The sequence below is a fragment of the Aquisphaera insulae genome (genome assembly GCF_011064615.1).
Classification (GTDB): domain Bacteria; phylum Planctomycetota; class Planctomycetia; order Isosphaerales; family Isosphaeraceae; genus Aquisphaera; species Aquisphaera insulae.
Genome location: NZ_JAALJH010000021.1, coordinates 57,672 through 111,939 on the forward strand (window position 1 = coordinate 57,672; position 54,268 = coordinate 111,939).

The following is a 54,268-nucleotide window of genomic DNA, read 5'->3' on the forward strand; positions in this document are numbered from 1 at the left end:
ACTCCTTGACGATGCGGAGGAGCTCGCACTCGGTCCGACCGACAATCTCTCGGATGACCACCCTGTCGATCGGCCCGTCGTCCACCGGCGCCGGGCCTGGCATCGATTCCAGGTCGGCGAACTCCCCCCGGCCCGCGGGCATCATCGAGCGGAGCCGTCGCAGCCGATCGCTGACGGAGTCGTCTAGCATGGAAATCCCCGGTTTCGGAGGGACGGAACGGATCTCAATCGTCGGCCCCCAGATCCGACAGCCAGACCCGTCGGAACCTCGGCACCGAGGCGAAGCCGACGGACTCGGTCATCGCGAATTCAGGCACGAACCGTCGTGGGCGGATCGGTGACGCACGCTGCCAGTCGAGCTCGAACGCATCGGCGTAGTATCCGGCCACATCCACATTGTCGAAGATCAGCGAGGCGTCCCGGTTGAGGGTCACCCCGGGCTTGCTCCAGTTATGGCTCCCGATCAGGATCCGTTGTCCGTCCACGATCATCCCCTTGGTGTGGTGGTCCTCCATCCCCCGGAGCCGATTGGCGATATCCACGTCCTTCGACTTGAAATACCATGCGGTGTGGGTCGGTGAGGAGAAATCCTTGCTCCCCCTGACCCCCGATCGGAGGATGACCCGGGCATCGTCGAGCGTCTTCATTTTCGTCGTCAGGGCGTCGATCAGGTCGTCGATGAATCCTCGCCGGACGCGCGGATTTGACGGCATTCCGATGTACGGAATCTGAAAGAGCAGGCTTCGCCGGGCGGACCGGATCAGCTCCAACACGGCCTCCGAATAGACCGCCCCCTCGCGATCGGGCGTCATCAGCGGTCTGACGCGAATGCGACCGCGGATCGTCCGCGGCGGCTTGACCCGGCCCGGCGGCCGGCGTTCCAGCTCGACTTCCTCCTCCATGGGCGCCAGGACGAACGACTCGTCGAGCTGACTTTGGGGCAATTCCCGGCCGCCGAGTTCCTCCGACCGGAGGTAGTCCTGGACGATGTGGTTGCGGAATCGATCTGCCAGCGTGGAGTTGGTCACGACCACATGCCATTCGCGATTGCCCGGGAGGTCCTCGTCGGCTGCGTTGTCGCGCTGGTCCTGGGTCACGATCGGCTGACTCGAGTCGGGTTTCCAGTTTCCCGACGACAGCCAGAACTTGCCATCGTCCCGCACGGCGACCTTCGTGTGATACGACTTGGCCATCAGTCCGTTGCCCCCGCCCGGCGCGACGATGCGGTGGAAGTGGAATCGATCCGCCCATTCCTCGAACACGGCGACCCGGTCGAATTCGCCCTCGCCGCCGTCAAACCGCGAGAACGTCCGGTAGTCCAGCACCAGCCGGAGCTTCGTCCCCGCCTCGAGCCGAGCCTGGATCGCGTCCTTGATGTGGGTGGCGTGGAACTCGAACATCGAGGCGGTCAGCCCGTCGCCGGTGCCGTCGAGGAACTCCTCGAGCTTCTCCCAGGAGTACTCGGGGCCGACGTGCAGGATCAGCTCCATCTCCTCCTCGATCGGATCGAACGAGAACTCTGGGCCGGTCCGGGCGTCGTCGTCGTAGGCGATTTCCTCGACGGCCTCCTGGGCGGGGAGTGCCTCGACCTGCTCGGCCACATCGGCCGGGAAGTAGTGGACCGGCACGCCCAGCACCCGGGACGGGCCGGCCCCTCGCGCGGCGGCGAGCCGGTCGGGGCGGACGGACGCGGCCACGAACGGGCGATCGCCGATCCGCCCATCGACGTCCTCGAAGCCGACGCGGGCCGCCACGACGTCCGCCGGCCGCGAGGCCCAGAACGCCCGGACCGCCTCCTCGGTCTGCGCCACCGTCGGGATCGACGGCTCGTCGCCCGTCGCCGGAAGCCCAGCCGTCGCCGGAGTCCCCGCCCCGAGGACGACCGGCGTCCCCAACGAAAGGGTCAGCGTCAGCGGGATCATGACGCCGACAGCGCCCGGCGGCGTCCCGGCCAGGACCACCGGCGCTCGGTCGGGGGGCGGTGCGGCGGGGGGCGGAATCTCGCGGATGTCCGGCGGTTGCCGCCACCGCTCGCGGCGGATGTATTCCGAGAGCGTCGTGGCCCGGACCGCATAGTTGGCCTCCTGGTACAACCCGGCGAAGTGGAGGCCGACGGCGTTCCCTTTCAGGTCGAGCACGACCGAGCCCGAGTTCCCGCCGAGCGTCGTGCAGTCGTGCTCCATCGCCCCGCCCCGCGTCCCCATGCCCAGCCCGGGGGCCGCCCGTTTGACGTCGAACTTGCCGCGATACAATCGCTCCATCAGCGCCTGATCGGGGATGACCCGACGACTCGCCCGCGCCGGGAAGCCGACGACGCAGACCGGCACATCCACGCCGGCATCGGTGGCGGCGATCGGGATGAACCGCGGCGTGCCGTCGGCGGCCCGCCGCGCCACCCGGAGGAAGGCGATGTCGTTTGGGCCCGACTCGGGCTCGATGTAGAGCACTTCCTGGATCGCGAGGACCTCCTCGGGCCGCGGCGGTGGGTCGTCATACTCGTGGGAGTAGCACCAGGACGCCTGGATTGGCTGCCCCGCGATGCGCGAGCTGAAGGCGAACCTCCGCCCGTCCCAGAGCGCGATCAGCGAGGCCACATGGCGGTTGGTGACCACGATATCCTCGGCCACGAACCATGCGGTGCCGACGAAGTCGGTACCGGGGAAGTTGACGACGTCGATCCGCCCGACCAGCGGCAGCACGGGCGCCAGCCTGTTCGACGCCGCGTCGAGCTGCCGGACCAGGTCGACGGCCTCGGGGCCGAGCGCCGCGACCTCGGCCGTGTCGAACGACCTACCTCGGACGAACAGGACGGGCCTCTCGTCGTTGACGATCGTCTCCAGGACCCGCTCCCGGGCGCGGCGCCGACCGTCCCGAGTGGTCGATTCGGCCTGGGCAGTTTTCGGGGCGAGGGACCTCTGGTACTGGTCCCGGAGCTCCGGTCGTCGGGCGATCAGGCGGTTGACGAAATCCTCGTTGTGGGCGGCACGCTGGGAGGCACGGCGGTCATGGTCCACGGTCGAATCCTCCGGCGCAGGCGGGTTTCACGACACGGGTTGCAACCTGATGACGGCAAGCCGTTCGGCGGCCGTGCGGAGCCGCGCCGGGGTGGCGGGGTCTCCCGCGAGTTCCGTCAGCCGCTTGCGGCACCGGGCAAGTTTCTCCTCGGCGACGCGAAGGGCGACCCGGGGCTCGTGCGGCAGCGGGACCAATCGGCCGAGCGTGAAAGACGGCCCGGCCGTGGCCATTCCGTACTCGGGCCCGGCGGGCATCACCGCCAGAGCCTCTCCCAGGGGCTTGATCACGGTCGTCATCAACTGGAGCGAGGCGGACGAGAACGCCCGCAGGACCGGCACGTCGCCGGTCGCGCTGTCGAAGACGTACTGGAGGAGTCGGAGCATCAGCGAATAGACCGAATCGAAGGCGGCGACGGCCCCAGCGGTGAGCGGATCCGTCACGAGCCGCGCGTTCGGCGCCCCGAGATGGGCCTGCCGCCATACGGTCGGGTTGCCGACGCAGGGCCGCACCGGATCGAAGGCGGCATCGTTCTGCTCGGCCCGCAGCGATTCCTCCAAATACTCGCGGCGGATCCGCCGGAAGATGGCATAGTGGCTGTCCGGGGCGTCCGGCCCGCAACCTTCCCCCTGCGTGACGATCGTCTCGATCGCCTCGCAGGCGGATTTTTGCCCCACCACCCGAATCAGGTCGGGAAAGTCCATGAGCTCCGGCCCGACCTGGTGTGCCGGGTTGCCGATGAAGAGCTCGGCCTCGGGACGGGCGAGGATGCCGGCCTGTATGGTCCGATACAACTCGCCGACCGATCGGAAGTCCCGGGCGGGGTCGTGCGGTGCCGTCGGCAGCGGCGGCAAGTGGGGATTGGTCGGCCGCTCGAAGTCGAGGAACCGATCCAGGGTCGTCAGGCTGAACGGCAGCGCCTCGAGCGGCAGGTGCAGCGGGTAATAGTCGGACGACTGCGGGAAATTGGGCCGCCCGTACCACGGCACGCCTCCGATGGCCGCTTGCAGATTCCAAGCGCTGGCCAGGTGGAGCATCTCCTCGGCGGCGACTTGGTGGATCTGGGCCGCCCACAGCCGCACCTTCTGCTGCTGGTCCCACGTCATTCCCCCCTCGGCCAGGTCCTGCTTCAGCGAGAACGCGGCGTAGAGGTAGGCGCAGGCGAGTCCGTGCTCGAGCTCGCACGCCTCGCTGAGCAGCAGCAACAATTCGGATCGATCCGGGGGGGCGGAGCGCATGGGGTCACACGGATGTCAGATGGAGGTCGGCGGCGATCGCTCGCAGGCTACGGACCGTCAACGCGGCGGCCGTGAGTGTCGGGTTCGCCGTCCCGCTGGTCGGGAAGACGGCCGAGCCGAGGACGAACAAATTGGGGTGGTCATGGCAACGGCCGTAGGAATCGACGACCGAGTCGGACGGGTCGGCCCCCATCCGGCACGTGCCGATGATGTGCCCGGCCCCGCTGAACACATCCCCCTTGGGGAGGAAGTCGATACCCGTCCCCCCGATGTGCCTGAAGATCCGCTTGCAGACCTTCCTCGCCGCGTCAAACGCCGCCCGATTGTACGGGCTGAGGGCGAACGTCAGGGCCGGACGCGGGATTTCAAGGACATCCCTCTTGCTGCTCAACTCGACCCGATTGGCCGAGTCCGGCAGCATCTCGGTCGAGAAGCTGAACCGAATCATCCGGGTGAACATGTTGCGCACCTCGTCCCTGAGGCCGCGGCCGTGTAGTTTGCGGTCCCGGACCAGGTCGAGCAGTCGTTCGTCGGGAGGGGCGTTGCGTCCCCAGCCGTCGTTCCCCAGGGACAACCGAAACGCGGCGTGCCGGCGACGGAACGTGCCGTCGCGGAATCGATCGATCCCGGACGTCGTCGGCGGGCCGCGGAACGGGTAGACCGGCTGGGGAGCGTAGCAGAAGACCGACCCCTGGAGATGGTCCATCAGGTTCCGACCGACCTCGCCGCTGGTCGTGGCCAGTCCGGACAGCAGGAGGATCTTGGCCGACTCGATGGTGTGGGCGGCCATGACGACGAGCCGGCCGCGTGCCGACCCTGGCTGTACAGTCCGACCGTCCCACCGGAGGTAGTGGACCTCGCCGACTTCGGCCGACCCGTCGACCCGGTCGATCCGGGTCACGACCGCCCGGTCGCGCAGCTCGGCTCCGGCCTTGATCGCCTTGGCCACGTGGACCGTGGCGTCGTATTTCGCTTGGATCGGGCAGATGGGCACGCAGATGGAGTTGCCGGCGCACGCCGGCCGACCGTCGTAAGTGCGGGCGTTGCGGGCCTGCGGCGTGGACATCAACCGCACGGGCTTGCCGTCGATCCGCAGGCCGATCAACCGCTCGGCGACGACCCGGTCTCCGTACGACGGCCAGATCCGCGACATGGGGAATGGCCGGCTCCGGTGGCCGAGTTCGGGGGAGTTCCACTCGTCGTGGTCGCCGGCAACTCCGATCCACTCCTCCGCCGTGCAGTAGTCCTCCTCCAGGTCGGCGTAACGGATGGGCCAGTTGCGGCCAACCCGGTAGCGGTCGTGCAGCTCGAAGTCGGCCGGCAAGAACCGCGGCATGTTGCCCAGGAAATGCCAGGTCGACCCGCCGGCCCTCCGCACATACGTGCTCTGGAACCTGACCGTCCCGCGTTGGTCGTAATACGCCCCGTCTGACGTGCCGGCGTGGTTGTCCTCGGTCGGGGCGAAACGTTCGACGTCGGGATCGGCATACGGCGAGCCCGTCTGCCTGGGCAGCGCGGCGGCGAACCGCCCGACCATCGCCGTGCGATCCGAGTCCGCCGGGCCGGCCTCCAGCATGAGGACGCGGGCCCCCGCTCGCGCCAGCCGCCAGGCGGCGATCGCGCCACATACGCCGGCACCGATGACAACGACATCATGGGTCACTGCCGGATCATTCATGATCGCTCAGTTGTCGGGGGGATAGGTCCAGTGTCCGAAGTAGCCGCCCGAGAGCCCCGGCGGATGGGCGCTGATGACGTCCCAGAAAAGGCCCGAGAAGTAGTGCTCGGGGCGACCGCCCGCCGGCCGCTGCCCGCGAATCTCGCCGAGATACCAGAGCAGGATGACGACCTGAGCCGTCTGCTGGAACCGGGGGACATTCATGATCCGGGCCGTGATGGCGGCGCCGGCGCCGCCCTCTGCGGCCACGATGGCGTCGAATTCGTCGAGCAGGTCCGGCAGGTTCGCCCCCTCCGGCGCGGCCTCGATGCGTCCGAGGTATTCCTCAGCCAGGGCCCGGTCCAGCGGTGCGAACCCGGTGAGTGCCTCGGACAGGCAGAGGAACCGATCCACTGGCGTCATACCAGGATGTCCGCTTCAGGGATCCCCAGGCGATCGATCGCCGTGGCCACCGAGTTGTAATTCTCGTGCCGGATCGGGCCCAGCCCCACGACAGCCCCCCAGAAAATATCGAGCGCCTGCTTGATCTCTTCCCGGCCCGCGATGGTCAGCATCGCCCGGGTGATCGCCTCGCGAAGATGGGGTTCAAGGTTGACGGCGACCGGGTCGCTGTGGATGAAGACGCGGTCGAGCCTCGCCAGCTTCTGCCCCGCGTCCGCGTAACCGGGTTGCCGTGCCAGATCCACGATCACACCGTCGTGTCCGGCCCCGATGTCCACCTCTCGGGAATACACGGCCCGGGCAACGCCATCATGTCCGCCGCAGTAGCGCACCATCCGGAACCGGGTGAACGGATGCAACCCGTGGTCCAGCAGCAAGGCCGCCGGCACCAGGAAATTCGCCGTGGAGAACGGATCGCCGAAACCGATCGTCGGCCGCTGGGCGAGTGCGCCTGTGCACCGATTCTTGAGGTCGTGGATGGTTCGGATCCCGCTGTCCGTGTGCGTGTAAATCTGGGCGAAATAGCGATCGCCCGGCTTGCCGTCGATGACCCGCAGGGCGACCGCGGCGGGAAGGACGTTCGGATTGCGGCGATGAGCATAGACGTAGGCGGAGGGCTTAATCAGGCCGATCTCACATCCCCCGTCCGCGATCATCGCAGTCTGCTCGCGCACCGAGACGACGTTCAGGACGTCGATCGTCGCGCCTTCGACCGTGTTTGCCAGCTCCACCGCCAGCGCCGAGGCGAACGTCTCGACCGCATCGCGGACCTCCTTCGGTGTCCGGTGCTGGGTGATGTCAGGGTAGTAGCTCAGGCGGAGTTTCATCCCCTAGCTCCCAAGAGACTGGCCGAAACCCTCAAGTTCCCCTCAGTGTCCGATAGACCCAATATCGGGTTGGCGAATCGAGCCTGCCATGAACTGCCCGAACGGTTGACGCCGTCGTGGGTGTACGACCAGAGACTGGGAACCCAATCCGGTACGCCGACGGCTGCCGCGCTCCCGCTGATTCATACCGTTTCGCGCTCCTGGGGAGCGAAGAGCTTTTCCTTGCACGTGTGGACATAGTACATCTACCCGAGGTCACATCCATGATCAAGAAGTCTCTCACTCGGATCCGCGACTATCGCGGTTTTCCAAGGAAGAGCCCCGAGATGCTTGGAAGGGTCTCCGTTCCGATGGGGACTCATCGCCTCCGCCTCGTTGGTCTCCTCGGCTGGCAGCTCGGGCAGAAGTAGGTCGGCCGGCCGATCAGCCCCGCGATCCGCGTCTTGACGATCGGATCCCCGCACGTGCGGCACGGTTCCCCGCCCCGCCCGTAGGCGGAGTTGATCGCGAGGAATCCCCCCTCCAGGCCCAGGACGGTCCGGTAGCCGGCGTCGAAGCTCGAGCCCTCCGCCTCGATGGCGATGGCCAGGATCCGGCCGATCGCCGCGTGGATCCGCCCGGACTCCTCCCGCGTCAGCCCCGACGAGACACGCTCGGGGTGAATGCCCGACGCATGGAGCACCTCGTCCGCGTAGATGTTGCCGATCCCCGCCAGCACCTTCTGATCCATGAGCGTCGGCTTGATCGCCCGTCGCGTCTTCTTGAGGCGAGCCGCCAGATCCTCGGCGGCGATCTCCAGGGCATCGGGACCATGCGACTGCGCGAAGGCCCGCTCGGCCTCCGCCTCCTCGGCGAACCAGTGGATCCGGCCCAGCCGCCTCGCGTCGCAATACCGGACGATCTCCCCGGCATTCGCCAGGCGGATCGAGAGGCGGACGTGTTCAGGTCGGGCCGGCTCCGCGAGCCAAAACCCTCCAGTCATCCGGGGCTGGATGACGATCATCCCCCGGTGATCGGCGAGGACAATCACCACCCACTTGCCCCGGCGCCCCACGCTCGCGACGACCGCATTGCGCCCCTGCCGCCGCAACTCCCGGGCATCGCAGCCGCGGAGCATCGACGGATCGTGGACGTCGATGCGCGCGATTCGACGGCCTTCCAGGGCCGGGCGCAGGCCGCGGACCATCGTCTCTACCTCCGGCAGCTCAGGCATCGCTCGTCCTTCCGACCACGCGCGGATGATCCTCCCGATCCCTCATTCTAGACACCGACAGCGCCATCCGACAGGATCACCATATTCAGTCAACTTCTTCCAAAATCTCTCACGGAGCATGATGGTTCTTGACAACTCATGAAATCCGCTGAAGAATTGTGGGAGTTCGTGCGAGGTTGAAGGTCAATCCGGAGTTCTCATGCTCGTCGAGACGCGTCGTCGTCGCCTGCTGGACCTGGTCACCCGTCAGGGTTCCGCGACCCTGGAGGAACTGGTCCAGGCGTTGCGCGTCTCCGAGAGCACCGTGCGGCGGGACCTCGAGGCGCTCGATGGGGCGGGTTCGGTGAAGCGGACCCACGGGGGCGCGGTCTACGCCGGCGAGGTCCGCGCCATGCCGGCGCTCGAGGATCGGAGCTTCACGGCCGTGGCCGAGAAGCGGGCGATCGGGCGGGCGACGGCCGCCCTCATCGAGGATGAGGACAGCGTCCTGCTCGACGGCGGCACGACGACCCTGGAGGTGGCCCGGGCGCTCCTGGGACGGAGGGTCCAGGTGGTGACCAACAGCCTGCCGATCGCGCAGCTCCTGGCCTCCAGCCAGCAGACCGATCTGATCCTCATCGGCGGCTATATCTATCCGCGGACGGGGGTGGCACTCGGGCCGCTGGCGATCGCGACGATGGAAGGCATCCGGGTCCGCCGGGCGATCCTGGGCGCGGGGGGGATCGTCGCCGACGGCGTGTACAACTCCAACCTGCTCCTGGTCGAGACCGAGCGGCAGATGATGGCCTGCGGGCAGGAGGTCATCATCGTCGCCGACTACACCAAATTCGGCCGCATGGCCCTGTCTCGGCTCTGCGGGCTGGGCGAGATCCATCGGCTGGTCACGGACCGGGCCATCCCGGACGCGTCCCGGGAGGCCGTCGAGGCCGCCGGGGTGAAGGTCGAGGTTGCCGTGCCGGAGGGGACCGTCGCCATCAACGGGACGGCGGTCGCCGGCCCCCATCGCACCAAGAAGGCGAGGACCGAGGAATGAGCGCGACGTTGAGCCGCGACCGGGTCGAGGACCTGGTCCGATCGATCATCCTCAAGCAGCTCAACGGGCAGGCCCCCGCCGGCGCCAACGACCAGGCACGGCCCGCGGCCCCGCCGCCGAAGCTCGTCGTGAACATCTCGGCGCGGCATTGCCACCTGACCCAGGAAGACGTGGACGTGCTCTTCGGCAAGGGCTATCAGCTCACGCCGATGAAGACCCTCTATCAGGCCACCGACTTCGCCTCCAATGAGACCGTGGCCGTGGTCGGCACCCGCCAGCGGATGATCCCCGGGGTCCGGATCCTCGGCCCCTGCCGCAAGTTCAGCCAGGTGGAACTGTCCTTCACGGATTCCATCAGCCTGGGGCTCGACATCCCGGTTCGGCTGTCGGGCGACATCGAGGGGACGCCGGGCTGCCTCCTGATCGGGCCCAAGGGCTCGCTGATGATGAAGCAGGGGGTCATCCGGGCCGAGCGTCACGTCCACATGGGGCCGAAGGACGCCGAGTATTACGGCGTGAAACACCTCGACCGCATGAACATGCGGGTGGAGAGCCCCTGCCCGTCCACGCTCGAGGGGCTCCTCGTGCGGACCCACCCGGACTGGAAGCTCGAGGTTCACATCGACACCGACGAGGCCAATGCCTGCGACCTGGCGCACGCGACCAACGTGATCCTGACGAAGGCGTGACGGCTGACGGCGACATCGACAGCGATCGGAGTAGACGACAGATGACTTCAAACCGCGGAAGGAGGGCCTGACGTGGCCTCATCATCACTCGAAGCACTCGGCATGATCGAGACGAAGGGCTTCGTCGCCCTCGTGGAAGCCAGCGACGCCATGCTCAAGGCGGCCAACGTCGAGCTCGTCGGCTGGGACAAGGTCGGCAGCGGACTCGTGACCGCCTTCGTGGCGGGCGACGTGGCCGCGGTCAAGGCGGCCGTGGACGCGGGCGCCGCGGCGGCCAGCCGGATCGGCGAGGTCGTCTCCGTCCAGGTCATCCCCCGCCCGCACGAGGACCTCGGCGGCGTCCTCACCTTCGCCAAGGCCAAGGCGGCGGCCACCACCAGCGACGGCGCCAAGAAGAGGGGGAGCTGAGCCCATGACCACGCTCCAACGCCCGACTTCCGGCATCCCCGGGCTCAACATCGGCGACGCCGTGGGCCTGATCGAGACCAAGGGGCTGGTCAGCATGATCGAGGCCACCGACGCCATGCTCAAGGCCGCCAACGTGCAACTGGCCGGCCGCGTCCAGGTCGGCGGCGGGTTCGTGACGACGATCGTCCGGGGCGACGTCGGCAGCATCCGCGCGGCCGTCGAGGCCGGCGCCGAGGCCGCCACCCGCGTCGGCGAGCTCGTCAGCGCCCACGTCATCCCGCGGCCGGACGAGAGCGTCCTGGCCGCCTTCTTGGGCTGATCCCTCACGCACTCCACAGGAGCAGTCCACGATGAACGGGAACGCGCTGGGCCTGATCGAGACCATGGGCCTGGTCGGCCTGATCAGTGCCGTCGATGCCATGCTCAAGGCGGCGACCGTCCAGGTCGCCAGCTCCGTCATCAAGCTCGACGGCGGCGTCGTGAGCGTGATGGTCCGGGGCGACGTCAGCAGCGTCCGCGCGGCCGTCGAGGCCGGCGCCGAGGCGGCGTCCAAGATCGGCGAGCTGCGGGCCGCGCACGTCATTCCGCGTCCGGACGCCGTCGTCGTCTCGCAGTTCGCAGGAGGCTGATGGTGAAGGTCCTCATCGCCAACCTCGGATCCACGAGCTTCAAGTATCGCCTGTTCGACCTCTCCGACCCGGCCGAGCCGGTGCTGGCCCGCGGCGGGATCGAGCGGATCGGTTCCCCGTCCGCCCGCGTCGTCGTCAAGACGGCGAGGGGCGAGCGGGAATCCGCGCAGCTCGTGAAGGACCACGGCGACGCCGTGCAGCTCTGCCTGGAGCAGTTGACCGACCCGGAGATCGGCGTCCTCGCCGATGCCTCCGAGGTGACGGCCATCGGCTTCAAGGCCGTGCACGCCCGCAACCTGACCGGCGTGCACCTCGTCGACGACGCGGTGCTGGAGGCGATGGAGGCCTTCGCCGACGTGGCCCCCGCCCACAATCCCCCCTACACGAAGGCCATGCGGATGCTCCGGGACCGGTTCCCGAAGCTCCCGCTGGTGGCGGCCTTCGAAACCGGGTTCCACCGGACCATCCCCGAGGCGCGCCAACGCTACGCCATCCCGGACGCCTGGGCGACCGAGCTGGGCGTGCGGAAATGGGGCTTCCACGGGGCCAGCCACCGCTACATCTCCTGGCGCGTGCCCGAGCTGCTGGGGGGCCGGAAGGACCTCAAGATCATCTCCTGCCACCTGGGCGGCAGCTCCTCGCTCGCCGCCATCGACGGCGGCAAGTCGGTCGCGTGCAGCCTGGGCATGAGCCCGCAATCGGGCCTGCCGCACAACAACCGCGTCGGCGAGTTCGACGTCTTCGCGCTGCCCCCCCTGCTCCGTGAGACCGGCAAGAGCCTCGAGGAGATCCTCGACGTCCTGGCCAACCACTCGGGCCTCCACGGCCTCTGCGAGGCCCGCGACCTGCGGGACATCGAGGCGGCCGCGGCCGGCGGCGACCCCCGCGCGGAGCTTGCCATCGGCGTCTTCGTCGACTCGATACGCCACTACCTGGGCGCCTTCATGGTCGCCCTGGGGGGCGTGGACGTGATCGCCTTCACCGGCGGCATCGGCGAGAACTCCTCGCGAATCCGCGAGGAAGTCTGCCGCGGCCTGGGCTGGTTCGGCATCGAGCTCGATCCGAGCCTGAACGCATCCGGAGACGCCGAGCGGAAGGTCTCCGCCTCGAGCTCCCGCGTCCAGGTCTGGACCGTCCCCACCAACGAGGAGCTGGTCGTCGCCCGCCAGAGCCGTGCCCTGCTCGACTCCGGCAGGACGTCCATGGATTGAAGCCCCGGCCCGATCGATCCCCCCGGATGGATCGGGCCGAAGATCAGAAAAGGACCGCCCGCCGATGTTCCTGGCCCGAGTGACCGGCAGCGTGGTGGCCACCCAGAAGGTGGCCTCGATGACGGGACACAAGCTCCTGGTCGTGGAACCCTATCGGGTCGACGACAAGGGCTCGGGCAGGCTCGTCCCCACCGGGCGGTCTTTCGTCGTGGTCGATTCGCTCGGGGCCGGACTCGACGAGATGGTCCTCGTCTGCCAGGGCTCCTCGGCCCGACTCACGCCGGAGACCGAGAAGCTCCCCATCGACGCCGTCGTGATCGGCCTGGTCGACACGGTGGACGTCGCCGGCAAGGTGGTCTTCTCCGCCAGGGGTGGATGATGCCGACCGAGCCGCCACCATCGCCTCGTCGAGCCGACGCAAGCGGACTCCCCCCGGAACACTCGTGAACCCAACCGTGCCCCCTTCGCGACGGTGCCAGCCATGCAAATGACCGAAGATCTGATCCGCAGCGTGATCCATGAAGTGCTGTCCCAGATGGGCAGCGGCGGGGCGGCCGCCAACGGCAACGTCAACGGCAAGGCCCCGGCACGCTCCGGCGGGACCCTGGGCGTCTTCCCGACCGTCGACGCGGCCGTGGAGGCCGCGGAGGGGGCCTTCGAGCAGTTCCAGAAGCGCGGGCTCAACGACCGCAAGAAGGCCGTCGAGGTCATCCGCAAGATCTGCGTCGAGCAGGCCGATGAGCTCGGCCGCGCCGAGCTCGAGGAGACCAAGATCGGCCGCCTCGACCACAAGATCGCCAAGCTCCGCGGCACCATCCCCCTGATCCCGGGGCCCGAGTTCCTCCGCACCGACATCGCCACCGGCGACGACGGGCTGACCCTCACGGATTACGCCCCGTTCGGGGTCATCGGCGCCATCACGCCGGTCACCCACAGCCTCCCCACGCTGGCCGCCAACGCGATCAGCATGCTCTCGTCGGGCAACACGGTCGTCTTCAACGCCCACCCGTCCGGGGGCAACATCGCGGCCGAGGGCGTCCGGAGGTTCAACAAGGCCATCCGCGAGGTGATCGGCCTGGAGAACCTGATCACGATCATCGACCCACCCACCCTCAAGACGGCCGCCCAGCTCTTCGACCACAAAGGGATCAGCCTCCTGGTCGTGACCGGCGGCCCGGCCGTGGCCCGTGCGGCCCTGGCCAGCAAGCGCCGCGCGATCGTCGCCGGGCCGGGCAATCCTCCGGTCGTCGTCGATGCCACGGCCTGCCTCGACAACGCGGCGAAGTCGATCGTGGTCGGCGGAGCGTTCGACAACAACCTCCTCTGCATCGGCGAGAAGCAGGTCTTCGCCGTCGGCGAGATCTTCGACTCGCTCACCGAGGCCATGACGCGGAACGGCGGCTACCGGCTCACCGCCAACCAGATCGACGCCCTGACCAAGGCCGCGATCCCGGTCGGCAGCGACGGCAAGCCGCACGTCAACAAGGACTTCGTCGGCAAGGATCCCGCGGTCCTCGCGGAGGCCGCGGGCGTCAAGCTGCCGGCGGGCGTCGACCTCCTCTTCGGCGAGACGGGCTTCGAGCATCCGTTCGTCCAGGAGGAGCAGATGATGCCGTTCGTCCCCTTCGTCCGCGTCTCGAACGTGGACAGGGCGATCGACCTGGCGTTCGAGAGCGAGCACGGGTTCGGCCACACCGCGATCCTCCACTCGCGCGACACGACGGTGATGTCGAAGATGGGCAAGCTCATGAACTGCACCATCTTCGTGGTGAACGGGCCGAGCGTGGCCGGCCTGGGCGTCGGCGGCGAGGGCTATCCGTCGTTCTCGATCGCCGGCCCGACCGGCGAGGGCGTCACCAGCCCCCTGACGTTCACTCGCCAGCGGCGGACCGCCATCGCCGGCGGCATGCGGTTCCTTTGATCGCGGCGATGGCGACGGGAGGGAAAGCTGATGCAACTCGGCACGGTCAAGGGGACGGCGACCTCCACGGTCAAGCATCCCAGTTTCGAGGGGGAGCGACTCCTCGTCGTCCAGCTCGAGGCGAAGGATGGCCGGCCCGAGGGGGAGCCCGTCCTGGTTTTCGATCGCCTGGGGGCCAGGAAGGGAGACCGCGTCCTCCTGACCAACGACGGGGCCCTGCTCCAGGAGCTGCTGGGCCGCGACACGCCGGGCCGCTGGAGCATCCTCGGCCTGCCGGATGGAATGAACGCACGTTGACCTATTAGATCGGGATTCCGTTCATGAATCAGACCTTGTCGAGGACCGACTTCCGCAGCCGCGAGCCGGCGTTCGCACGCGCCCGCGGCCCGGAGATCGTGCTCGATCGGGTCGACCCGATCCTGCTGGTGGACGATGCCGTGCGAGCCGTCCTGGCCACTCTCCGCCCCACCAACCGGGTCGGGCGCGAGCGGGATGCCAGCCCCTGCTTCGCGGATCGACTCCTCGGCGTCCGTCAGGCGGAGCAACTTCCGGCCGGGATTCGCGCCGTCCGGATCGCGCCGCAGACGGTGGTGACCCCGCTGGCCCGCGACCTGCTGAAGAAGCGTGGCATCGAGATCAGGCTGGGCGTCTCGCCCGAGCTTGGACGGCTCGCCCGCGGCGAATGGGCCTTCGCGATCGGCGAGGAGACCGGCCAGCTCCAGGCCCTCCGCCGCGGCCTCCTTTCGGAGCCTCGCGAGTGGCTCGAGCTCGATCCCGACCTGGAAGTCGTGGGCGGTTGGCTCGTCGAGTCGTCCGGCCGCGGTGCCCTCTGGGTCACCAACGACGGGGCGCGGACCGTCTGGCGAGCGTGCCAGTCGCCGGGCGTTCGCGCGGCCGTCGCCGCGGAGCCCTCCGACGTCCATCGCGCGGTCGATGGCCTGGGCTTGAATCTGCTGGTCGTCGAGCCCGCGGGTAAGACGATCGCGCTCGTCCGTCAGCTCGCCGCCGCATTCCGCCAGGGAGGCGCCCCGGGCGTCCCCGCGGATCTTCACGAGGAGGTACTCCGATGAGGATCGCCGAGGTCGTCGGCCGGGTGACGCTCAGCCGTTCGGCGGATTCCCTCCGGGGCGGCCGGTTCGTGATCGTCCGGCCCATGCCGCTCGAGGCGCTGACCGATGGCTCGTCGTCGCGCGGCGAGGAGCTCATCGCCTATGACAACCTGGGGGCCGGCGCGGGGTCTCTCATCGGCCTGAGCGAGGGGCGCGAGGCCGCCAACCCCTTCGGCAAGAACAAGACACCGGTGGACGCGTACTGCGCGTGCCTCCTTGACAGGCTCTCCTTCTGATCGAGACACGGGCGGGCCGCCGGTCCCGGCGCCAGCCCGCGAACGACAAGGACTCAACGGACTTTCGATTTCCCGAACGACGGCGAGGAATCCCATGGTCGGCAACGGCGTCATGAACGAATGGAAGATGCGCGAGCTGATGTGCGAGATCGGCCGGCGGATCTACAACAAGGGATTCGCCGCCGCCAATGACGGCAACATCAGCTACCGGCTGGGCGAGGACCGCGTCCTCTGCACGCCCACCCGCACGTCCAAGGGCTACATGAAGCCCGACGACCTCTGCATCGTGGACATGGACGGGAAGCAGATCTCCGGCAAGAAGAAGCGATCGAGCGAGGTCCTGCTCCACCTCACGATCATGAAGACCCGTTCGGACGTCCGCTCGGTCGTGCATTGCCACCCGCCTCATGCGACCGCCTTCGCGGTGGCCCGCGAGCCGATCCCGAAGTGTATCCTGCCCGAGTTCGAGGTCTTCCTCGGCGAGGTGGCGATCTCTCCCTACGAGACCCCCGGCGGGCAGGCGTTCGCCGACACCGTCATCCCCTTCGTCAAGGATACCGAGACGATCCTCCTGGCTAACCACGGGACCGTCACCTACGGCTCGGACCTGGAGGACGCCTACTTCAAGACCGAGATCATCGACGCCTACTGCCGGATCCTCCTCCTAACCAAGCAGCTCGGCCGGGTGAACTACTACGACGACGCCAAGGCGGCGGAGCTGATCAAGCTCAAGCCGAACCTCGGCATCCCCGACCCGCGGCTCACCCGCGGCCTCGAGAACTGCGACCTCTGCGGCAACAGCCTCTTCCGCGAGGGCTACGGCCAGCCCGGTCCGGAGCCGAAGGTCTTCATCCATCCGAAGCTCCTCCAGAACGGCCAGGCCTCCGGTTCCGGCGTCGCCTGCGAGATGCCCACCAAGGCCGCGGCCCCCGCCGCATCCGCGGCCCCGTCGTCCAACGGCCACGCCGGCGGCCCCGACATCGACGCCCTCGTCAAGGCGATCACGGACAAGGTCATGAGCGCCCTGGCCGGCTCCGGGAGCTGAACCTCCGCCGCGCCCGGTCGTTGGCCTCCTGGAACTCGTCCCCATTCGACAGTTGGACTGGAGTGTGTCATGAGAGTGAGCATCATCGGCGGGGGTGGACTCGTCGGCTCGTGTGCGGCGTTCGCACTCCAGTGCGGCGGGATCGTCAGCGGGCTCGACCTGATCGACGTCAACGCGGACCTCTGCAAGGGCCAGGCGCTGGACCTGCTCCACGGGGCCTCGCTGATCGCCGATCAGCGGATCCGGGCCGTCGGCTACGAGGCCATCCCCGAGAGCGACCTCGTGATGATCACCGCCGGCCTCCGGCGCAAGCCCGACGAGAGTCGGCTCGACCTGATCAATCGCAACGTCGAGCTGTTCCTGGGCATCCTGGGCAACGTCAAGGGCGCCGGCCTGAAGAAGGACGCCATCGTCCTGGTGGTTTCCAACCCGGTCGACGTGCTGACCTACCTGGCCCTCGGACAGCTCGGCCTGCCAGCGTCCCAGGTCATCGGCCTGGGCACCGCGCTCGACACGGCGCGGTTCCGCAGCCTGATCTCCGAAGCCGTCAAGCTGCCGCCGACCCAGGTCACGGCGTTGATCCTGGGCGAGCACGGCGACAGCATGGTCCCGATCTGGTCCGCCGCCCAGGCCGCCGGGCTTCCGCTCGACAAGTTCCCGGGCTGGAGCAGCTCGCAGGCGGACGCGCTCTTCACCCGCACCAAGGGCTCGGGCGCCGAGGTCATCAAGCTCAAGGGGGGTGCCGGGTTCGCCGTCGGCATGGCGATCCGCGAGGTCGTCCACGCCGTTGCCCTCGACTCCCGCCGGATCCTGCCGGTGTCGTCCCTGGTGAGCGGCATCTACGGGATGCGCGACGTCTGCACGTCGGTCCCGACGGTCGTCGGCCGCGGCGGGGTCCTCGGCCAGGTCGAGATCGAGCTCTGGGGGAAGGAGATCTCCGCCCTCCAGCAGTCCTCTCGTGTCCTGCGAGAGACCATCGACCTGGTCCTGAAGGGGAATCCCAAGGCGGCCGGCAAGCCGGCGCCGGCGTCGTCGAAGCCGGCGGCCGTGGCGGCCCCGGCGAGCAAGCCCGTCCGCGTGACCATGGGCGCGGGCGGCGGGGGTAACGGCTCCGGCAGCTCCCGGGTGACGATCTCCGGGATCGGGAATGGGAACGGCAATGGCCATGGCAAGGTGACCGGGGGCCGCTGAGATGATCAAGTCGCTCGACCGCAAGCTCGCCGCGATCCACGCCAATCCTTCGGGATGCCGCGAGTTCATCCTGGCCGACGCCAAGGACGCCGACATGGCCACCGGCCTGGGCGCGCCCGGCAAGTCTCCGGAGCTCCACGCCGGCGAGGTCCGCTTCAAGACGCTCGAGGAATACCGGCAGCAGATGCGCCTGATCACGAAGCAGGCGCTCGTCGACATCATGCTCATGTCGACCAGCTCGAACTACGCCCTAACGTTCCGGGAGCGGCTCTTCGACGATTCGCCGGTCACGCCCGCCATCCGCGCCAACGACACCACGGATATCCACCTCGCCCGCGGCAGCGGCTACGCGGCCGAGCCCTCCCAGCCGTTCCGGACGGCCAGCATCGACCACGCCCAGTGCGGCCACCTCGATTGCGCACCGGACGAGCGCACCCGAGGCGCCAACCTCGGCCTCTACAGCGTGACCTTCAACAACCGGCTCGACCGCGACATCGCCACGCTCGAGCAGTTCCACGACTTTCGCGAGGAGGCCGAGCGCAAGGGCTTCCGCTACTTCCTGGAGGTCTTCGACCCGAACGTCGAGACCGGCGTCTCGCCGGAGATCCTGCCCCATTACCTCAACGACATGATCACGCGGATGCTGGCGGGCGTGGCCCCCGCCGGCCGGCCGGACTTCCTCAAGATCGTCTACCACGGCCCGAAGGCCATGGAGGAGCTCGTACGGTTCGACCCGCACCTCGTCGTCGGCATCCTCGGCGGCTCGTCGGGGACCACGCGCGACGCCTTCCAGCTCCTCCACGACGCCCAGAAGCACGGTGCGCGGGTCGCCCTCTTCGGCCGCAAGATCAACAACTCCGAGAATCAGCTCGCGTTCGTCCAGTTCCTCCGCCTGATCGTCGACGGCGTGATCGGCCCGGTCGAGGCCGTGAAGGCGTATCACGCCGTCCTCGGCAAGCTCGGCGTGGCGTCACACCGAACCCTCGAGGACGACCTCAAGGTCACCGATCAGTCGATGAGCTACAGCGGCTCCGCCTCGGTGGTCGTCCCCGCGCGGGCGACCGCTCCTGCCCCGGCCCCGGCTCCGGCGACGGCTCCCGTCCCCGCCGCAGCCTCGCACGCTCATGCCAACGGAGACGGCTGCGGCTGCGGCGGAGACTCGCCGGACGCCTGCGGCTGCAAGCCCACGGCTGCGGCCGCGGCCGTGGCGAAGCCGGTCGCCAATGGCCAGCCTCGATTCTCCGCGAACGGCAAGCCCGATTTCGCGAAGATGAGCCCGGCGGATCGCCTGGCCTACCATCGCGAACGACTCGGGCTGGGGCGCTGACTTCCCCCGGGCGCGGGCGTAATCTGGATTGTCTCTCCACGATTTCGCTCCCGCCGCCCGGAGAATTGCGTCCATGCCCCGAAGCTCCCGCCCCTTCCGAATCCCGGCCCTTCCCCTCTTCGTGCTCCTGAGCGGCCCGCTGGCGTCGATGTCGACATCCACGGCGGCCGCCCAGGGCGTGGAATACTTGAAGGCGAACTACACGAAGTACGAGTACCGCATCCCGGTGCGAGACGGCGTGAAGCTCTTCACGGCGGTCTATGTCCCCAAGGACAGGACGCGGACCTATCCGATCATGCTCTGCCGGACGCCGTACAGCGTGCAGCCCTACGGCGTGGACGAGTACCGGGACGGCCTCGGCCCGTCGGAACTCTTCGCCCGCGACGGCTACATCTTCGCCTACCAGGACGTCCGCGGTCGTTGGATGTCCGAGGGCGAGTTCGTCAACGTGCGTCCGCAGAAGGACGCGAAGACCGGGCCGTCGGACATCGACGAGAGCACGGATACCTTCGACACGATCGACTGGCTCGTGAAGAACGTCCCCGGCCACAACGGTCGGGTCGGCCAGTGGGGGATCTCCTACCCGGGCTTCTACACCTCGGCCGGGATGATCGACGCCCATCCCGCGCTCAAGGCCGCGTCGCCCCAGGCCCCGATCGCGGACTGGTTCGCCGGCGACGACTGGCATCACAACGGGGCCCTCTTCCTCCCGCATGCCTTCAATTTCCTGGCCTCGTTCGGCCATCCCCGCCCGGCGCCCATCAAGAAGGAAACTCGCGGCGAGTCGTTCGACTACGGTACTCCCGACGGCTATGAGTTCTTCCTCCGGTTGGGCCCGCTGTCGAACGCCAACGCGCGCTATTTCAAGGACGACGTCCCGTTCTGGAACGAGTTGCTCGCGCACGCGAAATTCGATGATTTCTGGGCCGCCAGGAATTTACGCCCCCATCTCCGGAACATCAAGCCGGCCGTCCTCACGGTGGGCGGCTGGTTCGACGCCGAGAACCTGTATGGTGCCCTCGAGACCTATCGGAGCGTCGAGTCCCAGAGCCCCGGCACGACGAACGTGCTGGCGATGGGCCCGTGGTACCACGGCGGATGGTCCCACGGCAACGGCAGCTCGCTGGGCCCGATTCCGTTCGGGTCGAACACGTCGGCCCACTATCGAGAGAGCATCGAGTTCCCCTTCTTCCAGTACTTCCTCAAGGGCCAGGGCGCGGCCGACTTCCCCGAGGCCCGCGTCTTCATGACCGGCACCAACGAGTGGCGATCGTTTGACGCCTGGCCCCCCCGCAAGGCGACGCCGATGAAGCTATACCCCCGCCCCGGCGGCTCCCTCGCCGCGGATCCGCCCGCCGATCCCGAGGGCGATTCCGCCCCCGGCTCCTTCGACGAGTACGTCAGCGATCCCGCGCATCCAGTGGAGTATCTCGATTACCTGACCACGCGGATGCCCGGCGATTACATGATCCAGGATCAGCGCTTCGCCGCGAGGCGCCCCGACGTCCTCGTGTACCAGATGCCGCCGCTGACCTCCGACCTGACCCTGGTCGGGCCCGTTCAGGTGACGCTCCATGTGTCCACGAGCGGGACCGATTCCGACTGGGTCGTGAAGCTGATCGACGTCTATCCCGATGACCTCGCCGTCAAGGGCACCAACGACGTCTCCCTGGGCGGTTACCAGCAGCTCGTGCGCGGCGACGTGATGCGGGGTCGTTTCCGCAAGGGCCTGGCGACACCCGAGCCGTTCGTGCCCGGCCAGGTCACCCCGGTGGTCTTCCGCATGAACGACATCGCCCACACCTTTCGTACCGGCCATCGAGTCATGATCCAGGTCCAGAGCTCGTGGTTCCCCCTGGTCGACCGGAACCCCCAGACGTTCGTCGACATCGCCACCGCCAAGGAAGCCGACTTCCAGAAGGCCACCCATCGACTCTTCCACTCGAAGACGTCGCCGACATGCCTCGAGGTCCTTGCCCTGCCGCGATGAGCTCTTCCGATCGCGTCGATTTCGACTCCTCGAATTCCGCTCGAACCCGCGAACCTCTTGACTCTTCGGGCCTCTGATTTCATAATAGATGCATCAAGCCGAAGTGGCGGAATTGGCAGACGCGCTAGGTTCAGGTCCTAGTGGGCTAACCATGCCCGTGGAGGTTCAAGTCCTCTCTTCGGCATACAGCAAAAGGACTTACGTCGAGAGGCGTGAGTCCTTTTGCCTTTATGGACATATAGTGTTCCGCCAACTTTCCGCCAGACGGGGCGGTTTCAGGGCAGTTCCGTAGGGGAGCGAATCGCCTGTCGGATCGCCAGCTCCTCGGCTTTCGTGATCGGCGATTCGCCGTTCAGCTTGGGCCAAATGGTCGAATGATGCCATCCAAGCAAGCGGGCGAGCTTGGACTGCCCGCCCGTATCACGCTCGTCGTTGAGCGAATCGCAGATGGCCCGCGGGTCGGAGGGGGTCATCAGTTGTCGAACGAGAAGACCACGCAAATCGCGCCTTCTACCTTAAGCTTTTCGAGATCCTCGAAGAATTTCGCGCCGAGGAACTCTCGGAATGTCATCTCTTGCCCTTCGCCTGGTTCGCAGCAACAGCCGCCGCTGATAATTCCGTTTGGCATCTCACGCCTAACGCGTCGATCTTCCATAATGCTCAAGCATTATTTGTTGCGTACCGCAGCAAAACCCTAGCTCTTCGGCTGGGATGACAAAGGCCCCGGTTCGCTGCAACGCGAAGTTAGGCAGCGTTTCATGGTTAGCGCGGATATTTGGCCACTCACCCGAGCTCACAAAACCTTCGCGAGTGTGCAGTTGTTGTAACCGAGGCTGTCATTCCAGGCTTGAGAGTAATTATCATCGACATCGCAACGGCAATATGTGTGGCATGCGATCCTATGCTTGCTATCGGCGAGATAAATTGCAGAATGATGATGGGGGAGCTGGTCCTTGCAGTAAAAGATCAGGTCTCCTGCCTGAAGCTGAGAGATCAACGCTCCGGCTTGAGCGATCGATTTACGCTCGGCGACGATATGGATCAGACCATCTGCCTTGAGATCATTGAACAGTCTGTCTGCGCCCAAACGGCCGTAAATAGTATTAAAGTCCCTGTGAATGTGCAGTCCGCCCGCTGTTTCGCCGGGGGGGCTTCCAAGGCAACATGAAATGAAGTGTGTACAATCTTCAAGTTCGTCCCAGACGATCTTGGATCCGTTGGGCAACTTCGCCCACTCGTCTTCCCAGTCCCCATTGTGGAACTTCTGTTCGAACACCGTGCCGAGAGGAACCTGTTTGTAGGATGGGGCGCTCTTGATACCTATGTATCCGTCGGAGCAAACCCTCGTCCAGTATTTCCGAGCGTACTCAAGGGCCTTTGCCCGGTTGTAACTGCTCATGCCGACCAGCTCCTCTCTCCAGCCTGGCCTGTGGTCTCACGTCACGCAACTTGGTACGAGAAGGATGATCCCGGGGGGCGACACAAATCGGAGACGCCGCTCCTCACCGTTTATTTTAAGACCAAGATTACACCGCGCACCTCGCTTTCAGTGAGTATTCGCATGCGAACCGCCTCGATCCGACGATACCAAACCTCTCCGAGAGTCTCAACAAGGCTACCCCTGACTTCCGCCGCCCGACGAGCGAGTTCAGCGCAGCGGCCCGCCAAGGGGAACCGCGTTCGATCCGTTTTTCTCAATGAGGGGCGATCAACTGCTCTTGTACCCAAGGGAGGAGAGTTGGTCGGGCGTTCCCACGAGGTATCGCACCTGATACGGGCGTTCGGCAGCCGCCGGGAAGTGAGTCGTGTCCTGCGCGGCCACGACCGTATGCCAGTCGATGGAGCCGTTTGCGTCGGGGTCGGTGGTGGGATTGGGACCATATGTGAATCGTGACATATTAAGATGGCCGTAGCAGGACTCGTTGGGGGGAACGATCGCCACAGCAATGTCCGATCCGTCGACCTCCCAGATGAATAGTACGTAGGAGAGGCTGTTTGTCTTCGCGGAGCAGCCATTCTCGTCGCAGGTCGATTGCCCGTTGCGAACGACGTAATTGTCATAGGGCCGGATGAGCCCCTCGGACCAGCCGCCGGATGCACCCCGCAGGAACACGCGAAGATGGTGGGACCGAGCGACCGCCTTGTTGAGGTAGAACGCCTGCTCGGCCGCCCACCCCTCCCAGGTTTGGTCGAAGCGAGAGCGGAGTGTATATTGATTTGTAATGTCAACGATTGACCCTGAACCGACGCTGACCGTATTGGTTCCGATGTGCAACCGGCCGTCCTCGAGCACGTAACCCGATCCATCGAATGGGCTGGTCGCGACGCTATGGCTGAAGTTATAGTTCGGATGGACGTGGTCGCTCACGACGGGGTTCCACTTAAAGGCAGCGAGCTCAAAGTAATCATTCTTGTAGCCCCATTGGAAGGGCGTGGAGTTGCCCGCCGCTTGGTTGAACACGATGGTCTGGTGCTTGGTCTGGTCGCGAAGTAAGACGGATGTTTGCCATCCAGATCCCGCGGCGCTCCTCGCCTCCAGGATGTTCACCGGAGAACCGACGGAACCATCCGACTGCCGCCTAGCCAGTTCGAACGTGACGCCGACCCCACCGAAATCGCCCGCGATCCCGAGCGTCACCGCGACTTCGGACCCTACAATGGTCTTAACATGGGTGGCAGGCGGGATTGCCTTCCAATCGGCCTGCGAAAGCTGGTCCTCGACGTCGTCCACGGGCTAATCCTCGCTCATTGAAGACTCGTGTCGGCCGTTCAATCTCGCGCCGACTCAGGGGCCGTACGACACCCAGAAGCCATTCGAGTTGAAGTACATGCCCAGCATGTTCTGCTTGTGCGGGTCCGCCCAGCCAGCCGGTCCTAAATCGTCGATTGCCGCCCTGGTCACTCGATAAAGGCGCCCTGAATCGGCGACGACGTTGAGAACATAGAACGTCCGGTCAAGCAGATCGTTTCGTGCGGAGAGCCAGAAGCCATTCACGTCGTGATTTCGCGCGTTGACGAGCCCATATCCCGGTGCCGTCTGAGTCATCCAATCCCAGCCGGCCGGTGTCAAGGGCGCGCTCAGGGGACGCTCGCCCGCAGCCGTGGGCGGCACAGAAGAATCAAGAAGCCAGAGGTCACCGGCCCCGCCGGGAACATCAGGAGTGGCTCGGACGCGACCGAACAGCGCGTCCGCTATCCCGCCGCTGAGGGTGCGCAGGTCATGGTTTAAGTTTTTCACCTCATTGTAGCGCTGCGTCAGCGTACCATTCCGCGTGACCATCGCCTCGGTCCCATCGAAAACGGAGGGAGTGGGAGTCCAGTAAGTGAAGTACATGATGCCGCTCGCCCCGTACCGAAGCACCTCCAGGGCCTGCCAACGGAGATGGTCCAGCGACGAGCCCGGGACGGGCTTGCCGGGGGGTAGGGGCGGGAAGGCGTCCACGAACCCCCAGAACGGCTGGCCGTGAGCCTTGCATACGTCCCTGAAAACCCGCAAGTTTGTCGTGAAGCCGTCCCGGCCGGCCTGGCTATCGACGGGATAGTGATCGAATGAAAGGAGGTGCGGTTTAACTTCCGTGATGCACCGCTCAACATAGTGGGTATAGTCCTGCTCGTCGGTGTACGGTCCATAACCGAGCGGGAGAAGGTTGAGGTACGTCGACCTCGCGGGGTCCTTTGACCTCAACTCGCTTACGATCTGCCCGAGATACGTGAAAATCTGCGGGTTCTGCTTAGGATCGGGTTCGTCCGCCAAGAAGTAACCGAGCACGCCGCTCGCCTGCTTCCAATCCTGAACAACTGCGTCCGCACGGCCCGCCAGATTATCGAAGTTGGTGGGGTTGCTGATCCTCTGGTCGCCAATCAGTGCCGGGATGTTGGCTGCCTGGGCCGCTGCGAGGTAGGCCTGAACGTGCGTCTTATCTAATGGCTCGTCGCTAGTCGGCATCGCGAGCGTGAAGCCACACTGCACGATCTGTTGAAACCTCTCCGGCGTCACGAAAGGCGTTGGCGGCCCGTCCCAGAACCCGATCGTTAAATCCGCCATAATCACCTCCAGGTGACCGGGAAGTACGGTGATGCTTCCCAGCCATGATTTCATGAAGTTGACGGAGGAAGGCTGTTCGATCTGGAGTTTGAATGTGCCGTATCGATCAAAGGTCCGCAAGGGGCTCGCCTCGTATCCTGGATCGTAGGGCCGGAGCGGCCTAGGTGACGTGCTCCGTTAAACGCCGTTGCGGCTCCGATACTGGTGGGCATGGGAACACGGGGAGTCGAGAGACGCCCCGACGATCCTAGCGCGTCTCTTTTCCGCCAAAATTCCGCCAGCACTGGCCACGCGACCACCCTTTTGATACCCTGTGGATGCCCTGCGATCAGGGCCGAACTGACCACGAAACAAGGACTTATTGCGAAACGCCCCTTTGTCTCCCCTGCAAGCCCCACGGACCCACGGTAAGTTCAGGTCCTAGTGGGCTAACCATGCCCGTGGAGGTTCAAGTCCTCTCTTCGGCATGAAATCAAAGGACTTACGTCGAAAGACGTGAGTCCTTTTTTCATTTCCCCCACCCATACTCGCGGCAGCATCCCACCCCCAGCCCGCTCTTGCGGTCCGCTTCGGCCAACGAAACGAGAGCGTCCGCCCCTGTCGTCGAGCCGTCGAAGCGAGAACGCCCAGGACGATTAGGCCCCGCGACGAAGCAGGCCCTCACCCTGGCCCGATCCACCAGCACGGCCCACCATGCAATCCGCCCACGTCTCGCAGAACGGTCACGCTGTGCTCGTCTTCCTAGCCTCGAACCGGCCATGACTGCCATGGCCGGCCCGGCGATTCTTGCTTCTGACGCCGCCCGACATCTGCCGTCAGCAGCCTGTGCTTCCACCGACCCAGATCCCCTTCGCGCGCAGCCAGTCCGCCGGGTGGAAGTGTCTCGCCATCAGGTATCACTCGGGCCCCCGCATCGGCAACCGAAGCTCCGTCCTGTGCCACCAGACCCAGAAATGCCGCCTAATCCACCGCCTTTTGGAATAACGGATCCCGGGAATTCCCCCGGTCGATCCCGCGAGACCAACCTCCGCAGGCCAACGCCCTCGCCGTCCTCGGCATGCCGACTCTCCCCGTCTGCCTACCGAGGCGCAGTCACCCGGGGATCACATCACCTCCATCATCCTTCCCAGGCTCCATCTCCTTCGCGACCATGGGCTCGCGAAGCCGAAGCGATGCAGCATTTTTCCGGGAAGTAGATCGCCCATGTCCACCGGCTCACGGGGCCAATCGCCATGTCTCTGTGGCTCCTCCTCGATACGGCGAGGGAGTAGCGTATTCCGGCTTCACACCTCCCACGACGAGCCGAGCCACGGTCGAGAAGCATGCGGACGGCGGCCCACCAGCCAGTGAGAGCCGAGCCGCCGCCATAGGTAGAGTGGCATTGGAAGCGGCCAGCGGCCGCCCTATGATCGACCGATCGTTTCTCTCGCGGATTTCAGAACCCCGGAACCACCGCCATGAGGCTTCTTCTCCTCGCATCGCTAGCAGGAATCGCCGCGATCGCCGCCCCCGACATCGCCCGCGGAGGCGACTCGTTTTATCTCAAGGACGGTGACCGCGTCGTCTTCTACGGCGACAGCATCACCGACCAGCTCCTCTACACCACCTACACCGAGACGTTCGTCGTGACTCGCTTCCCGCACCTGAACCTGACCTTCACCCACTCGGGCTGGGGCGGCGACAAGGTCGGCGGCGGCGAGGGGGGCTCAATCGACCGACGGCTGGCCCGCGACGTCATCGCCTACCGCCCAACCGTGGTGACGATCATGCTCGGAATGAACGACGCCTCGTACCGGCCGTTCCAGCAGGACATCTTCGACCGCTACGCCTCTGGCTACCGCCACATCGTCGACGAGCTGAAGTCCGACCTGCCCGGCGTCCGCCTGACCCTGATCCGGCCCTCGCCGTACGACGACGTGACCCGGGAGCCGAAGTTCGAGGGGGGATACAACGCCGTCCTGCTCAGATACGCCGACTTCGTCGAAGAACTGGCCAGGGAGCGGCATTGCGCCGTCGCCGACCTGAACGGCCCGCTCGTCGTGGCGACGAAGAAGGCCTTCGAAGTCGACAAGGAGAAGGCCGCGGACTTCAACCCCGACCGCGTCCACCCCTCGCCCGCCGGTCAACTGATCATGGCCCAGTCGCTCCTCAAGGCGTGGGGCGCCCCGTCGCTGGTCTCGGCCGTCTCGCTCGACGCGAACGGCCCGCGGATCATCTCGGCCGACGGTGCCGAGGTGACGGAATTGGCCCGCTCGGGCGACGCCCTGACCTGGACCCAGCTCGATAAGGCCCTGCCATTCCCGATCAGGCACCGGAGCTTCGTCGAAAACCTCGACTTCAAGGACCCGACCGTCGCCCTGGCGGTCAAGACGTCCGACTTCTTCTCGTCCCTTGACCGCCAGCCGCTCAAGGTCGACGGGCTCGCCGCCGCCGACTACACCCTCAGCATCGACGGCGCCCTGGTGGGGACCTTCTCGACCTACGACCTCGGCAGCGGCGTGAACCTCGCCGAGCTCGAAACGCCGATGACCAAGCAGGCGCTCGCCGTCCACCACAAGACCATCGACCACACCCAGATGCACAAGTACCGTTGGCGCGACATCCAGATGCGTTTCCCGAACGCCCCGGCGGAGTACGTCGGCTCGGCGGTCGAGGGGCTCGACGGCCTCGAACGGACGATCGTCGCCGAGCAGCACGCCCTCGCCCAGCCGAAGCCGCACAAGTTCGAGCTGAAGCCGAAGGCGAAATGAAATCCCGGGAGGCGCCCATCGCCCTTCATGGACGGAGTCGGGGCGATGGAGGAGGGGACGAGCCAACCAGGAGAATCACGCCGAGGGATTGCATCCCCGCGATTCAAGGGATTCGCAAGCGTCCGTCCCAGCTTCCTTCAGCGTGTCGCTCGTCGTTCGATCGCCCGAGCTGAACAGGCCGCTGGCGACCGCCTCTTACATGAAGGAGGGCCTGAGGCGGTTCTGGGAGCAGCCGGGCAAGGCGTTCGCGACGAGCTTCCTCGACGGCCGGCTGAGGCGGGCCCAGGCCTCGGGCATGAAGATGCTCCGGCAGATGGCCGGGACGCTGGCCCTCTACCGCAGCGGCCTGCTGGCCTACCACGACGCGATGATCACCAGAGGCCCACTGGAGGGCACCATCAACAAGATCAGGGTCCTCAAGCGGGGCGCCTACGGCTACGGCGACCACGAGTAGTTCAAGCTGAAGATACTGTCGCTCCATGAGACGCGGGACGAGTTGATGGGATAGCGACACCGCGGTCACTACTGCCCCGCGCGCTTCAGCCGGATGAACCGAACTGAGGCCCAGGGAGGTCCTGATACCAGAGGGCCGTGAGGCCCGGACCGTCCGAGCAGCCAAAGAGGAATGGCCGAGGAATTGGCATCCCGCAAGACGAGAACGATGCCGTTCCGCGACTTCGGAGTTGGACAGGCATACCCGGACTCAGTAGCATGAGTGCCGGCCACATCGTGAGGAGCATGAGCGATTCTCGCCAGTGCGAACGGAGCGCCGTCATGCGGAACCATGGTCTCCTGTTCCTTGTCGTGATGCTCCCTTGCCTTGGGAGCGAGGCTCGTTGCGGGCCTGTGGCGGACGGGCGCACCAGCGGTAACCGGGAGGACCTGGCTCTCACCCGGCGCATCGATACCCGCCTGACGGCCCGATGGGCGGAGGCGAAGTTGCGACCCGCGACGGCGGCCGACGACGGGGAGTTCCTCCGCCGCGCCTGTCTCGACCTGGTCGGGAAGATCCCGACCGCCGGCGAAGCTCGCGACTTCCTCAACGACCCAGATCCGAACAAACGAGCGGCGCTCGTCGACCGTCTGCTCGACAGCCCGGCGTACGCGGCGCGGGCCGCCCTCCTGTGGCGGCAATTCCTGCTCCCCGAGACCGATGATCAGGTCGGGGCCTCTCCGGCCGGCCTGGAGGCATGGCTGCGGAAGAAGGTCGCCGAGGAAGCGGGCTACGACCAGATCGTCCGCGATATCCTCTCGGTCAGGCTCGAGGCGAACTCGAACGATTCGATGGTTGCCGCGACGGTAGATCCGTCGCCGGCGGCATTCTACGCCGCCCGGAGCGGGAAGCCGGAAGTCGTCGCGGGCGATGCCGCGCGGGCCTTCCTCGGCATCCGCGTCCAGTGCGCCCAGTGCCACGACCACCCTTTCGCGAAGTGGAAGCGGGAGGAATTCTGGAGCTTCGCCGCCTTCTTCGCGGGCGTCCCCCAGCAGTCGAACGACGCGACCTCACGCCGCATGGGTCGCGAGGATGCACAGCGCCGGGAGCTAACCATCCCCGGTACCTCGAAGGTCGTCAAGGCCGTCCACCTTGACCACTCCGCGCCGGCCTGGCGCCCCCGCGCCGGCACGCGCGAGGTCCTGGCCGAGTGGGTCTGCTCTCCAAAGAACCCCTATTTCGCCCGGGCGGCCGTCAACCGCGTCTGGGCCCGCTTCTTCGGCAACGGCCTGATCGACCCCGTGGACGACCTCGAGGCCGAGGGGGATCCGGCGCTCGTCGGGCTCCTCGACGAGGTCGCCGGCGAGTTCCGAGACCACGACTACAACCTGAAGTATCTGATCCGTGCCCTGATGGCGACCCGGGCGTATAGCCTCTCGAGTGCCGCGGAGCCCGGCACGGCGACGACCACGCCGCTCTTCTCCCGGATGCCCGTGCGCGGGATGTCGCCGGACCAGTTCGTGGACAGCCTGGCGCAGGCGACGGGATGCGACCTGGGCGAGAGCCGGGCTCGCCTGCTCGAGCTCTTCACCGAGCGCGACGTGCCGCCGACCGAGTCGCAGACGTCGATCCTTCAGGCCCTCACCCTCATGAACGGCGCGGTCCTGAGCGGCGCCACCAGGCCGGAGTCCGGAGAGACGATCGGGGCCATCGCCGAGGCCCCCTACCTCGATACCGCGGGGCGGGTCGAGATGGTCTTCCTGGCAGCCCTTTCCCGCCTGCCCAGGTCGGAAGAGCGTTTACTCGCGATCCGGTACATCGACGGCCGCTCGACTGAAGCGGACCGCGCCCGAGCCCTGTCGGACGTCTTCTGGGCCCTGCTCAACGGGCCCGAGTTCCGCACCAATCACTGAGGAGGCGGGGGATCGTCCTCCGTCGCCGAGCACGTTGAGGGATCGGGGAGACCTGCCATGGATTATTCCTCTTCGTCGGCGGGGCGCGTCACCCGCCGGCAGATGCTCCGGCTCGCCTCGTGGGGGACGCTGGCGGGCTCGGCCTCCGGATGGATCGAGAACCTCGCGGCGAAGGCCGCGCCGGATCCCAGTCGCCGCAAGGCCTGCATCCTGCTCTGGATGTCGGGCGGGCCCAGCCAGATCGACACGTTCGACCCCAAGCCGGGCCACGAGAACGGCGGGCCGTTCAAGCCGATCTCGACGAGCGTCCCGGGGATGCAGATCGGCGAGCACCTGCCGAAGCTCGCCCGCGAGGCCAAGGAGCTGGCGATCATCCGGGGGATGAGCACGAAGGAGGGGGACCACAGCCGGGCCACCTACGTGCTCCGCACGGGATACCTGCCGCTGGTCTCCGTCCGCTACCCCGCGCTCGGGGCCCTGATCTCCAAGGAGCTCGAGGACGACTCGGCCGAGCTGCCGGGGTTCGTCAGCGTCGCGCCGTATCGGGCGATCAGCCCCGGCGCGTTCGGGTCGGGGTTCCTCGGCCCTCGGTACGCGCCGCTCGTCGTCGGCGAGCGCTCCTACGGCGCGGGCAAGGCGGGCAGCCGGGCCTTCCGCGTGGACGACCTGGAGCTGCCGTCCGACATCAAGGCCGACCGCGCCGACGACAGGCTGAAGCTCCTCCAGTCGTTCGCCCGGGACTTCCGGGAGACACGCCCAGGGGTCACTCCCGAGAGCCACAACGACGCTTACATGCGGGCGGTGAGGATGATGCGGTCGCCGGCCGCGAAGGCGTTCGAGCTCGACGAGGAGCCCGACGCCCTGCGCAACGCTTACGGCCGCAATCCCTTCGGCCAGGGGTGCCTGCTGGCCCGTCGCCTCGTGGAGCGGGGGGTCCCGTTCGTCGAGGTCACGCTCTCCGGCGTGGACGGGCGGAACTCTCTGGGCTGGGACACGCACGCCCAGAACTTCGACGCCGTCAAGGCCCTCTGCGGCGTGCTCGATTCCGGCTGGTCGACGTTGATCACGGACCTGCGCTCGCGCGGGCGGCTCGACGACACACTGATCGTCTGGATGGGCGAATTCGGCCGCACGCCCAAGATCAACGAGAACGCGGGGCGCGACCACTTCCCGAACGCCTGGTCCACGGTGCTGTCCGGCGGGAAGGTGCACGGGGGCCGGGTGGTCGGCGACACCGGGCCCGACGGCATGGAGGTCCGCGACCGGCCCGTCGCGGTGTCGGACCTGCTCGCCACGATCGTCAAGGCTCTCGGGCTCGACCCGACGACGCAGAACACGGCGGAGGACGGCCGGCCGATCCGGCTGGTCGATCTCAAGGCGAAACCGATCGCGGAGCTCCTGGGATGATGGTTCCCGCTGGACTGCTGGCGATCGCTCTTGCGCTCCTCGTGGACGACGAGCCCCCCGCGACGGTCCCGCCGGCCTCGGCGTTCGCCGCGCCCGGGGACGACGCGGTGCAGGACCTGGTGATCCTCGGGGAGGCCCGGGCAATCCTCCTCCGCGTCCGCGTGATGGTCGGCGATCGGCCGTTCCGCGCGGCCTGGGCCGAGGGGATCCGCGCCTACCACGCGCGCCTCGACGACAACGGGGACGGCCAGATCACCACGCAGGAGGCCGCGAAGAACGGCCTGGCCGCGCTCCTGACTCCGGCCGGCCCGAGCGCCAGCACGCCGGCCCGGGGCCAGCCGGAGGCGGACGTCAGCCCGAAGGACGGCGAGATCTCCGTCCAGGAGTTGACCGAGGTCCTCCGCGGCTCGTTCGGGCCCTTCCGGCTGCAGGTCGAGCCGGTCCCGGGGCGGCGGACCGACGCCCTCTTCGACCAGCTCGACCGGGACAAGGACGGCGAGCTCACCCGGCCCGAGATGGACGCCATCGTCGGCTCGCTCCGCCGGCTCGACCGCGACGCCGACGAGATGATCGACGAAGGCGAGGTCAACCTGACGACAACCTCCGTCGATGCGATGTCCATGATGCAGGCCCGTCCCGCTCGCGATTCGTCCACGCCGACGGTGATCGAGTTGAGCCCCGGCGAGTCGACCGTGCGGCTGTCGCGGCTGCTGGTGAAGAAGTACGACACGGGATCGAGCCGGGGGCCTGGCCGGCGCGACTCCCGGCTGTCCCCGGAGGAGTTCGCCATCCCGGCCGAGGCGTTCGCCGCGTCGGACCGCAACCGCGACGGCACGCTGAGCGCCGAGGAGCTGCGCACCTACCTGGCGGACGCTCCGCGCGACGCGATCCTGGACGTGGTCCTCTCCGCCGACGCCTCGGGCCGGGCCGCGGTGGCGGTCCGAAGTGCCGACGGCGGATCGCCGGCGGGCATGACCGTCCGGCCGCTCGTGCAAGGCGCGGCCGAGATCGAGATGGGCCCCGTCCGGATCGACGTCCACGTGGACGACGGGGCGAGGGCCGCGGAGGCCGCGCGCAAGGGCCTGCGGGCCCGGTTCGACGCCGCCGATGCCAACCAGGACGGATACCTCGAGAGGGACGAGCTCAACCAGGACAACGCCCCGGTCTCGCCCCTGGCCGGCCTCTTCGAGGCCCTCGACCATGACGGCGACGGGAAGGTCTATCCCCGCGAGCTGGACGAGTTCGTGGCGCGGGAGGCGGTCGCGGCGCGGGGGCATCTGACGATGACGGCCTCGGACGAGGGCCGGGCGCTCTTCGGGATGCTCGACCTGGACCGCGACCGCCGCCTCGGCGCGAGGGAGGTCCTGGAGACCTTCGCCCGCGTCTCGGCCTGCGACCGAGATCGCGACGGCCGCGTGACCCCCGACGAGATCCCGCAGCACTTCCGGCTCGTCCTCGACCGCGGCGACCTGTCTGTCCTCCTCGCGACGCCCGCCAACGGGAACGTCGTCGTCGTGCCCGCGGGCATGGCCGCCGCACCCTCGCGGCCGAGGCCGGCCTCCGGGCCGGCCTGGTTCCGCAAGATGGACCGGAACCACGACGGGGACGTCTCTCCGCGCGAGTTCCTCGGGACCCGCGACCAGTTCGCTCGCCTCGACCGCGACCACGACGGCCTGCTCTCGCCCGCCGAGGCCCAGGAGGCGTCCCCCGGCCGATCGGACCGGGTCAAGGCACCTGGCGGTTGAACCTCAGGAGGATCCGCTCGGCGCGGAAGACGATCTCGATGTCCTTCTCGCGGAGCGCGTCTTCGAGCACGGGGATGGCCACGGGGCCCATGTCGTAGAGCTGGGTCTCGGCGTCCTCGCGGGCCTTCGGGCCGAGGTCGCCGAGCTGCTTGACGAGCAGCCGGGCGCGGTCCTGGAGCCGCGGGTCGACCCCGTGAGCGATCACCGCCGCCGTCCGCACGAACTTCTTGGGGGTCGGGAAGACGTCGAGGAGGACGATCTCGTCGATCGCCTCGCGCGACAGATGGGCCAGCACGATCAGGCCCTTGGGCTCGAAGATCGTGGAGGCGTACTGGTCGAGATACGCCTGGACGACCTCGGCGCGCATCCCCTGGGCCGTCAGGCGGCGGGCGTAGGTGTCGCGGGTGACCTGGCGGAAGGAGGGGTCCGAGGGGCTCAGGGGCTGGGAGAGGGTGAGCTTGATCGGGGGGCCCTCGATCACGGCCTTCTTGTTGGTCTCGGCGGCCAGGCGGGCGGCGGTGGTGATGAACAGGCTGGCGTCGTCGGCGATCCGGTAGCTCAGGCCGATCGTGCCGAGCACCTCGGCGAGCGCGTCGCGGGCCGCGAGGCGGCCGTTCTTCAGGGTCATCGGCTGGCCCAGGTCGATCTTGTCCTTGGAGAGCGTCGGGTCGTCCACCTCGTAGCGGACGCGTGCCTGGCCGGCGACCAGGGCCAGGACGTCCCTCCGAGGGACCTTGTCGGCGTTGACCGTGACGGGGCGATTGAGCGCCTGGTCCACGCGGGCGCGGGTGTCCGCGTCGGCCTCGGCGGGGATGGGCTTGGGCTCGGCCTTCTTGTCCCCGGCCTTGAGCTCGGCCTCGGCCTTATCGAGGGCGGCCTCCGCGGCCTTCGCCTTCGCCTCGGGCTTGTCCTTGTTCTTCTCGTTCTCCTTCTTCTCCTTCTCCTTGGCCGCCTCCTCGTCGGTCACGCTCCTGGGGATGCCGGAGGGGAGCTCGTCGAGCCAGCCGAAGCGGTAGCGGCCCCCGTCGACGGGCGCGATCACCGCGACGTCGAGGAGCCTCGCATTCGTCAAATTCTGGAGCGTGTACTCATCCGGCCCGCCGCGGATCTTGACCGGGATCGGGATCGCGACCTCGGCGTCGTAGGACAGGAACCGCTCGACCCTCGTCTCGTGCTTGATGAAGAGGGCCTTGTCCGGCCGCCGGAGCTTCTGGAACCAGTGGTCCTCGGGGATGAACCCCGCCGCGGTGCCGGCGGGGGGCGCGGCGAGCAGGTTCGCCTTGAACCAGCGGAGGCCGTCGCTCCGCTCGGTGGCCTGCGGCCAGTGGGCCAGGACGCTCCCCTTCTTGACGCGGAGGTCGAAGTCGACGTCCTGGGTCGGCTCGCCGAACGCCTGGACCACGGAGACCGGGGCGACCGGGAATTGCCGGTTCAATTCCGGGCCCTCGATCTTGGGCCGGACTGTGCCGACCGGGCCGGGCATCGCGTTGCGGTAGACGCGCGGCTGGTTGAGGGAATTCTGGGCGGGGCTGCCGACCCAGACCGACCACTCGTAGACCTCGACCGGGAGCGGCGGGCGGTCCTCGGCACCTCGGACGGTCGGCGCGAGGCAGAGTCCGGCGACGAGGCACATCCCGAGGGAACGGACGCGAGGCGAGTACGCGGGCGAGGTTCGTGTCATGGTCGGCTCGCGGTTGTCGTTGTGAGCGATCGGTCCGGGGAGGCGGCCGCGACCGAGGCCGCCCCGGGCGTCGGGCCGGCCCCGGGGCGATAGAGCCGCGCGTCCGCCCAGATTACGCGATCGCCGGTGTCCTCGTCGGCGCCGAAGTCGACGATCAGGCGGAGTTGGTCGGCCCCCGCGACGGGCAGGGAGAGGCGGACGGGCGGGGCGTCGGCGCGGAGGTCGGGGTTGGCGTACAGCTCCTTGCCGTCGGCGAAGACCCGGCAATCGACCCGGCCCTTCTTGTTGCCCGAGGGGTCGAATCCGACGGTCGCCTCGAACGTGGTGTAGCGGCGGTCGAGGTCATACGTCAGGGCCGTCCGCGAGTGCACGGAGAGGCCCTTCTCGACGATTCGGTCGTCGATTTTCAGCGGCGAGCCGTCGAGGGTGACGTCCCGGCGGTAGGGAGCCCGGCGGGCGAAGTAGGGAGTCTCCTCGACCTTGCTCGGCTGGAGGTCCGAGAGGTAGGCCATCTCGCCGCCGCGGAACCGGACGCCGCGGACCTCGGCCGAGGGGAGCTTGACGGCCTGGCCCCAGGGGGTCTCCACCTCCCACTTGTCGCCCTCGACCTTGACCCAGCGGCCCGAGAGGGCCAGGCCTCCCGAGAGCGTGAACGTGGGGCGCACCTCGGTCGGGGGTGCCGGCGCGGGCCTGGCCGCGAGGACGAACCCCTCGACCTGCTTGAGCGCCAGCGTCCGGCTCTTGCCCCGGTAGGCGAACGTGAGCTTCTCCCCCTTCGCCGCCTCGACGACGCCCCCGATCGTCACGACCTCGCCGTCCTTGGCGCGGGCCAGGAGCAGGTCCTCGCCGCCGGGGGCCTTGAGCCGCTTGGCGAACGACTCGGGCGACTCCTTGTGGTCGGCCATCCCCATGTACACGCCGAGGACGCGGGCCAGCGGGACGTCGATCTTGTCGCCCCAGGTCGTCGTCAGGGTCAGCGCGTCCGCGCTCAACGCCTCGAGCCTGCCGAAAAGCTGCTCGTCCTCGGCGAGGTAGACGCGGGCGTCGAGCGCGGGGGTCGGCGCCGCGGGGTCGTACTTGAGCTTGGGGTCGGTCTTCCCGGTCGCCTGGGCCTGGACCTGGGCATTCTGGCCGTCGGCGTACATCAGGTTGATCATGAACGGCTTGTTGTTGCAGTCTCCGTCGGGCGGCTCCAGGAACACGTCGGCCCAGGTCTCCTTGCCCGCGCGACGGAGGCTCACGGGCCAGGCCGGGGTGCCGGTCGTGTCGAGCTGCCACATGGCCTGGCCCTTGTCGGTGGGGCACTGGATCATGATCTGCTGGATCGCCGCGTCGCGGAGGCCGGACATCACCAGGTGGATGTCGCGGATGCCGCTGGGCTTGGGCTCGACCTTGGGCAGCTTGGGGGGCGGCACCGTCCCCGGCGGCGGTGCGGCGAGGTCGTCCCCGGCGGCCTTCTTCTCGTCCTTCCCCGCGGTGCCGCCGGGCCCGGTCGTGTCCACGTTCGGCTGGCCGACGAACTTGACCGCGAGCATCGACGACCGCTCGAAGGTGATCGACTCGACCTGGTCGAGCGGGAGCCTTGCCTTGACCCTCGCCGCCGGATTCACCTGCGGGCCGGGGTTCGAGACGAAGACGAGCCTGGGGAGGTCCGCGACGACGCCCCCGGAGGGGAGCCGGGTCGGGGCGGCCCGCACGGGGGAGAAGACCTGTTTGGGCAGGTCGGCGGTCCCCGCCGCGGGCGGGTTGGCGGGGGCCGCCGCGGGGGTATTGTCCATGATGACGAGCTTGCCGTGCTCCAGCGCCGATGGCTCGCCGTGGAGGACCGTCCCGTGGATGGTGCGGACGGCGGTGCCCAGCCCGGTGATCCGTTCGGCGTGGACGACCAAATCCCGGAAGAGGACGTCCACGGGCTCGGCCCCGTTTCGGTTGGCGACGAAGAGCTTCACGCCGGCGATGTCCATCGGGCCGATGTCGACCTTGCCGATCTCGCGCGGCTCCTTGGCCATCTCGTCGTAGACCTGGAAGCGGAGGCTCTGGCCCTGACGGCGGATCTCCAGGCGGATCGACTGGCCTTTCGCCGGGAAGGTGTGCCGGATCGGCTTGGCGGGCGTGGGGTCGGGGCCGCCGAAGGGATTGAAGGCCCGCCGGCGGCCCATCATCGGCGAGCCCATCATCGGGCCGCCCGCGGCGGACTTCTCGATGGGCCGATAGATGTCCCTGCCGTCGGGCTCGAGCTCGCGCAGGAGCGTCGCCTCGGGCTGGTCGATGATCTGGGTGGCGACCGCGATGCCGATCGCGGCGCCGTCCTCCCGGGCGGGCTTGGGGAGCTTGCGGATGTCCAGGGTCGCGGTGATCGTGCAGTCGCCGCCGATCCGGAGCTGCGGCGGCGTCTTCCAGCCCGCCTCGGCCTCGCCCGGCTTGAGGGTCACCCGCAGGCCGTCGGCCTCGCGGGCGAGCGCCTTCTTGTCGCCGAAGCCTCCGGCGTCGAGGGCGGCCTGGTCGAACGCCTTCTCGGCCAGCGGCCGGTGATAGTCGCCCGCGCCGGCCGCCCCGAGGCCGATCCACACAAGAAGTCCGCCCAGCATCGCCGATCCCCCGGTGTGTCGCGTGATCCCCGTACGTCGCTTGGTGACTATCTCAGAGGTCCTGCACCGCGGGCCTCGTCTCGTCGCAACTCGTCCCCGGCAAGACGGAGAGCCGAATCCGCTTCCCAATTACTAAGGCTTAGCATTACCCACAAGTGCGAGAAGCCCGAGGCCAGGCGGGGTGCATGTTGCGCGAGGCGGACCCTCTGGTCCCCTCCTCCCTGTGTGGGGGAGGGGACCGGAATGGCTCGCCCTGCTCGACGTGCAACTTCGCTCGACTTCCACTTGTGGGTAAAGAAGAGTTTGTAGAGGAGACAACCGGACTCGCCTCCCCTGGTTCGAGGGGGATTTCAGGGAGGCTCCGTATCAGGGCTTGGCGGCCTCGTCGGCCGCCTTGGACTTCGCCCCTTCGCCAGCGGTCTTGGCGGATTTCTCCTCGGCCAGGCGGCGGTAGTAGCGTTCGAGGACGGTGCGGTACTCGGGCGGGAAGCCCTCGCTCATGGACTGGAGGATGCGGTCGCGCTCGCGGTCGGAGAGCTTGCCCCAGCCCTTGCCGCCGTCGTTCGGGTCGGTCAGGTCGCCGATGCCGCCGGTGCCCCGGCTGATCGTCGAGTCCTTCATCCCGTTCATCGGCCGGTTCCGCTTGAGGCCGTTCTTGCACGCCTGGCACTGCTTCTCGAGCTGGGCGATCAGCTCGTCGAGGTCGCGGACGATCGCCTTCTGCTCGCCCTGGACCGGGTCGCCGGTCTGCTTCTTGCCCAGCGAGTCGACCACCCCCCCCATCTTGGAGGCGATCTCGTCCGGCTTGACGTCCTCGGCGGTCGCGAGGGACGCGCCAAGGAGGCCCGTCAGAAGGGCCGCGGTCCCGAAGATACGGCGGTCTCGGCTCATGGTTCCCTCATGGGCTGGAGGAATGGAAACGCGTTCGCTCGATCCGGTCGGACATCATGGCTGTTCGATGCGTTCCGCGATCCTGGCCAGGTTCTCGCGGAGGTCTTCCTGGGTCGCCTCCAACGCCTCGATCTCGCGGCGGAGGGCCGGCGTGAGCGTGGCGGACGGGGCGGGGACTGGGGCGGTGCGCGTCTTGTCGACGCCCACGGTGTCGTCGTTCAGGCGGGCCTGGAGGAGGCGGATGGTCTTCAGCTCGGCGATCAGCCGGTTCAGCTCACGCTCGCGCTCCGAGAGGTCCGAGGGCAACGGCGCGTTGGCGGGGGGTGGAGTCGTCGGGGGGAGCCGGCGGACGGCCTGGAGCAGGCCGAGCAGGTCCTCCTCGATCCGCTTCTCCATCGCGACGGTCTGGGGCGAGGCGTCCGTCTCCTTGAGCCGGCCCTCGACCTCGCGCATCTCCCGCCCGAAGACCTTCAGGGCCGTGGGCAGCGCGATGCCGAACTCGGTCTCCTCGACCAGGGCCAGGAGCTGCTCGGTGCGGCCGGCCAGCTCGCCCTCCTTCTGGGCGAGCCCGGCCATGGCGATCGAGGCGGGGCGGGACTTCTTGGCGAGCATCGGGGCCTGGGCCTCGGTGTTCTCGCGGATGTACGCCTGGGCCTCGTGCATCTCGGTCAGCTCGGCGATGAGCCGGGTGTAGAGCTCGGTCCGGAGCTGGACCAGGAGCTTCTCCGTGGCCTTGGCGAGTTCCTCGCCGGACCTGGTGAGGATGTCGAGCGCCTCGGACTGCTCGGACGCGGCGGGGTCGGCGGCGGTCTTCGCCAGGTTCTTCTCGGCGTCCTGCATCGAGCCGCCGGCCCGGATCAGGTCCTTCTGGAGGGCCACGCCGGCGTCTCCCAGGCGGGCCGACGCGGCGGCGAGGGCCTCGGCGGCCTTGCGGGTCGTCTGCTGGCCGGCCTCGTGCTTGCCGAACTCGCCCTTGGCGAGGTCGCGCGTCGCGGCGGCGGAGCGGCCGTCCAGCGACTTGAGCTCCTCGCGGAGGATGGCCTCGGCCTTCTCCTCGGGGGCGACGGCCCCGGCCAGGTCCTTGCCGGCCTGGCCGAGCTCCTCCGCCGCCTCCTTCAGGGGGACCTCGGCCTTCCGCAGTTGCGACGGCTGATAGTCGGCGAAGACGGGGTCGCCGGCGAGCGCCGTCGTCGCCTTCGTGATCGCCGCCTCGCGGTCGCGGAGGGCGGCCCGGGCGGCCTTGTGATCGCCGTCCTTCTTCGCGGCGAGTGCCCGGGTGTCGTCCAGCAGCCTCTTCTGGTCGCGGGCCAGCGACTCCAGGTCGGGGCGGCGGGCGGCCAGTTTCTCGCCGGACCGCCGCTGGTCGATGGCGAATCGGGACCATCCCAGCTCGCGCCGCTCGTCCTTGACGATCCGCTCGAGCTGGCCGAGGGTCTCGCGCATCTGCCGGAGCCGCGCGAGCTTGAGCTGGAAGTCGAGATCCTCGGCGAGGAGGACGTTGCGGAGGTGCTCGAGCTTGGCCAGGAGCTCCTTGATCTCCGTCTCCGCCTTGGAGAGCTGGGCGCCCTTGAGCATCTTGTGCGCGTCGCGCATCTGCTCGAGGATCAGCTCCTCGCGGGAGAACTTGAGGGCCAGCCGGAGCCGAGAGGCGTTCTCCGGCTCGAGCCCGCGGAGGGCCTCGGAGAGGCGGAACATCCGCTCCTCCAGCTCGGTCATCTGGGCCGCGGCGTTCTCCTGGGTGAAGCCGATGGTATCCCCGGCGGGGACGGCCGGCCTGTCCGGCTTCTTGGCGGCGTCCTTGTCCTTGCCCTCGGCCTCCTTGGCGGCCGGCTTGTCGTCGTCGAAGAGGCCCTTCGCCGGGTCCTGCGCGCGGGCCCACTCCCCGGGTGGCGCGAGGAACAGGGTCGCGAGCAGCCCGGCGAGGCCGGTCGCCCGGCGTCGGGCATGCGGTCTAGGGCTTGACCTCATCGAACACCTCCTTCGTGCGGGTTTCCCGGGCGTCCTCGGTGTCTTTGAGCACCTTCTGCTGGATCTTGATGACCTCGGCGACCTGGTTGACCACGTCGACGAAGCTCTCCCACTGCGACATCTGCTCGAGGATCGTCTTCATCCTCGCCACGACCTCGCCGTGCAGTCGGCGCGCCTTCTCGACGTCGGATTGGACCCGAGTCCCGCCGCCGAGCGCCTGGAGGACGCCGCGGAGCTCGGCGACCGGCCCGGCATTGAGCTCGCGGATCGGGTCGATGATCCCGTCCTGGAGCAGGCGGTGCGACTTGGGGGAGCCCACCTCGTTCAGCTTCATCTCCTGGAGCGTGTCGGCGATCCGGCCGGCGACCTGGTCGAGCTGGCGGCTGGACGTATGCAGGGCGCGGAGGACGTTCATGTAATCCTCCGACGACGTGTTGCTGGCCAGGACCGGTGCCTGCTTCTCCGTGGCCTCGACGGTCGCCAGGAACCTGGATCGCTCGGCCCGCTGGCGGATGAGGATCTCGTAGAAGAGCTCGTCGGCCGAGACCACCTGGAGGTGGACGACGCCGGAGCGGCCGACCTGGGCCCCCCGGGCGCAGCGGTCCTCGACCTCGGCCTGGATCCGGAGGACGGTGCCGATCGGCGGCGGGCTGGGCTGGAGGTCGAGGTCGTGCCGCGCCTGGTGGTCGAGGACGGCCTTGCCGCCGGCGGGCAACGGGAGGGGGACGGTCTGCTTCGAGACGACGGGCTCGGCCTTGCCCTCGGCGTGGCTCGTCCGCTCGACCTGGAGGCGGGTGGACGCGAGGCCCAGGTCGTCGGTGGCGGCCATGGCCAGCGGGATCGTGGCGACGGGCGTGACATGGGCGCCGACCCCCTGGGCGCGGAGCGTCACGCGCGGCACCCGGTCCTTGAGCAGGCCGAGCGAGAGGAACGTCGGCCGGGAGGCGAGCCCGGTCCCGCTCGAGGTGAGCTGGATCTCCAGCGTGGTCGCCTCGCGGAGCGTCCAGCGGGCGGCGAAGGACTTCGGGTCGACGCGCTCGAGCGCGGGGGGCTCGCCCGGATGCACGTCCAGGCGGGTGCGGTCGATCGGCTCGGAGCCGACCAGGGTCATCTCGACCTCGGTGTCGGGCAGGAAGAGGAGCGACTCCGCGGGGTCCTCGACCGCGCGGAACTCCCCCTTCGCGGCGCCCGGGTCGCGGACTCGGAGCCGGGTCGCCTGCAGGGTCGGCCGGTCGGCCCGCTCGATCCGGATCGGCCCGAGCCAGTCGTCGCCCCCGGTGAGCTCGAAGGTCGAGGAGTCGGATGAGGGCGGCAGCTCGTGGCGGAAGACGCCCGGGGCGACGGCGGTCATCACGGCGTCGCGGACGGCCCCCTCGGCGGTCCGCTCGCGGAGCCGGACCGACGGCGGGACCACGGGGGGCCCGGGCTTCTTCCGCATCGAGAACGGCTCGCCCCGGTCCGGCAGGACCCAGCGATCGTCCCGCGGCCGGAGGTCGGGCAGGTCGGCCCGGACCTCCACCGCGAACGGCTCGTCGCGCGGGGCCAGCAGGGACCCGTCGTCGCCCACCCCTGTCAGCGTCAAATAGGTCCCCTGCGGCCAACGCTCGTCCGACCCTCTGAGCCATCGCGCCAGGCTGAGCCGCGCCGCCGACGGGGCGATCAGTGCGAAGGCGACGGGGATCGCCAGGGCTCCGAGGAACAGCAGCCCGCGGCCCGCCGTCCGGGCCCAGTTCCACCGCGTCTGGCGGTCGGCGGCGGCCAGGGACTCCAGGGCGCGCCGGACGGCCAGGCGGACCAACGCCGGCGACTCGGCCGTCTTCTCCTGGCGGAGCAGGCCGGGGAGCTGGAGCACGTCGGCGACCTGCTGGCCAATCCCCGGACGGACCCGGTCGAGGGTCATCGCCAGCGAGAGGTCGTCGAGCGTCGCGGCGCGGAACCGGGGGACCAGCCGGATCGCCAGGGCGATGGCCAGCCCGGCCAGGGTGACGCCCAGCAGGACCTGGCGGGACGAGAGGCCGAGCCGCAGCCAGTAGTCGAGCGCCACGAGGACGGCGCCCAGGGCGACGATCGCGGCCGCGGCGTCGAGGGCGAACTCGAGGGCCATCTCGAACCCCAAAGCCCGGCGTTTCCGCGAGAGCCAGGCACGCAGCCGCGCCTGCTCCTCGCGGAGCGAGTCGGGTTCGACGGTGAGGGTCTCGGGCTCGGTGGTCACGTACGGCCTCTCGGGGGCTGGACGATCGGACGACTCAGACCATGCGGAAGATTTTGCGCGAAATCCACTCGGCCGTCAGGCCCAGGATGATGGTCGCATAAAGAATGGGGGCGTCCCAGAGCTCGTCGCGCTGCTCGACGGTCCGGGTGACCTCGCGCATCGCGATCGACTCGTCGAGCTTGCCGGCCTCGGAGACGTCCAGGACCCGGCCTCCGGTCAGCCGGGCGAGGTCGGCCAGCAGGGCGCGGTTCAGCGACGGCTCGTCGAGCTCCCGGCGCGGCGGCTCGACCCGGAAATTGGTCGTCGAGACCCTGGTCGTCGCCCCGGCGTCGGCGCCCGTCGCGGGGGTGATGCGGAGCGTGTAGCCGCCGGCGCGCTCGGCCGGGAAGCTGGCCGTGAGCGAGGCCGGGTCGTCGGGGACACGCTCGAAGACCAGCGGCTCCGGGGCCTGGCCGTCGGGCTCCACCTCGGCCGCCAGGCCGGAGGCCTCGGCCACCGCGGCGGCCTCGGTGAACCGGACGCCGATCTGCACCCTGTCCCCCACCCGGTACGCCGTCTTGCCCAGGCTGACCAGGAACGGGAACCGGCCGCCGAGGGCCTTGTTCCGCCCCACCCGGTCCACCAGGCGGGCCCAGAAGCCGTCGAAGTAGTCCTCGGCGAGGTACCTCCAGCGGTAGGTGCTGTCGAACCCGATGAAGACCGTGCGCCCCGGGCCGTAGAGCTGGGAGGCCAGCAGGACGTGCCGGCCGTACTGGTTCTGCATCCGGGGGTCGCCGTGCCGGGCCAGCACCGTGGCGCCGGGCCGGGCCCGGGTCACCGGGAAGCTCCAGTACATGCCGGGGAGGCTCGTCAGGATCGTCCGGTTGCGGATCGGGTCGGGGTGGAACTCGAAGATCGGGTCGCCCCGACCCTCGGGCGTCAGCTCGAGGGCGTAGGTCGACTGGGTGGCCAGGCGGACCTCGGCCTCGGTGCGGAAGAGCCCCGGCTCGCGGACGACCGGCAGGATCCGCGTCCACCGCCCCGACTCCGTGGTGCCGCCGGACTCCGCGTCGAAGAGCTGCTGCGAGTACAGCTCGCCGGGCATGTAGATCAGGCCGCCGCCATCCTTGCCCACGAAGTTGGCGATCAGCTCCGGCCAGGCGGGGCCGAGGGCCTGCATGTCGGGATCGATCAGGATCAGGGCGTCGTAGCGGGCCAGCTCCTCGGCGTCGCCGGGCAGCCGGGAGATCGGCTTGTCGCCCGGCTGGCGGTAGCCGGGGTCGGCGTGCTGGAGCCAGGCGGCGAAGGCCACGTGCTGGTCGCGCTGGAGGGCGTTGCGGAGGAACTGCATCTCGGGCGAAGGGGACCCGGCGATCATCAGGACGCGGATCTGCTGGCGGACGACGCGGACCATGGCGGTCGCGACGTTGTCGTCCCGCGTCAACTCCGGCCCGGCGTCCTCGACCCGGGCGCGATACTCGTACTGGCCGATCACCTTGGGCACGATCCGGAAGGAGGTCCGCTTCTGGATCCCGTCGTCGCCCAACGGTATCCGCTGGCTGGCCACCTGCTGCCAGTCGGCGCCGTTGACCCGCTGCTCCAGGACGAGGTCGGCGTCGGCCTCCTTCAGCCCCCGTGCCTCGACGATGACGGACAGGGTCATCGGGTCGGTGGCGAAGACGACCGGGCTGGCGACGACCTCGACGACCCGGACGTTGCGCGGGCCCTCCTCGCCGCCGGAGGCGATCGGGAAGATCGGGACGTTCAGCCTGGCCAGCGACTCCGCCACGCGCAGCGGGTCCTCACCCGCGTTCGAGCGGCCGTCGGAGACGAGCGCGATCCCCGCCACCGGCCGGCCCCGGTGGACCGCCAGCACGCCCCGCAGGGCGTCGCCGAGCGGGGAGATCGACCGCCGGGGCTGGATCTCCTCCAGGGGCTTGGCGCGGGCCGGGCCGGCCGTCACGGCCTTCGAGGCCGATTCCAGGTCGAAGAACGACACGTCGCGACCCTTGCCCAGGTCGTCCAGGTGGGCGGAGATCGCCTTCTTCGCGAGGTCCAGCCGGGGCGTCTCCCGGAGCCGGTCCACCGGCGACTTGCCCCCCTCGCCCTCGATCTTCAGGGCCGCCGCGGTCGCGGCCGCGCGGGTCTCGTCGGTGTAGGGGTCGGAGAACCGCATGCTCTCCGAGTCGTCGACGATGATCGGCAATTGCGATCGGACCGTCTCGCGGTGCGACGTGACCAGGACCGGCTCGACTAGCATGATCCCGGCCGCCAGGAGCACGAGGGCCCGCAGCGCCGCCAGCCAGGCCCGCCTGGGGCCGGACAGCTCCCGCTTCTCACGCCGGGGGAGCCACCAGAGCAGGGCGAAGGCGGCGACCGCCGCCGCGATGATCAGGAGGGCTAACCCCCCGCCGGGCAGCGCGGTCAGCTCCAGGTGCGTGCTCTCGCCCGACGGCACGTCGCCCGGCGACCGAGGCTCGAGGCCCAGGAGTAGCTGCCAGATCCGGTTCATGACGCACCGTCGGGACGAAGAGGAGTCGGTTTCGTCTTCATCGCGAGCGCCCCACCCACGCGGCCAGGATCGGCTCGAAGATCAGGAGGGCCAGCAGGACCCAGGCCATCTCGTGCCAGACCTCCCGGCCGGTCGCCGAGAAGGCGTCGCGACCGTCGCCCCGGGCCGCGGCGACCTCGACCTTCAGCGGGGCGAGCAGCCCCTTCAGGTCGGCCGCCGCGATCCGATCGAGCTCGCTCTCCCGGGCGTCGGGGTTGGAGGCGAAGACGTCCTGCTGCGTCCCGAGCGGCCCCTCGTCCCACGACACCCGATAGAGCCCGGCCCTGCGGGTGTCGGGGACGGTGATCTCCCAGGCCGGCGTCGCGTCGCCGGAGGCCCTGTCCTCGGCCGAGCCCGAGGTCAGCGACCTCGGCTCGCCGCCGCCCGGCGGGGTGAGCCGGACGCTCGTGAGCTGGTGGCTCGAGTGGACGATCCGGGTCGGCCGCTCGCCCGCGGTGACGGTGTGCGCGAACGACGTCGGCCGGGCCGTCCCCCGCACCGCCTCGCGGATCGCCAGCACGAAGCTGGGCTCGATCGGCCAGTCGGTGTCGGCGCGGTCGGCGGTGGTCGTCCAGAGGAGGACGCGGCCCTCGCCGACGACCCGCTCGACCACGGCGGGCGACCGCGCCGGGTCGTTCCAGCGGGCGAGCACACGGACCGCGCCCGGCTCGCCGGACGGCTCCTCGACGCCCATGATCCGGCGGACGGACACCCGCTCGAGCGCCGAGGGCCGGAGCTCCAGCAGCCTCTCGATCGGCGACGGCCGGACGTCCTCGACGGTCAGCCCGCGGATCGCCTCGTCCGCCTGCGCCTTGAGGCAGACCGGCAGGAGCGGCTCGCCCGACCGGTAGAGCCGCTGGTTGTACAACGCCGTGTCCAGCCTCCCCCCCGTGAAGACCATCAGCCCCATCCCGCCGCGGACGAGCTGGGCGAGCTTCCTTGCCTGCTCCTCCGTGGGCGACGAGACGTTGGCCAGGACGAGCACGTCCGCGGGCTCGAGACGGGGATTGAGGAAATTCTCCTCCTGGACGGTCTCGATGCGCCAGGCCTCCGCGTCGCCGACGCCGATCGAGAGGGGCGCCGCGAGGTAGTCGACCTCCGACCCGAACGGCTCGGACGAGGGCTCGCCGTCCACCAGGCGGATCAGGAGCGAGTCCTTCACGGGGACCGCCGCCCAGATCTGGTTGTCGCCGGCGAGCTCGTCCTCGGGCAGTTGCAGCGAGATGTCGTGCATCCCCTGCGAGGGGAACCGGGCGGTGATCGGGACGCGCATCACATGGTGCGGCGGGATCTCGGGCAGGGGCACCTCGGTCGGCCGGTCGTCGATGCGGAGGATCGCCTTGGCGCGGCTGAGGACCCGGGGGGAGTCGTTGCGGACCGTCGCCTCCCAGTGGGTCTCGGCGCCGGCGAGGATCGCGCGGTCGAGGGGGATGAGAGCCTGAAGAGCGACGTTATCGGCCTGGTCGCCGCCGACGTCGACCACGCGGACTCGCACCCCTTGCTCCTGCCACCGGCGGGCCACCTCGCCGACGGAGGCGTCCCAGCCCGACTTGCGGAGATCGGTGACGATCGTGAGGTTCCGCATCGGGTAGGTGCAGGACTGGACCACCTCGTCCACGCCGGCCAGGACCGTCGGCCAGGCGGCGTGCGTGTCCGAGAGCGGCAACGCCAGGGCGTCCCCCGAGAGCTCCTCCCGCCGCGTGCCCTCGACCTCAAGGAAGACCGGCGTGCGCGGGGCCGAGGCGGCGACGAGGGTGCAGCGGTCCTGAGGGTTCGCCGCGCCGAGGACGGCCCCGGCGGCCTCGCGGGCGCGATGGAACGCGGGAGGGCCGCCGCCGGCGTAGCCCATGCTCAGCGAGTCGTCGACCAGGACGATCTGGCTGGTCCGCCCGCCGCCGATCAGCCACGTCTCGAGGCCGGTCGGGTTCAGCACCGGGCGGGCCAGGAACAGGAACAGGAGGACCGGCAACGCGATCCGAAGGAGCAGCAGGAGCAGCTCCTCGATCTGGATCCGCCGCCGGTTGCGCCGGATCGTTAGCTTGAGGTGGCGCATCGGCGCCCACTCCACCACGCGGAACCGGCGGCGGTTCAGCAGGTGAATGATGATGGGGATGGCCCCCAGGAGGGTCCCCCAGACCAGGAGTGGGCTCAGCAGGCTCAGCATGGTTCAGTATCGCCCGCCCGGGTTGTGGGCCGAGTCCTCGCGGGAGCGGAGGAAGCGGGCGAGCGAGTCGCCCAGGTGGTCGTCGGTGCAGAGGGCGACGTGGTCGTAGCCCCGGGCGCCGCACTCCCGGCGGACCTCCGCCAGGAACTCGCGGATCGCCCCCTGATACGCCTTCCGGAAGGCGCCGGGCTCGGCGAAGACCTGCTCGTCCCCCTCGATGTCCTTGAAGACGGTCGGGCCGTCGAAGGGGAGCTCCAGCTCGTCGCGGTCGAGCACCTGCATGACGAGCACTTCGTGGCCGAGGAAGCGGAGCCGGTCCAGGCCGTCGAAGACCGGCTCCAGGTCGGTGAACAGGTCGGAGACGACCACCAGGAACCCCCGCCGCCGGATCCGGTCGGTGAGCGACCGGAGCAGGCCGCCGAGCTCGGTCTTGCGGGCCGGGGTGCACTTCTGGAGGATCTGCGACATCACGCTCACCTGAGCCTGGGTCGCGCTCGGCGGCAGGAGCTGCCCGGCCTCCTCGTCGAACAGGACGAGGCCGACGGGGTCCTGCTGGCGGGACAGGAGCATCGCCAGGGAGACGACCAGGGTCGAGGCGTAGTCGAACTTGGCGAGCGCCGCTCGCGAGCCCTTGTAGTTCATCGACGCGCTGGCATCGACGACGAAGGTCACGCGGACGTTGCTCTCCTCCTCGTACTGCTTGATGTAGTGCCGGTCGGACCGGGCGAAGACGCGCCAGTCGAGCCGGCGGAGGTCGTCGCCGGGCGTGTACTCTCGGTAGGAGGCGAACTCGATGTTGAAGCCGTGGAACGGGCTGCGGTGCTGCCCGCTGATCGCCCCCTCGGCCAGCCGGCGCGACCGGAGGGTGAGGTCGGCGATCTGGGCGATGACGTCAGGATCGGAATACGTTCGCGACGTCGCCATCGGCCGCCCCCTTCCGCACGGGGATGTCCTCGAGGAGCCGCCCGACGATCGTGTCGCTCGTCTGGCCGGCGGCCTGCGCGTTGTAGTTCAGGACGACCCGGTGCCGCAGCACCGGCCGGGCCATGGCCCGGATGTCCTCGACGCCCACGCTGGGACGCCCGGCGAGCGCCGCGCGGGCCTTGGCCGCGACGATCAGGGACTGCCCGGCCCGGGGGCCCGCGCCCCACGAGATCCAGTCGGAGATGTACTTGGGGCTGTTCGGCTCCTTGCCACGAGTCGCCCGGACCAGGTCCATCGCGTAGTCGATGCAGTAATCCGAGACGGGCACGCGCCGGACGATCTTCTGGAGGGCGGCGATCCGCTCCCCGGTGATCAGCGGCGTGAGATCCTCGAGGTCCAGGCCGGTGGTGAGCCGGTAGATCCTCCGCTCCTCGTCGGGCGTCGGGTAGTGGATGAAGATCTTGAAGAGGAAGCGGTCGAGCTGGGCCTCGGGCAGGGGATACGTCCCCTCCTGCTCGATCGGGTTCTGGGTCGCGAGCACGAAGAAGGGCTCGGGCAGCCGGTGCTTGTGGCCGCCGGCCGTCACCTGACGCTCCTGCATGGCCTCCAGCAGCGCGGCCTGGGTCTTGGGGGGCGTGCGGTTGATCTCGTCGGCGAGGACGAGGTTCGCGAACAGGGGCCCTTTCACGAACCGCAGCTCCCTCGCCCCCGACTCTCGATCCTCGTACAACACCTCGGTTCCGGTGATGTCGCTGGGCATCAGGTCGGGCGTGAACTGAATCCGGCTGAAATCCAGCGAGAGGGACTGCGCCAGCGAGTGGACCATCAGGGTCTTGGCCAGCCCGGGCACGCCCTCCAGGATGCAGTGGCCGCGGGCGAAGACGGCGATCAGGAGCTGGTCGACGACCTCGTCCTGGCCGATGATCTGCCTGGCCATCTGCTGGCGGATCTGGCCGTGGACGGACCGAAGCTCTTCCAGCTCGGTCACGTCGGGCTCGGCTACGGTTGCGGTACTCAACGTCGCGTCCCTCTTCTCTTGTCGCGGGTTCACCGCTGGAACACGGGGAGGTACTTGAACGGAAGCTGAAGGATGATCACGGCGATCGAGGTGCCGTAGACCTGGCCGATCCCGTCGCCGCTCCAGGATCCGTCGCCGGCTTGCATGGACAGGAGCTGGTCGCGGGTCTTCGGGAAGTAGGCGTCCCAGTAGGTGTCGCCGGCCATGTAGAAGCCCTGCGACGCATAGAGGTGCGCGTAGTAGTCGTGGGCCCCGCCCTTGCTCCACTCCTCGCGGGCGCGGAACTGGTCCCAGACGTACTTCAGGCAGTCGGTGGCGATCGGGCTGTCGAATTGCCCGGCGTTGTACAGCGTGGCGACGGCCGCCGCCGAGATCGGCAGCCTGGGGCCGCCGCCGGAGAGGAGCGAGTAGCGGATCCCCCCTTCGGGGGTCCGGCACTTCTCCAGGTAGTCCGCGGCGGAGTCGATGACCGCCTTGGGGACGAGGAATCCCGCGTTCTGTGCGGCCCGCAACGCCTGGACCTGCGTGACGGTGACCGAGCCCTCGTCGCCGGTCCCGGGGACATAGGTCCACCCCCCCGCATTGCTCTGGCCCTGGCTGGTCAGCGTGACGGCCTTGCGGATCGCGTCGGCGACCTGGTTGCGGAGCGAGGCCTTCGTGATCGTCCCGTACGCGCAGGCGAGGAACATGAGGGCGAAGCCGTGGCCGTGCATCGGCTGACCGCTGTCCTGCGCGGGCCCGGTGATCAGGCCTGTCGCCGTGCTGCACCGGACGAGGAACTCGACTGCGCCCTGCACGGCCTTGGAGTACTTGCCCCTGGTGGGGGAGTTCCCGTGGGCGAGGAACGCCGTCCCGGCCAGGCCGGTCATTGCGACCGGATAGGCCTGCCCGCCGCCGGTGATCCAGGAGCCGTCCTCGGCCTGGGCCCCGGACAGGTAGTCCAGGCCCTTGATCACCGCCCGGAGCGCCTCCGGCGTGATGTGCTTGGGCAGGACCTCCTTCTCCTGGCCGAAAGCCGTCCGCGTGCGGGCGACCGAGGCGGCGGCCCCGGCGAGGAGGCCCAGGCCGCATCCCCCGAGGAAGTCGCGCCGGCGGAGTGGGAACGACGTCGACGTCATTCCGCCCCCCCCTTCCCGAGCTTCACCGGCCCGGCCAGGTCGAACCGCACGTGGAGCTCGACCCGCACGGGGATCTCCTGGAACCGCGACGACTCGAGCCGCTTGCGGGGCACCTCCTCGTCGTTCGAGGAGGGCATGACGCCGTAGTAGAGCGCCAATGCCCCGGCGGGCGGCTTCTCGCCGGAGACCAGCACCTCGCGGATCCCGGCGATGCGACCGAGCTCGACCCCGCTGAGCTTGGCCAGCCGCCCCGCCTTGGTACGGGCGTCGGTGATCGCCTCGCCGTAGGCCTTTTCCTGGAGCGACTCGTAGTCGTCCAGGATGAACCGGACGAGCTTGCTCCCCTCGTTGTTATACCGGTAGTAGTACGGCATGGAGTCGCCGCCGCCTCCCACCTTCCCCCCGGCGTCCTGGGCCACGTCCAGGAGCTTGGCCACGAGCTGGAGCAGAGCCTCCTCGTCCATCGGGCGGATGTCCGAGACGCTGACCACGAGCTTCCGCCGGAGCTGGACCTCGACCTTCCCCTTCCGTGCGGGGGGCGTGTCCATGTAGTACGGGTTGTACGCCTGCCCCTTCTGGTCGACGAGCAGGCCGCGCTCCTCCACCGTCACGTTCTTCATCTTGAGGGTGGCGAAGGCGTCCTGGAGCCGCTTCTTGGCGTCCCGGTACTTCACGATGGCGTCGGCGCTCAATTCCGAGGAGGCCGAGACCTCCAGGTCGATCTCCAGCCGGTTAGGCCTCGCGACGGCGGTGCCCTTGCCGATCACGGCGAAGCCGTCGATGTTCGCCTGCGCGTTGGCCGTCCCCTCCGCGAGCTGTCCCCGGGCGGGGGCCGCGGCGACGGCGAGGGCGATCGCCCCGGAGACGACGATCGCCATGTCCGATCTACTCATTCGGCCCCCCATTGCTCGGTGACCCCGTCCCGTCGCGGGCAATCTTCTCGGCCCCGGCGGGCCGGCGCGGATAGGCCGAGATCGTGCGGTTGCTGATCGCCAGCAACAAGCGGTCGGTCAGGATCAGGTCGCCTCCCTCGGCGCCGGTGTCCTGCCCCCGGAAGATCCGCCGGATCCGGCCGGTCTGCGGGTCGACCTCGAAGATCCCCCGCGGAGTGAGCTGCCACAGCCCGTCGCGTCGCACGAGCAGGCGCCCGTCGGAGCATCCCCCCGGCAGGGGTGCCGACCATCGCAGCGAGCGCCCCTTGAGGTCCAGCGCCGCGAGCTCCGGCCCGCCCAGGTACAGCGTCGCGTCGTCCACCCCCAGCAGCCGCGCCGACTTCGCGATCGGGCGCTCCCACGCGACCTTCATCCGATCTGGGTCGATCGCGCAGATGCGATCCGACTTGAGCCCCTTGATGAGCACCAGGTCGCCCAGGAGGAGCGGATCGCTGCACGCCGTTGACGGGGCCGCCTGGGGCATCTCGTCGAAGATGACGATGAAGCGGCTCTGCGACTGGGTTGGGTCGGTCGGATATCCGTAGCCCCAGTCCACCGCCCCGGATTCGGCGTCGAGCCGGGCGAGGAGCCCGTTGTGCGTGTCCACGTAGACCGAACCCGCGCGGTAGAGGAGCCGGGGCTGGGGATTGGTCTCTCGCGGGCCGTAGTACCAGTAGTAGCGCTCGCCCTCGCGGAAGATCCCGACCTCCGTTTTCCAGAGTAGCTTGCCGTCGTGCGGGCGGATCGCCAGGACGTACTGGCGCGGCTGGCCGTCCTGCCCGCCGCCGCCTCCGTACATCGAGCCCATCGAGGTCGAGGACTTGCCGGCGATGAACAGGGTGTCCCTGGTGAGGAGGGGCGGGCCCACGAAGTCGATCCCGGAATAGTCGGACAGATCCGACGATTGCCACACAACCTCCCCGTTCTCCGCCCGTCGGCAGGCCAGCCGGAATTCGGCCTGGTAGTTCGGGTCCTTGAGGTCGCGGCCGAGGCTCCAGACGCGGCCTCGGCCGGCGAGGATGGCGAACCGGTTCGTCTCGATCATCTGGGACTGGCCCTGCGTCGTGGCCTGTTCCAGGTTGTGGAACGACGCGGATCGCCAGAGCAGCTTGCCGCTGGCCAGGTCGACGGCGAACACGTGGCCGAGGTAGTTCGCGAAGAGCGTCTGCCCCTCGACCGCCGTCGCCGGCACGGCGCCGCTGAAGGACGTCGCCTCCCACTGGGACAGCTCCACGGGGGTCATCCCGGCGGTGACCGAGGCCGCGAACCGAACCTGCCAGGCCGTGGCCACCGTCTCGGCGAGCTCCGGTGCCGGGCCTCCGCCCGCGGGGTCAGCCGACCGGGCCTCGCTGGCGGGCAGGGATTCCGCGGCGATGCGCCTGAGATGCTCGCCCGCCTTCGCCTTCTTGCCCCCGATCGTGACGACCTCATCGGCGACGCGCTCCCCCGACTCCGATCGGAGGGCATCCAGCTCTGACCGTCGCCCGGCCCTCGCCAGGGCCAGGGCGGCCTTGACCGTCGTCAGGGCCGGCGAGAGCTCCGAGTCGGGACGTTCCCGGAGGATGGCCAGCCAGCAGTCGGCGGCGCGATCGAACTGCCCCTGCTCGAAGTACAGGTCGCCCAGGCGATCCGCCGCGTTATCCCCGACCGAGGTGAGGAAGTACGACGAGAAGAGCCTCTCGAGCGTGGCCTGCTCGGTCGCTCCTTCCGCCTGGTCCAGCAGCTTCTTCGCGTCCGAGTCGTAGAAGAGCCGGTATGCCGCCTGCCCCTCGGTCGAGAGGCCGGCGAGGACCGAACGACGCTTCTGGCCCACGGGGATGATGAAGCCGTTCGCCCCGTCGACGAACCGCGGGGCCTGGGCTTCGGGGATGGCGTAGAGCGCCTTGGTCGCTCTTTCCCAGGCCGCCCGCCGCGCGAACCTCTCGAAGTCGTCGAACGCTTCCTTCGTCTCGCTCGAGGCCGGCGGCATCTGCAGCGGCCTATCTGGGCGATCGTTGGACATCTTATCGGCCGCGCCGTCATCGGCGCCGGCGGACGACGCGATTAGCAGGCCGATGGTTGCGAATAGGCAGAACCGTGACACGTGGGCATGGTCCCGACGAAGGCTTCAGATGACCACAACCACCGTGCTCGACTCGTCAGGAAGCGGCGTGGTCCTGAAGTGTCCCACGGTTGTAATCGTTCCGATATCGATCGTGCAAACGAATTCTCTCACATTGCAGGACCGGGGAAGGAAGAGAGTCTTGGATGGTCACCGGGATCCTGGTGGGAATCACCAGGGCAAAGACACTTGAGCAGTGTTAGCACGGATCCCCATGGACGGTGCCTGTCGCTCAAGGAAAGCCCCGTCGCCGAGGCTGTTGCAACGCAGGCATGGATCCGGAGTTGAATGTCGGGACCGACCCAGCGTGATAATCCGTGATGCTTGATAGGGAGGTGCTGTGTCGCGGTGCCCCGCTCACGGCTCTCCTAAGATCGTCTGAATCCCGAAGAATCCTGTCCGGCAGGTCCCGAAGGAACGATGTCGCCTCGCAGACCATTTCGGTATCGGATCCGCCCTCGATCCGACTTGCCCGACCTGCCTCGGTCTCGCTAACGCGGGCGAGGCGAGCCGGAGCCCAAGCGACCGAGGACAGCAGAACCATCTCCAGCAGCTCGCGGCTCGAGGAGCCAAATCGATGCGATGCAGAGACTTGAGATCGTCGCGAGTCGTTTCGTCGAGGCCAGCAACCCGGGCTGGCGGTGGACTCG

42 protein-coding genes, 1 tRNA gene and 1 pseudogene (1 of these 44 running past the window's edge) are annotated in these 54,268 nt (G+C 68.5%); 21 read left to right on the top strand and 23 right to left on the bottom strand.

Features of this window, described 5'->3' with window-relative positions; all coding sequences use genetic code 11:
• The 7 genes from G6O54_RS13875 to mutM form a co-directional block, all read right to left on the bottom strand.
• Window positions 1-190 carry the 5' portion of a trypsin-like serine peptidase gene (locus G6O54_RS13875; RefSeq protein ID WP_165226240.1) on the bottom strand. 1,010 nt of this gene lie to the left of the window's left edge, so 190 of the gene's 1,200 nt are visible here — the first part of the coding sequence; it begins with the start codon at window positions 188-190; its stop codon lies off the left edge, out of view.
• Between the two features lie 34 nt (window positions 191-224).
• Entirely contained in the window at window positions 225-3,014 is a 2,790-nt protein-coding gene (locus G6O54_RS13880) for a phospholipase D-like domain-containing protein (protein WP_165226241.1), read from the bottom strand.
• Between the two features lie 27 nt (window positions 3,015-3,041).
• The gene (locus G6O54_RS13885; RefSeq protein ID WP_165226242.1) at window positions 3,042-4,220 is read right to left on the bottom strand and encodes a ferritin-like domain-containing protein; all 1,179 of its coding nucleotides are present in this window, start codon (window positions 4,218-4,220) and stop codon (window positions 3,042-3,044) included.
• Between the two features lie 34 nt (window positions 4,221-4,254).
• Window positions 4,255-5,928 carry a GMC family oxidoreductase gene (locus G6O54_RS13890; RefSeq protein ID WP_165226243.1) on the bottom strand — a complete coding sequence of 558 codons (1,674 nt, stop codon included), beginning with the start codon at window positions 5,926-5,928 and terminating at the stop codon, window positions 4,255-4,257.
• 6 nt (window positions 5,929-5,934) lie between these two features.
• The gene (locus tag G6O54_RS13895) at window positions 5,935-6,330 is read right to left on the bottom strand and encodes a sugar dehydrogenase complex small subunit (protein ID WP_165226244.1); all 396 of its coding nucleotides are present in this window, start codon (window positions 6,328-6,330) and stop codon (window positions 5,935-5,937) included.
• Window positions 6,327-7,196, bottom strand: coding sequence for a phosphate/phosphite/phosphonate ABC transporter substrate-binding protein (locus G6O54_RS13900; RefSeq protein WP_165226245.1), 870 nt, complete (start codon window positions 7,194-7,196; stop codon window positions 6,327-6,329). The genes G6O54_RS13895 and G6O54_RS13900 overlap by 4 nt, the downstream gene beginning before the upstream one ends.
• Window positions 7,197-7,554: 358 nt before the next feature.
• Window positions 7,555-8,409, bottom strand: a complete 855-nt coding sequence (gene mutM / locus G6O54_RS13905; protein WP_165226246.1) for a DNA-formamidopyrimidine glycosylase — start codon at window positions 8,407-8,409, stop codon at window positions 7,555-7,557.
• Between the two features lie 199 nt (window positions 8,410-8,608).
• Here mutM and G6O54_RS13910 point away from each other — a divergent pair, with 199 nt between their 5' ends.
• The 16 genes and pseudogenes from G6O54_RS13910 (at window position 8,609) to G6O54_RS13985 (ending at window position 21,382) form a co-directional block, all read left to right on the top strand.
• Window positions 8,609-9,442, top strand: a complete 834-nt coding sequence (locus tag G6O54_RS13910) for a DeoR/GlpR family DNA-binding transcription regulator (protein ID WP_165226247.1) — start codon at window positions 8,609-8,611, stop codon at window positions 9,440-9,442.
• Complete coding sequence (locus G6O54_RS13915; RefSeq protein ID WP_165226248.1) at window positions 9,439-10,131, top strand: PduL/EutD family phosphate acyltransferase; 693 nt, start codon at window positions 9,439-9,441, stop codon at window positions 10,129-10,131. Before G6O54_RS13910 ends, G6O54_RS13915 begins: the two co-directional genes overlap by 4 nt.
• 102 nt (window positions 10,132-10,233) lie before the next feature.
• Window positions 10,234-10,539, top strand: a complete 306-nt coding sequence (locus G6O54_RS13920) for a BMC domain-containing protein (protein ID WP_165226281.1) — start codon at window positions 10,234-10,236, stop codon at window positions 10,537-10,539.
• Between the two features lie 4 nt (window positions 10,540-10,543).
• Window positions 10,544-10,858, top strand: a complete 315-nt coding sequence (locus G6O54_RS13925; RefSeq protein ID WP_165226249.1) for a BMC domain-containing protein — start codon at window positions 10,544-10,546, stop codon at window positions 10,856-10,858.
• Window positions 10,859-10,889: 31 nt separating this feature from the next.
• Window positions 10,890-11,168 (top strand): BMC domain-containing protein, encoded by a 279-nt coding sequence (locus G6O54_RS13930; RefSeq protein ID WP_165226250.1) that lies wholly within the window; start codon window positions 10,890-10,892, stop codon window positions 11,166-11,168.
• Window positions 11,169-11,170: 2 nt separating this feature from the next.
• Window positions 11,171-12,379, top strand: coding sequence for an acetate/propionate family kinase (locus G6O54_RS13935; RefSeq protein ID WP_165226282.1), 1,209 nt, complete (start codon window positions 11,171-11,173; stop codon window positions 12,377-12,379).
• Between the two features lie 64 nt (window positions 12,380-12,443).
• Entirely contained in the window at window positions 12,444-12,758 is a 315-nt protein-coding gene (locus G6O54_RS13940) for a EutN/CcmL family microcompartment protein (RefSeq protein ID WP_165226251.1), read from the top strand.
• 102 nt (window positions 12,759-12,860) lie between these two features.
• Complete coding sequence (locus tag G6O54_RS13945) at window positions 12,861-14,300, top strand: aldehyde dehydrogenase family protein (RefSeq protein ID WP_165226252.1); 1,440 nt, start codon at window positions 12,861-12,863, stop codon at window positions 14,298-14,300.
• 30 nt (window positions 14,301-14,330) lie between these two features.
• Window positions 14,331-14,597 carry a EutN/CcmL family microcompartment protein gene (locus G6O54_RS13950; protein WP_165226253.1) on the top strand — a complete coding sequence of 89 codons (267 nt, stop codon included), beginning with the start codon at window positions 14,331-14,333 and terminating at the stop codon, window positions 14,595-14,597.
• 23 nt (window positions 14,598-14,620) lie between these two features.
• The gene (locus tag G6O54_RS13955; protein ID WP_165226254.1) at window positions 14,621-15,370 is read left to right on the top strand and encodes a hypothetical protein; all 750 of its coding nucleotides are present in this window, start codon (window positions 14,621-14,623) and stop codon (window positions 15,368-15,370) included.
• Window positions 15,367-15,645 carry a EutN/CcmL family microcompartment protein gene (locus tag G6O54_RS13960; RefSeq protein ID WP_165226255.1) on the top strand — a complete coding sequence of 93 codons (279 nt, stop codon included), beginning with the start codon at window positions 15,367-15,369 and terminating at the stop codon, window positions 15,643-15,645. Before G6O54_RS13955 ends, G6O54_RS13960 begins: the two co-directional genes overlap by 4 nt.
• Before the next feature lie 94 nt (window positions 15,646-15,739).
• Window positions 15,740-16,690 (top strand): class II aldolase/adducin family protein, encoded by a 951-nt coding sequence (locus G6O54_RS13965; RefSeq protein ID WP_165226256.1) that lies wholly within the window; start codon window positions 15,740-15,742, stop codon window positions 16,688-16,690.
• A 69-nt stretch (window positions 16,691-16,759) separates the two neighbouring features.
• Window positions 16,760-17,680 (top strand): annotated as a pseudogene (locus G6O54_RS13970) (lactate/malate dehydrogenase family protein); the annotation flags it as partial.
• Window positions 17,681-17,882: 202 nt separating this feature from the next.
• Window positions 17,883-19,208, top strand: a complete 1,326-nt coding sequence (locus G6O54_RS13975; protein ID WP_165226258.1) for a beta/alpha barrel domain-containing protein — start codon at window positions 17,883-17,885, stop codon at window positions 19,206-19,208.
• A 73-nt stretch (window positions 19,209-19,281) separates the two neighbouring features.
• The gene (locus G6O54_RS13980) at window positions 19,282-21,198 is read left to right on the top strand and encodes a CocE/NonD family hydrolase (protein ID WP_165226259.1); all 1,917 of its coding nucleotides are present in this window, start codon (window positions 19,282-19,284) and stop codon (window positions 21,196-21,198) included.
• A gap of 97 nt (window positions 21,199-21,295) precedes the next feature.
• Window positions 21,296-21,382 (top strand) — tRNA-Leu (locus tag G6O54_RS13985).
• 91 nt (window positions 21,383-21,473) lie between these two features.
• Here G6O54_RS13985 and G6O54_RS13990 read toward each other — a convergent pair.
• The 4 genes from G6O54_RS13990 to G6O54_RS14005 form a co-directional block, all read right to left on the bottom strand.
• Window positions 21,474-21,671: a helix-turn-helix domain-containing protein gene (locus G6O54_RS13990; RefSeq protein ID WP_165226260.1), complete on the bottom strand. Its 198-nt coding sequence runs from the start codon at window positions 21,669-21,671 to the stop codon at window positions 21,474-21,476.
• 320 nt (window positions 21,672-21,991) lie between these two features.
• A complete protein-coding gene (locus G6O54_RS13995; RefSeq protein WP_165226261.1) occupies window positions 21,992-22,597 on the bottom strand; it encodes an amidase domain-containing protein in 606 nt (201 codons plus the stop codon).
• Window positions 22,598-22,906: 309 nt separating this feature from the next.
• On the bottom strand, window positions 22,907-23,929 hold the full coding sequence (locus tag G6O54_RS14000; RefSeq protein ID WP_165226262.1) for a hypothetical protein: 1,023 nt from the start codon (window positions 23,927-23,929) through the stop codon (window positions 22,907-22,909).
• A 54-nt stretch (window positions 23,930-23,983) separates the two neighbouring features.
• Window positions 23,984-25,363 (bottom strand): hypothetical protein, encoded by a 1,380-nt coding sequence (locus tag G6O54_RS14005; RefSeq protein ID WP_165226263.1) that lies wholly within the window; start codon window positions 25,361-25,363, stop codon window positions 23,984-23,986.
• 1,337 nt (window positions 25,364-26,700) lie between these two features.
• Between G6O54_RS14005 and G6O54_RS14010 the strand changes: the two genes are divergently transcribed.
• From G6O54_RS14010 to G6O54_RS14030, 5 genes are all read left to right on the top strand, one after another.
• Window positions 26,701-27,993: an SGNH/GDSL hydrolase family protein gene (locus tag G6O54_RS14010; protein WP_165226264.1), complete on the top strand. Its 1,293-nt coding sequence runs from the start codon at window positions 26,701-26,703 to the stop codon at window positions 27,991-27,993.
• Between the two features lie 142 nt (window positions 27,994-28,135).
• Window positions 28,136-28,447, top strand: coding sequence for a transposase (locus tag G6O54_RS14015; RefSeq protein ID WP_165226265.1), 312 nt, complete (start codon window positions 28,136-28,138; stop codon window positions 28,445-28,447).
• Between the two features lie 353 nt (window positions 28,448-28,800).
• Window positions 28,801-30,339, top strand: a complete 1,539-nt coding sequence (locus G6O54_RS14020; RefSeq protein ID WP_256368983.1) for a DUF1549 and DUF1553 domain-containing protein — start codon at window positions 28,801-28,803, stop codon at window positions 30,337-30,339.
• A 57-nt stretch (window positions 30,340-30,396) separates the two neighbouring features.
• Complete coding sequence (locus G6O54_RS14025) at window positions 30,397-31,746, top strand: DUF1501 domain-containing protein (protein WP_165226267.1); 1,350 nt, start codon at window positions 30,397-30,399, stop codon at window positions 31,744-31,746.
• The gene (locus G6O54_RS14030) at window positions 31,743-33,491 is read left to right on the top strand and encodes an EF-hand domain-containing protein (protein WP_165226268.1); all 1,749 of its coding nucleotides are present in this window, start codon (window positions 31,743-31,745) and stop codon (window positions 33,489-33,491) included. Before G6O54_RS14025 ends, G6O54_RS14030 begins: the two co-directional genes overlap by 4 nt.
• Here the strand turns inward: G6O54_RS14030 and G6O54_RS14035 are convergent.
• The 12 genes from G6O54_RS14035 to G6O54_RS14090 all read right to left on the bottom strand — a co-directional run bounded on the left by G6O54_RS14035 (window position 33,472) and on the right by G6O54_RS14090 (window position 53,486).
• Window positions 33,472-35,172, bottom strand: coding sequence for a hypothetical protein (locus G6O54_RS14035; RefSeq protein WP_165226269.1), 1,701 nt, complete (start codon window positions 35,170-35,172; stop codon window positions 33,472-33,474). The genes G6O54_RS14030 and G6O54_RS14035 overlap by 20 nt on opposite strands.
• Entirely contained in the window at window positions 35,169-37,760 is a 2,592-nt protein-coding gene (locus G6O54_RS14040; protein WP_165226270.1) for an NPCBM/NEW2 domain-containing protein, read from the bottom strand. Before G6O54_RS14040 ends, G6O54_RS14035 begins: the two co-directional genes overlap by 4 nt.
• Window positions 37,761-38,126: 366 nt before the next feature.
• A complete protein-coding gene (locus tag G6O54_RS14045; protein ID WP_165226271.1) occupies window positions 38,127-38,651 on the bottom strand; it encodes an HMG-box domain-containing protein in 525 nt (174 codons plus the stop codon).
• A 54-nt stretch (window positions 38,652-38,705) separates the two neighbouring features.
• Window positions 38,706-40,619: a coiled-coil domain-containing protein gene (locus tag G6O54_RS14050; RefSeq protein WP_165226272.1), complete on the bottom strand. Its 1,914-nt coding sequence runs from the start codon at window positions 40,617-40,619 to the stop codon at window positions 38,706-38,708.
• Window positions 40,603-42,831: a DUF4175 family protein gene (locus tag G6O54_RS14055; protein ID WP_165226273.1), complete on the bottom strand. Its 2,229-nt coding sequence runs from the start codon at window positions 42,829-42,831 to the stop codon at window positions 40,603-40,605. The genes G6O54_RS14050 and G6O54_RS14055 overlap by 17 nt, the downstream gene beginning before the upstream one ends.
• A 34-nt stretch (window positions 42,832-42,865) precedes the next feature.
• Entirely contained in the window at window positions 42,866-45,322 is a 2,457-nt protein-coding gene (locus tag G6O54_RS14060) for a VWA domain-containing protein (RefSeq protein ID WP_165226274.1), read from the bottom strand.
• A gap of 37 nt (window positions 45,323-45,359) precedes the next feature.
• Complete coding sequence (locus tag G6O54_RS14065) at window positions 45,360-47,525, bottom strand: BatA domain-containing protein (RefSeq protein WP_165226275.1); 2,166 nt, start codon at window positions 47,523-47,525, stop codon at window positions 45,360-45,362.
• A gap of 3 nt (window positions 47,526-47,528) precedes the next feature.
• Window positions 47,529-48,449 (bottom strand): DUF58 domain-containing protein, encoded by a 921-nt coding sequence (locus tag G6O54_RS14070; protein WP_165226276.1) that lies wholly within the window; start codon window positions 48,447-48,449, stop codon window positions 47,529-47,531.
• Window positions 48,418-49,467: an AAA family ATPase gene (locus G6O54_RS14075; RefSeq protein ID WP_165226277.1), complete on the bottom strand. Its 1,050-nt coding sequence runs from the start codon at window positions 49,465-49,467 to the stop codon at window positions 48,418-48,420. Before G6O54_RS14075 ends, G6O54_RS14070 begins: the two co-directional genes overlap by 32 nt.
• 29 nt (window positions 49,468-49,496) lie before the next feature.
• On the bottom strand, window positions 49,497-50,585 hold the full coding sequence (locus G6O54_RS14080) for a prenyltransferase/squalene oxidase repeat-containing protein (protein ID WP_165226278.1): 1,089 nt from the start codon (window positions 50,583-50,585) through the stop codon (window positions 49,497-49,499).
• The gene (locus G6O54_RS14085) at window positions 50,582-51,478 is read right to left on the bottom strand and encodes an SIMPL domain-containing protein (RefSeq protein ID WP_165226279.1); all 897 of its coding nucleotides are present in this window, start codon (window positions 51,476-51,478) and stop codon (window positions 50,582-50,584) included. The genes G6O54_RS14080 and G6O54_RS14085 overlap by 4 nt, the downstream gene beginning before the upstream one ends.
• On the bottom strand, window positions 51,471-53,486 hold the full coding sequence (locus G6O54_RS14090) for an outer membrane protein assembly factor BamB family protein (protein WP_250846882.1): 2,016 nt from the start codon (window positions 53,484-53,486) through the stop codon (window positions 51,471-51,473). Before G6O54_RS14090 ends, G6O54_RS14085 begins: the two co-directional genes overlap by 8 nt.
• Between the last annotated feature and the right edge of the window lie 782 nt (window positions 53,487-54,268).

Coding starts and splice junctions, on each gene's coding strand:
- G6O54_RS14080 (WP_165226278.1), bottom strand. CDS start 50,585: ATGACGTCGACGTCGTTCCCACTCCGCCGGCGCGACTTCCTCGGGGGA.
- G6O54_RS14035 (WP_165226269.1), bottom strand. CDS start 35,172: ATGACACGAACCTCGCCCGCGTACTCGCCTCGCGTCCGTTCCCTCGGG.
- G6O54_RS13930 (WP_165226250.1), top strand. CDS start 10,890: ATGAACGGGAACGCGCTGGGCCTGATCGAGACCATGGGCCTGGTCGGC.
- G6O54_RS14085 (WP_165226279.1), bottom strand. CDS start 51,478: ATGAGTAGATCGGACATGGCGATCGTCGTCTCCGGGGCGATCGCCCTC.
- G6O54_RS13920 (WP_165226281.1), top strand. CDS start 10,234: ATGATCGAGACGAAGGGCTTCGTCGCCCTCGTGGAAGCCAGCGACGCC.
- mutM (WP_165226246.1), bottom strand. CDS start 8,409: ATGCCTGAGCTGCCGGAGGTAGAGACGATGGTCCGCGGCCTGCGCCCG.
- G6O54_RS13960 (WP_165226255.1), top strand. CDS start 15,367: ATGAGGATCGCCGAGGTCGTCGGCCGGGTGACGCTCAGCCGTTCGGCG.
- G6O54_RS13965 (WP_165226256.1), top strand. CDS start 15,740: ATGGTCGGCAACGGCGTCATGAACGAATGGAAGATGCGCGAGCTGATG.
- G6O54_RS13950 (WP_165226253.1), top strand. CDS start 14,331: ATGCAACTCGGCACGGTCAAGGGGACGGCGACCTCCACGGTCAAGCAT.
- G6O54_RS14050 (WP_165226272.1), bottom strand. CDS start 40,619: ATGAGGTCAAGCCCTAGACCGCATGCCCGACGCCGGGCGACCGGCCTC.
- G6O54_RS13900 (WP_165226245.1), bottom strand. CDS start 7,196: ATGAAACTCCGCCTGAGCTACTACCCTGACATCACCCAGCACCGGACA.
- G6O54_RS14090 (WP_250846882.1), bottom strand. CDS start 53,486: ATGCCGCCGGCCTCGAGCGAGACGAAGGAAGCGTTCGACGACTTCGAG.
- G6O54_RS13990 (WP_165226260.1), bottom strand. CDS start 21,671: ATGACCCCCTCCGACCCGCGGGCCATCTGCGATTCGCTCAACGACGAG.
- G6O54_RS14025 (WP_165226267.1), top strand. CDS start 30,397: ATGGATTATTCCTCTTCGTCGGCGGGGCGCGTCACCCGCCGGCAGATG.
- G6O54_RS14040 (WP_165226270.1), bottom strand. CDS start 37,760: ATGCTGGGCGGACTTCTTGTGTGGATCGGCCTCGGGGCGGCCGGCGCG.
- G6O54_RS13975 (WP_165226258.1), top strand. CDS start 17,883: ATGATCAAGTCGCTCGACCGCAAGCTCGCCGCGATCCACGCCAATCCT.
- G6O54_RS14010 (WP_165226264.1), top strand. CDS start 26,701: ATGAGGCTTCTTCTCCTCGCATCGCTAGCAGGAATCGCCGCGATCGCC.
- G6O54_RS13925 (WP_165226249.1), top strand. CDS start 10,544: ATGACCACGCTCCAACGCCCGACTTCCGGCATCCCCGGGCTCAACATC.
- G6O54_RS13915 (WP_165226248.1), top strand. CDS start 9,439: ATGAGCGCGACGTTGAGCCGCGACCGGGTCGAGGACCTGGTCCGATCG.
- G6O54_RS14070 (WP_165226276.1), bottom strand. CDS start 48,449: ATGGCGACGTCGCGAACGTATTCCGATCCTGACGTCATCGCCCAGATC.
- G6O54_RS13945 (WP_165226252.1), top strand. CDS start 12,861: ATGCAAATGACCGAAGATCTGATCCGCAGCGTGATCCATGAAGTGCTG.
- G6O54_RS13910 (WP_165226247.1), top strand. CDS start 8,609: ATGCTCGTCGAGACGCGTCGTCGTCGCCTGCTGGACCTGGTCACCCGT.
- G6O54_RS14030 (WP_165226268.1), top strand. CDS start 31,743: ATGATGGTTCCCGCTGGACTGCTGGCGATCGCTCTTGCGCTCCTCGTG.
- G6O54_RS14060 (WP_165226274.1), bottom strand. CDS start 45,322: ATGAACCGGATCTGGCAGCTACTCCTGGGCCTCGAGCCTCGGTCGCCG.
- G6O54_RS13980 (WP_165226259.1), top strand. CDS start 19,282: ATGCCCCGAAGCTCCCGCCCCTTCCGAATCCCGGCCCTTCCCCTCTTC.
- G6O54_RS13895 (WP_165226244.1), bottom strand. CDS start 6,330: ATGACGCCAGTGGATCGGTTCCTCTGCCTGTCCGAGGCACTCACCGGG.
- G6O54_RS13995 (WP_165226261.1), bottom strand. CDS start 22,597: ATGAGCAGTTACAACCGGGCAAAGGCCCTTGAGTACGCTCGGAAATAC.
- G6O54_RS14020 (WP_256368983.1), top strand. CDS start 28,801: ATGCTCCCTTGCCTTGGGAGCGAGGCTCGTTGCGGGCCTGTGGCGGAC.
- G6O54_RS13890 (WP_165226243.1), bottom strand. CDS start 5,928: ATGAATGATCCGGCAGTGACCCATGATGTCGTTGTCATCGGTGCCGGC.
- G6O54_RS14045 (WP_165226271.1), bottom strand. CDS start 38,651: ATGAGCCGAGACCGCCGTATCTTCGGGACCGCGGCCCTTCTGACGGGC.
- G6O54_RS13940 (WP_165226251.1), top strand. CDS start 12,444: ATGTTCCTGGCCCGAGTGACCGGCAGCGTGGTGGCCACCCAGAAGGTG.
- G6O54_RS14065 (WP_165226275.1), bottom strand. CDS start 47,525: ATGCTGAGCCTGCTGAGCCCACTCCTGGTCTGGGGGACCCTCCTGGGG.
- G6O54_RS13955 (WP_165226254.1), top strand. CDS start 14,621: ATGAATCAGACCTTGTCGAGGACCGACTTCCGCAGCCGCGAGCCGGCG.